This is a genomic window from Methylocystis sp. ATCC 49242 (assembly GCF_000188155.2).
Classification (GTDB): Bacteria; Pseudomonadota; Alphaproteobacteria; order Rhizobiales; family Beijerinckiaceae; genus Methylocystis.
On the sequence record NZ_KE124774.1, the window covers coordinates 1,106,694 to 1,160,771 of the forward strand.

Genomic DNA, 54,078 nt, shown 5'->3' on the forward strand with positions numbered 1-54,078 from the left:
CTTCGCGATCGCCGCCGCGCTGCGCCTCGCGCGCTTCAACGTGATGATCGACGATCCGACCCGGCCCGCGTGGCACGCGGAATTCTTCGTCGGCATGCCGGCGCCGGCCGGGGCCGTGACCGTGCTGCTGCCGCTCTATCTGCATTTCTCCGTGCTGGAGCTGCCGGCGACAAAAACCGCGGCGGCCTTCTATATCGTCTACGTGTTGGCCATCGCCTTCCTGATGGCGAGCCGCATCCCGCATTTCTCCGGCAAGCGCATCGGCCGCATCCCGCGCGATCTCGTGATCCCCGTGCTCTTCGGCGTCGGCGTCACGGCGCTGCTGCTCGCGATCTATCCGATGGAAGTGCTCGCTGTGGTGAGCATCGCCTTCCTTGCGATGATCCCGTTGAGCGTGAAGCGCTTCAACGCCTTGAGCAAGGCGGACGCCGAGAGAGCGAGCAAATACGCCGGTTATTCCGAGACATAAATGATCTGATTTTTCGCTAGACGCTCGGTGGGTGGAGTGGCGTTATGCTGAGTGGCATTGCACGATTAATGCTCACCGCTTCGTCAATTGCACCTGTGGGGTTCACTTACGCTTGGGTTGCATACACACAAAATGAAATTCGAGTATCCGTCATTGCCGCCTTTGTAAGCATCTTATCGGTAATATTATGCTTAATAGTAGTAACATTCGCGAGAAATAATATTGAGAAGATAAGCTTTAAGGCATCTTCTATTGAGGCTGCAGACAAGGAAAACGTCGGATTTATGCTATTGTATTTACTGCCACTGTTTACAGATAAGATAAATACCCTCAACTGGGAATTATGGATTCCTGTTATTGCGATTTTTTCATTTATAACCGCGTTTGGCTATTCTTATCACTTCAACCCGCTTCTCGGACTCATGGGTTGGCACTTCTATAAGGTCGAGTCAACAGATGGCGTAACCTTTGTATTGATTACGAAGAAGCATCTCCGCACCGCAGCAGACACCCTCATGGTTGGTCAACTTACCGAATACATCTTGTTAGACTTGGAGCGATGATATGAGCAATCTGTTCGCATTTTGCAAAATTCACGACCGCCCGACGGTGAAAAGAGTTTCGGTTACCGCAACAGTTCAGTCGAAAATTGAAGGAATATTCCAAGCACAAGCCGTCTCGTTCCTTGACGGCGTAACTGACGAAGTTGATTTCGCCGGCGATTGGAAGCCCGACAATGACGAAATTTTAGTCATTGATTTACCTGAAGAAGCAACCTTACTTACTGGCGCAGTTTCGGCAAATGCCATGTCATATCCAGAAATAGATGCAAGAAATTTCTTATCGGAATCAATAAAGGCTCTTTTTACTTCTATTGAAATTGCAGGAACAAGACAGGTTTTAATTCAAAATTTTTCTGCAAACCAGATTCTTGCTAGGAGGTTTTCACTTATGCTGGATGGAAACTCCTTCAAGGAGCTGACAGATCCAGCTTTTACTCTCGATAATTACATCGTAGCTATTATTCAAGATGGGAAGCTTAAATTTAAAAGCTTTCATAATATAAAGAGAATTTTTGAACTTAATCAATTTTATTCAGAAGCAACTAACGAGCAACTAGAGGCATTTTGTGGAAACAGCCACCTGCATGTTGACGACGTACAAGCATTTAAAGAGCTTGCTGACCAAAACATCAGGAAGATGGTTCACGCTATTATAAAGACGAGCGTGCTGGACAGTTATCCTGTTGAGGACATCGCAGAAAAGGCGGGCTCGTTGGGTCTGGATATCGCAATGAAAAACGGCAGGATCGTTGTTCCAAATGACAGGAAGAGCATCAAAGAGCTTTTACGTTTTCTTGATGACGGCATATATGAAGCTGCTTTAACGGCAAAGAAATACATTACGAATTCGAAGCGCCCATTCGGATGAGTGCATCTTCACCGCCCGGCCAGCGGCGGTAGCGGCTCGGTCTCGATCTTCGTGCTGGGCGGTGGCGCGGGCGGGCCCGCCTCGCGCAGATTGATGACCGCCTGCTTGTCGGCTTCGGCCTCGCGGGGCGCGGTGAGCTGGGCGCCGATCTGGCGCACCACATTGGGCGCCTCCGCGAAGGAGCCATGTCCGACGAAATCCGTCGAGAAGGACGTGATGTCGTGCACCGAGACGCCGAGCCGGTCGAGCGCCTCGCGGTCCTCGGGTTTCGACGGGTCGAGGGCGCCGAGCCGTGGACGGTCGCCGGCGATACGCGAGGAAATGGACAGCGCGCGGTCATTGCTTGCGACAAAGATCGACACATGATGCGGGTCGAGCCGCGCGATCTGCTGCCGGAAAACGTTGAGGTCGATGTCCGGCGCCGCGAGCATGACTTCGCCGAGCCTCCCATCGAGGTCGGGATGACCCGCGATCGCCACGCCGCGCAGCGTCTCCATCGTGAGCCAGGCGCCCATGGAATGCGCGAGGATGTGCACACGCCCGACCCCGGGCGTCTGCGCGAGACCCAGCAGCAGCTTCTCCAGCGCGTCGCGCGAGACGGTCGCCGCCTCCTTGTCTGATTCGTAATTGAACAGTCCGCCGCGCGAATTCCATGTGAACAGCGCCGCGACGCCCGAGAAACTGCCGTCGGCGACGATCTGCGCGAGGCGGAACCGCGCCTCGTCCAACCCCGTGTTGAAGCCATGCACGTAAAGCAGGATGTCCCGAGAGACGCCGACGCGCCCCGACACATGGGCGGCGACCTCGTTGTAGAACTCCTGCTCGTCCATGCCACGCTTCGCCAGCACCGTGAAATGCCGACCCCGATCCGCCGCGCCGAAGCTCGGCCGCTCGATTGCGCCGGGACGATGATCCCGCGGCACGCCGATCGACGTCAGCGAGTAGCGCGCGCGGCCGTCGTCGGCGCTCCCCTCCCCGCGCCGCGTGGAGGCCACGAACAACGGCACGTTCATCGGCTCGCCGCGCGGTCCGCCCACATATGAAACCGCATTGGCGACATGGCCGTCGACCGCGCGCACGCCATCCGACACGCAGCCGGAGAGCGCTGCGGCGAGAACGATTGTCGCGAGTTTTGCTGCAGTCTTGAACAAGGCGATCGTTTCGATCCGGCGCTGTCGGGAAAATTTTCCCGTCGTGGCGAGAGTTATTTTCCCGGCGCCCCCTCCCGAGCCGAACTTGTGGCCCGGGAAAGCGACGAAAGCGGGGCGAAGCGCCCGTCCGATGCGGGAGAAAGTCTTGATAATTCATGAATCCGGGCGGATTTGCCGCACTTGCGCGCTCGCAGCGCGACCGTGCATATTGCGCCCCAACGACGAAAAAAGAACGGGAGGAGCGGCGGGCTCAGCGCGCCGCCGGTCTGGACATGCGGATCAGAATTCTGGGATCGGGCGCCGGCGGCGGCTTCCCGCAATGGAACTGCAATTGCGCCAATTGCCGCGCGGTGCGCGACGGCGTCGCCGGCTATGTCCGACGCACGCAGTCGTCCCTCGCGGTGAGCGCGGACGGCGCCAATTGGGTTTTGCTCAACGCCTCTCCCGACCTGCGCGAGCAGATCGCCGCTGCGCCGGAGCTTTCGCCGCGCCATGACGACCCCCTGCGCGCAAGTCCGATCAAGGCCGTCGCGCTCACCAATGGCGACGTCGATCATGTCGCGGGGCTGCTGAACCTGCGCGAGGCGCAGCCCTTCAGCGTCTACGCCGCGCAACGCGTCCTCGATGCGCTCAAGGCCAATCCGATCTTCTCGATCCTGCAGCCCGCGCTCGTGCCGCGCATCGAATTGCAGATGGACCAGCCGATTGCGCTTTCCGGCGCGGGCGTCGATCTCGGGCTTTCGATTCGCGCCTTTCCGGTTCCCGGCAAGATCGCGCTCTATCTAGAGGACGCGAACGCGCCGAATTTCGGCACCAGCGCAGGCGACACGCTCGGCCTCGAAGTCATCGAATCGAAGACGGGCAAGTCCTTCTTCTACATTCCCGGCTGCGCCAGGGTGGACGCGCCGCTCGCCGCCCGGCTGAAGGACGCCGCGCTCGTCTTCTTCGACGGCACGCTGTTCCATGAAAACGAAATGATCGAACAGGGGCTGATGGGCAAGACCGGCTCGCGCATGGGCCACGTGAACATGAGCGGCGATGACGGCTCGATGGCCGCATTCGCCCCGCTCAATGTCGCGCGCAAGATTTACGTCCACATCAATAATTCAAACCCGGTGCTCAACGAATTCTCCGACGAATACCGTGTCGCGCAGACGGCGGGCTGGGAAATCGGCGAGGACGGCATGGAGGTGAGGCTATGAATGAGATCGTGACCGCCGACTGGCGCGACGCAGCGCCGCTCTCCCGGGAAGATTTCGAAGCCGCGATCCGCAACGTCGGCGTCGAGCGCTACCACGACAAGCACGAGTTCCATAAGCTGCTGCACGGCGGCAAGCTGAACAGGAACCAGGTCGCGGCATGGGCGCTCAATCGCTACTGCTATCAGGAGGCCGTGCCGCGCAAGGACGCCGCCTTCATGAGCCGGGTGCACGACCGCGAATTGCGCCGCGAATGGATTCACCGCATCCACGATCACGACGGACTCGGCGAGGAAGGCGGCGGCATCGAGCGCTGGCTGGTGCTCACCGACGCGCTCGGCTTTTCACGCGAGTATGTCGCCTCACGCCGCGGCGCCCTGCCCGCGACGAAATTCGCGGTCGAGGCCTATGTGCGCTTTGTCGTCGAGCAGCCGCTCGTCGTCGCTGTTGCGTCGTCGCTGACCGAGCTTTTCGCTCCCTCGATCCATCGCGAGCGCATCGCCGGGATGCTGGAGAATTACGATTTCGTGGACGACCATGTGATGGCCTATTTCAAGCGCCGGCTCTCGCAGGCGCCGCGCGACTCGGAATTCGCGCTCGGTTACGTCCTGGAAAACGCCCGCACGCGCGAGGAGCAGGAAGCCTGCGTCGGCGCCGTGCGCTTCAAATGCGACGTCTTGTGGGCGCAGCTCGACGCCTTAAATCACGCATATGTCACGCCCGGGCTGATACCTCCGGGCGCGTGGCGTCCGGGCGAGTAACGGACAGCGAATAGCTCCGATCGATCGACATCGACGGACAGGGAAGAAAAATGGCAGCGCGCTACATCATCGGCCCCGAGTCGCGGCCCGCTTTCACACGTTATTCGCGACTGCATGAGGATCGCGCGCGCGAGCGGACCGTTATTCTCGCGCCCGAGCGCGCCTATGAACTCGATCCCATCGGCCTGATCGTGCTCCACGCGATCGATGGAAGGACGAGCGTGGGGGATCTCTGCGCGCGTCTCGCACAGCAATATGCGGCGCCGCTGGAAGTCATTACGCGTGACGTAACGGCGCTGCTGCAGGGCCTTGCGGACAAGCGCCTGCTACGAGACGGCGTCGATCCGTTCTCGCCGCCAAAACCCTCGGCTTTTGCTTCTTCGATTGCGCCCTTCGCCGGCGGCCCCGCCGGACTTCTCGCTGAGCTCACGCATCGCTGCCCATTGCAGTGCCCCTATTGCTCCAATCCGCTGGAGCTCGAGCGCGCCAATACGGAAATGACCGCCGATCAATGGGGCGAGACTTTCCGACAGGCGGCGTCGATCGGCGCGCTGCAACTGCATCTCTCCGGCGGCGAACCGACGGCGCGACGCGATCTCGAGGAAATACTCGCTCACGCCGTCGACGCGGGGCTCTACACGAATCTCGTCACCTCCGCCGTGCTGTTGACGCGCGAGCGGCTGGAGCGCCTCGCCGAGATCGGCCTCGACCATGTGCAGGTGTCGATTCAGGACGTCGTCCCGGAGAGCGCCGATCGCATTTCCGCTTACGCGGGAGGCGTGCCGAAGAAGCGCGACGTCGCGCGCTGGACCCGCGAGCTTGGCCTCGGCCTCACGATCAACGCGCCGATGCACCGCCAGAATATCGCGCATCTGCCGCAGATCATCGACTTCGCGGTCGAGGTGGACGCACAGCGCATCGAGATCGCCCATATCCAATATTACGCCTGGGCGCAGGTGAATCGCGCCGCGCTCATTCCCACGCGCGAAACTTTTATGGAGACCGTAACGATCGTCGAGGAAGCGAAAAAGCGGCTCCAGGGCGTGCTGAACTTCGACTTCGTCATCCACGACCATTACGCGACGCGTCCGAAGCAATGCACCGGCGGCTGGGGCCGTTCGATCATGGCGGTTACGCCATCCGGAAAAGCCCTGCCATGCCACGCCGCACAGACACTGCCGGGTCTAATATTCGACGACGTGCGCGAGCGGCCGCTGGGCGATATCTGGCTCAACGGCTCGGCGTTCAACGCCTATCGCGGCACGGGCTGGATGAAGGAGCCTTGCGTTTCCTGCGACCGGCGTGAAATCGATCTGGGCGGCTGCCGCTGCCAGGCTTTCGCGGTCACCGGCGATCCGGCAGCGACCGATCCCGCCTGCCATCTCTCGCCCGATCACGCACGCTTTGCCGCCTTCGCCGAAACGGAATCCCATGCGCCGGCGCCGGAGTTCATCTACCGTCGGGTCGGCGGCGCGCCACAGGCGTCGCCGGGCCTCGTCAAAGAGCAGGCCTAAGTTGGCCTAACGCGTTGGCGCGGCGGCGGGATCGTCGCGGGGGTCGAGGTAATTGATCTTCATCGGTCCCACGCCGTTCACCTGAACCACGGCGTCTTCATTCGCGACGAGCCAATGCTCTACCCCCGGCGGGATGGCGACGAAGTCGCCCGCGTGAACGAATTTTTCGACGCCGGGATCGATCTGCTTGCCCTGACCGAAACGAAACGCGCCGGAGATCACGGTCAGCAATTCCATGTCTTCATGCGAATGCGCCGCGATCTGATAGCCGCCCGGCGCCCGCAGCCGTATCACGAACGGCCCCGCCTTGGTCGGGTCGCCGAACAGCGTCGCGACCTCGGCGCCACGCTGAAACGCGCCTGGCGCGGCTTTCCAGACAAGCCCGTTCGCGAGCACGACCGAAGCCGATTCCGCCACCGCTCCGGACGAGCTGAAAGCGAAAAAAGCGCCAGCAGAAATTTGGAGTGCGAAGGTCCGCATGGCTTTCTCCTCCGTCGATTTCCCTCTCATGAGAAATAGGGCGGCGCAGCGGCGGTTAACTCTTCAGGGGCCGTAAATTTTCGATTGCGGTAACAAAAGAGCAACCTCCCCCATGCATATTTATCGCCGTCTCGCGGAGTTAATCATTTGTTTCGCATACGAGTCGCGTCATGGAGTTGAGTGCATGAAATCGCGGGATACACTTGTTCGTCTGAAGCGCTTCCAGGCCGAGGAAAAGCGCCGGCGCGTCGTCCAGCTGAATGCGATGATCGCGGAATTCACGCGCATGTCGACAGAGCTCGACCGCGAAATCGCTCTCGAAGAGCAGCGCGCCAATATCAGCGACCCCAATCATTTCGCCTATCCGACCTACGCCCGCGCAGCGCGCACGCGTCGCGACAATATCGTCGCGTCGCTGACAGAATTGCGCGGTCAGCTCGAAGAAGCCGAGGCTCAATACAAGGAAGCGAATGAAGAGTTCGCCAAGGCGCAGAGCCAGGAGGCGCGTGATCGCGGAGTCGAGCGCATGGTGGACGTCGTCGCCGAACGCCGGTCGGCGGAGATGCCGGAAGCTTTCCGCCGGGCGTAAATCCCGAAAAGACGCGCAGCCGCGATTTACGCCGCGGCGCGCGAAGAGACAGTCAGAACCAACAGCCGGCGCCGAAAAGCGCGACCTTAGTCGTCGCCAGCGCCGGATGCGCGCTCGAAGGATTCGGGAAACTTCGCCTCGGTCGTGCCCTTGAGCACGGAAAACCCATACAGAGCGATGAGGAAAAGCGACGCGCCCTTGAAGGCGCGCGCCTCCGGCCCCGGCGAGCGGATATGGGCAAGCGCTTCCTTCAGGCGATCGGCGTAAGCGACGCGCATCGCCTCGAGATAGGCTTGACCCCTGCGGCTTGCGGCGTCGCGCGTGAGCACATAGCCCTCCGCAAAAAGCGCGGCGACGGCGGCGACCATCAGGAAAAGCAGATAGGAGACGTTCTGCCCCTCAGCAAAAGCCATCTGGAGCTTCACGCCCGCGACGGCGACGATGAGAATGGCGCCGATGATCTCCAGACGGCGTCTCCAGACCTTGACGGACGGCGGCTGCAACAGATCGTCGGCCGCGAGCCGATCCCGCACCGGCTGAAGCTGCTGCTCCAGCGCGTTCCGGAGCGAGCGATCCTCCAGTAGTTCTTGCGCGGTCGGCCCGTTTCGCACGGCCTCCAGCACGCGCAATTCGAGAGCGTTCATGTCACCGCTCTGAGGCGCGGCGCCGGTCGGGACAATGCGCGACTCCGGCCCGAGAACGACGAATCCCCGCTCATCGAGGTCGTAAACCAGCGTGCGGATGACCTGATTCACGCCGCCCTGAAGGTAAGCGACCTCCATCGCGTCCGGCGTCTGCGGAACCGGCGGCGGCGGACGACGGCCAGTGCGATCCGCGAAATGAATGACGAGAAAGGTCGTCGCCAGCACGGCGATGACGACGACGCCGAAGAAGTTGAGAAACTCGGGGCCGGAAAGATTGAAGAACGGTAGATCCTGCAAGGCGAAACTCCTCAGCCTGCGAAAACGTCATCGAAAAGACGGCGCGCCTGAAGCGTCGCGACCGCCAGCACAGCCATGCCGATCGCCTGATGCGCGAGCGCAAGCAACAGATGCGGCGTTCCGGCGAAGGGCGGCTCGACCAGCACGAGCGTCGCAACGCCCAGTGCGATCTGCATCAGCACATGCCCAAAAACGATGATCGCGCCGCGCCGCGCCTTTCCCTCGACGTTCACCAATACGTCGATGAGATGCAGGCTCGCCACGGCGAGGATCACATAGGCGATCATGCGGTGGAAGAATTGCGCAGTCACCGGGTTGTCGACGAGATTCGTCCAGACAGGATCGAGCCGCCAGAGCACCTCTGACGACGGGATGAAGACGCCGTCCATCAATGGCCAGGTGTTGTTGACGAGCCCCGCGCGCAGGCCAGCGACAATCCCGCCCGCGAAAATCTGCAGGAACACGAGCCCGAGCAGCATGGTGGCCACCGTGCGCAGCCGCCCCGCCCCCTCATGCACGATTGAACGTGCGCGCGGCCCAAGCCCGCCCGCGACCCAAAGGCAGGCGGAAAAGATCAAGGCCGCCAGCAACAGATGAGTCGCAAGCCGCTCCTGCGCGACCTCCGTACGGTGGATCAGTCCCGAGGAGACCATCCACCAGCCGACGCTGCCCTGCAGCGCCCCTACCGCGAGGATGCCAAGCACCTTGGGCTTTACAGATCGCGGCAGCTGTTTCGTCGCCCAGAACCAGATGAGCGGGACCGCGAAGACAACGCCGATGAGCCGCCCGAGCAGCCGGTGCGCCCACTCCCAGGCGTAGATGAACTTGAAGCCGGACAGGTCCATGTCCGGGAACAGCTCCTTGTATTGCGGTATCTTCTTGTAGTCCTCGAAGGCTTGCTTCCACTCCGTCTCGGAGAGCGGCGGAATGACGCCCGTGACGGGCTTCCATTCGACGATGGAGAGGCCGGACTCGGTGAGGCGCGTCGCCCCGCCGACAATGACCATCAGGAAGACGAGAGCCGCGACGACCCATAGCCAATTGCGCACGGCGATCGCATTTTCTTCGTTCGCATGCGGCCGGATCGCCGGCACGGGTTGGGGAAAATGAAGCCAGTCTTCCATAGCCCGCTCGCCTGAGTTGTCGTTTGTTCTGGCCGGCAGTTAAGGGATGGGGGCGACGCTTGTCCACACCTTGCGGCGGGCCGGCCGCTCGCGAGTCCGATTTTCGACTGAAAACGGCGCGCCCGGCGATGTAAGAATGCGGTCGTCTTGAGTCGAGGATGGGATGTGACCGGCAGAAGCGCGCCCGGCAGAAACGATATGGCGATGCTGCGCACGATCGGAGAGGTCGCGGAGAGTCTCGACCTTCCGCAGCATGTGCTGCGCTTCTGGGAGACGCGCTTCAAGGAAATCGATCCCGTAAAGCGCGCCGGCGGCCGGCGATTCTACCGCCCGCACGACATCGAACTCGTCGCCGCGATTCGCCATCTGCTCTACCGCGAGGGCTACACTATCAAAGGGGTGCAACGCATCCTCGCCGAGCAGGGCGTCGACGCTGTGATCGAGGACGTCCGCCGCCGCCAGAGCGGCGAGGCCGCCGTGGAGCCGCCCGCCGCGCCCCCCGAGCCCCATCGGCAGGCGACGCTCGACCTGCCGGAGCCAAAAGCGCCCGAGGTTTTTCTCGAGCCGTCGATCCTTCAGCCAATGGAGGAGGAAGAGACAGCGCCGCCGGCTGAAGAATCGACGGAGCCGGTCGAGCAAATCGCCGAGGAACCGAAAACTGCGCCGGCGCAGATCATCCATCCGCCGGCGCTGATCGACACGCCGGTGATCGTGACGCGCCGTCTCGACGAGTCGCAGGCGCGGGTCTTGCGCGAGGCGCTGGCGGAAATCGAGGAATGCAAGCGTCTTCTGAACCTCACCCGCCGGTAGGGCGAATCCGGCAAATTCGGATTGACGGGATTCGCTGTCGCTCCCGCAATTGCCGGGCGTTCAGTCGGAAAGCAGCACGCACTTTTCCTGAAACCGCGCGAAAGGCGTGATCGACGTTGCAAGCCGACGAGCGCCTCTCTATAAGGACGCCAAGTCGGAGTGTAGCGCAGCCCGGTTAGCGCACTTGTCTGGGGGACAAGGGGTCGTGGGTTCGAATCCCGCCACTCCGACCATAAAATCAAAGACTTACGTAAGCTAAGACAGAGCGATAAGGCGACGGGGGTTCACGGGGGGTTCAAATCCCCCGAATCGGAAATGGCCCTTGTGGCTGGCGCTACAGAAGCCGCCGGTTTGTCCCGTCCGACTCCAGCCCGACAAGAAAAAAGCCCGAGCGCCGCATCTTCTCGGCGGCCCATGCCGTCGAGAGGCATTGCGACCAAGACCAGCCGAGCCCGAGACGCTTGCCGTCGCGGTAGCGTTTATGGGCTCCTCTCATAACGGCGGCGCGGTCATACATCGCCGCCGGTCCCCTGCCCCTCGAATTGCGCTCGCGCCGCTGCGGCTGCGTCTTCGACCTGTCCCGCCAGCGCCCGGACGGCTGCGGCGTCGGCCGGATCGTGGAAGAGGTCGTCATTCTGGAGAAGCAGCCAGAGAACGCGCGACATGTCCGCAGCCGTGTCGAGATGCTGGCCAAGTTCATAGCGGCCGCCCGTGGTGGTGGTGGTGGTGGTGGTGCTCATGTTCGTCTCCTTCAATGGAATAAATCGCCGCCGCGCGATCGGCCAAATCGAAGCACAGGCAAATAATTCCGGCAAGCGTCGCTGTAGAAACGCCCGTATCGGCAGCTTTAGTGGTTTTTTATACAGTATGTTTTGTCGCTCTACGAAAGCGACGAAAAAACTATTCTTTGTCGCGCCAGCTGAAAACAGGGAAGAAGGATCAAGGTGGAGTTGTCCACCTTGAAATCAATCCTTGCACTACGAGGATAGTTTTTGCGCCGCGCGCAGTGCTTCAGCGTGTTCCGCAGGCCGCGCCGGCAGCGGCGGCGAGCCCGGCGGCAGGCCGGGCGTTAGGTCGGTCCCATAAAATTGCGGCGAGGCCCATCTGAGAGAATCGAGACCCGCAGCCCATGCCCGCACGAGGGCGACGTCGACCATCGCCTTGCGGCCCGCCGCTCGCGCCTCATCGGCGGGATCGAGCAGCTTCCTTTTCGCCAACAGCCGAGCCTCCGGTGGCCTGTAGACGTCGGTCAGATAGGCGAAGAGTTCGTCAGGGTCCTCCATCGCCGAAACCGCGTCGATCGCCGGAATGACAATCTGGCGAATGCGGTCCTCAGACTGAAAACGATGGATTGCGCAGCCCCGGTAGACTGCGCCGTGCGGCATGTCGTCGCCCATCAGCCGCGCCGCCCATCCAGCCATTGGATCACGTGCGTTTCCGGCCCTGCCTCCGACTCCTCGCGAACGCCGTCGCCGCCGAGCAGGGTCCGCAAAACCTGGCCCTTCACATGCGCCGGCGTGTCGGGGTCAGTCGCCAGGCGGCCCAACAACCGCCGCACGTCTCCCTTGCTCAGTTCCGGGGAGGATTCAATAAGGCGCTGCAATTGCTGCGCCTTCGTCGGCCGGCCGCCGCGGTTGGGCGCGGGCTTTGCTGGAACCTTTTTCGCTCGTTTTGTGACCATGTTCCTTAAACTCGCAATAATGGGGATATATTCGCACAAATACCGCGAAAAATGGGTAATAGCAACCAACATACGCCCGCAATCCTACGATTTAGGCCATTTTTCCTATTCTCGCGCGGACATCGCCGCGTGAGCCCCTCACCGGTGCTACGCCCCTGATTTCAGGAAGGTTTGACCCTCCCCCCTGGCAGGGAGAGCGGGGCGCGCGCCGATACATCCACGGTCGCGACGCCCCATATCAGGCGACATTGCCGCCGGATTATTTGGCCGGCGCGTCTTCAGAAAGCCCGGCCTTGATGGCGTCGACTGCGGCGCGCAACTCGGCCGCAAGCTGCGCCTCGATGAAATCGAGAGCGCCATCATGATCGAATCCGCTGGCCTTGCAGCGCGCGTATAGGGTCGCAAGGTCGCCGATCATCTCTTTCTCCCCTTCTTCGTCTCGCCGCTGGCCAAGCGAGCTTCGAGCACAGCGACGCGGCGGGCCAGACCCTCTATCGACTTCGCCGCGTGTTCGCGCTCCCGCACGATGACGCCTTGCAGGAGCGCCAGCAGCACGCCCCTGCGCACGAAACCGTCGTCGTCATCGGCCACAGCCGCCGGCGGCGCAGCCCGCGAAGGGGCGGGCGATTGCGGGACCGTTGCGCCATCACCCTCGCGCGCCCATCCATCAGCGGCGCCGGCAAAGGGGCGCGGCTTGCCGAGTGTCTGATTGGCGCGGCTTAGCGCCTCTTCCGCGCGTTCTGCGGCGCGGGCGCGGAGCATGTCCGCGACCATCTGGCCTTCGTCTTCGATCACCAGCTCACCCCCGTCATGACTGCAACCCTGTCGCCGCGGGAAACCCAGGCACAATCGAGAATCACGCGAATGAAGATGCTCGCGGTCTGAAAGGCACTCCGCACCGGGTCTGCGACGACCGAAGCGCCCGAAACGACCGGCAACGGTTGGTCGGACATATGAACGATCGCCGACTCGGAGCGCATGATTTGCATCTCGCCAACGCCGGCCGCGAAGCTGTCCAGGTCGATCGCCAGCGCCGTGCCGACGGGCAATCCGCGAGTCGCCCAAAACGGAACCGGCGATTGCGGATAGCGTAAGAGCGCATGGGCGTGCTCTCGCGGGTTCAAGATGATCGCTGTCCTTCCGCCGCCGCCAGCGTCAACGACGGCCTGCATTAGCGCCGCAATGTCTGCGTCGACGAAGCCGGTTGATGGCGTCGCAACCACGCCGTCGCGCAGACCCCGATGGGCCGCATCGCTGGCGGGCGTGTCGGAGAAAAGCGCGGCGTCGAGCATTCCCGCCAAGGTTTCGCGCACAAGCGCGTCAAACACAGCGCGGCCATTCGAGCGCCGCCAAAGTTCGCGGCTCAGCGGAATGATGAAGCTAATTTTTTTTGTCGGGCCGAGGTCGGCCGCGGCGAATGCGCCGCTGACGATCGGAATTTCATCATCTTCCGCGACCCAACTGGGACTTCCGACGTTCGTGTTGATCGGGAAGGATATGGACTCACGACGGTTCAAATCGAAACGCGCGCCCGCTGCGAAAAGCTTGCTCGCCGCAGACAGCGGTGCCAGATCGGATAAGTAGCCCTGCACGGCGGATGAAACCAGCTCATCGCCCCATCCGACGGTGGTGGACGCGCCGGCAATTGCGTCCGCGCGCGCGACCGGCGCCATCAGCAACGCCTTCGCGGTCTTATCCTCCCGCAGTTGCGCTTCAGCGTCCGCGACGCGGTTCGAGGCTTGCAGATACACCGCCCACGCCGCGTTACGCACGGCGGTGGCATGGCTGCGGGTTGGCGCTCGCAACTGCTCAATGACGTGTCTCGACATTTTCGCGAATCCTTCCGTTCGGAACCTTCGGATTGTTCCCATGATTCACCGGTCCGCGCCGTTACGCGTAACAGCGCAAAACATTCGAACGAGAGCGGCGAGCGCTTGCTCTACCGCTCGCGGGTCGTCTTCCGTCGGCGAAAGATGCCCATGGAGCTGCAACGCTATTTCGAGTTCCGCAACATCGGCTTCCACGCGGAACACGCGCCGGCCCTCCCGGCGCCTGGCGCGACTTCGGCGCATCCGCGCGGCGGCCGTCATCTGAAGCCCCTTTCCGCCGCGCGCCGGCGCCGCTCGATCATGCCGCGTAGGCGCACAATCAAAGCGTCGGCGCGGAAAAACGCCGTCAGCTCGTCATCGCCGCCCGCGACGAAGGCGGCGGCGGCGCGGCGCCGGACGCCCTCGATCTCCGCGTCGAGTCGCGGCCCGTCCAGGTGGGCGAACTGCTCCGCCCGCCGATCGAGCTCAAGAATCGCATCGCCCAAGTCGATCATGAGCGCCCCCACTTTCTCGCCAGCGCTTCGAGCTGCGCGGGCGTCGCGAGCCGGCGCTTGCTTGCGCGCATGATGTCGAAAACGTCGGGCTGTGTCGGCGCCGCGGGGGGCGTGGTCGGCGTGGCGGGCGTGGTCGCCGCGCGCGATGATGATGATGATGGTGCGCGCGGCAATCGAAGTAATGGGCGGCCGGAGGGGCCACGCCGCGTAGAGTCGAGATTCAACTTCATCGTTTCGCCTCTCAATTAGTTACAAATTCAACCCAATTGATCGAAACGCGGGTTTCTACTCGTACGCTGCAAAGTCCATCTGGCCCGTCTGACACATCTGCCACAGCGTAACTATTTGTTTTTACGCCGTTATACAGATGGTCCAGATGGGCCAGATTTTTCGTCTTATTACCTATAAATAGGAATAAGGGTGCCGCCGATGGCCCTCTTTCCTCTCTTCTATTTATATTTCTATTTCTAACTATAATTATATATGGACCATATGGACCATCTGGATATATATAATAAAAACAGATAGTTATGTTGGGCCAGATATGTGTCAGATGTGCCATGTGCCGGTTCGTCAAAACGGCCCCCCGTCGTCATCGTCCACATCCGCCCGGCGGTTGCATTCCCGCGCGCCATCGGTCACGCGCTCACAAATGCCGAGCGACAGGTTTACCAGTTGCGTGAGTTCGTCAGCTTGCGGGATGTGGAAGCCGCGGCAGTTGCGATCGCCAGCGTGTCGAACACGTGCGTTTTCTCCGAGAATTTTTGCGAGCATACGGGCGAAGTGTATTTTCTGGTCGACGCGCCCGCCCTGCATTCTCTGCGCCCCCGCGTATGCGTCGTACAGCTTCGTTGTCGCGTGGTCAGCGCCAAGCTCCAATTGCAAGTGCTCTTTCCGCACACCACGTTCATACGCTTCGATGGCGCCGTCGGCGGCGCACGACAACAACCATTGATGGATACTAGACGCGCTCCGAATTTGTTGCTCGGCAAGCTCAAAGGTCCGCGGCATGTTTCGCGGATGGAAACTCCCGAGCTTTTTTCGTTGCAGATAATGAAGCAACTGCCCGTAGCCGCCGGCTTGCAAGTCGTCATAAATTTTATCGAACCATGCGCGGTCCCCGACTTTCTCGTCCGACACTTCGCAAATGAACCAGCGACGCGCGTCGCGCCCGGCGGGAACGCTCCAAGCGTGGTTGGTCGTCAGAATTGCGTGAAGCCGGTTCAGCGCCTGATACGCCTTCCGTCCCTTCGGATTTATGCGCAGCGTCGCGCCGGTAATCGAGTGCTTAATTTTGTCTGCGGTCTTAGGGTCGCCTGCAAACAGCGCTTCCTCCAATTGCACAAAGGAAGCAAACTCTATGTCGTCGACATGGGTTCCGACTATTTCCGCCGGGTCAGAAATTGAAACGGCGTGCTTTCCGAAAATGACGCGCATTGCATCGGAAACGGTCGACTTGCCGGAACCTTCTGATTCCGATTTTAGGACGATAACAGTCTCCGCGCGCTTCTCAGGATTTTGCACGGCCCATGAGAGCCATCGCACGATGTATTTAAACTTGCGACGGTCACGGCGAGCGATAACAACCCACAAATGCGCAAGAAATGATTTAATTTTGTCGCGCCCCTGAATCGGAGCGACGCCAAAGCCCCGCCAAAAGTTATATTCGTCTATGCGCGCGGTTCGGTGTGGATCGAATATCGCGCGACGGATCGGCGGGCGCTTCGGATGGGCCTTCCACCATTTTGCAGCCGGAAAAAATTTTTCGTCGCCGTTGTCGTTTTGGGTTTTGACAGCGACGTTTGCCAAATAACTTTCAAAGGATCCTCGCGCGAGAACATGATCGGCGCCGGCGGCGTCGCGATGCACAACATTCACTTCCCCCTCTCGGTCGACCAATGCAAAGCGCGCGGAAATGGCCGGCAACAATTCGTCGGCGGGATACGCGCCGCCGGGAATGTCTGGCAAGCCATCCGAGCAAGTATGGAGAGCATGGCCGCCGCCGCCGCCGGCCGCCTCGACCTTCGCCATGTGCCGCTCCTCCGCGCGTCTGATCTCGCCTTGAAGCACTGGATCGTTCTCATCCACCGGGCCAAAGGTTTCCGCGAGCGCAGCCGCCCTCTCCGCCCCTGTAAACGCCTCCTCTACCCACGCGCGAAGTTCGTTCATGCCCTTGCCTTCGCAATGGCCGTGGTGGCATTGGAACCCGCCCGATCCCGGCCGATAGCCCGCCTCGTCGCGGGCGTCCGAATGGTCGGCGGCCCATGGGCATTTGATCGCCACGAAGCCATTGTCGTTGGGCGTCGCGTCAATCAGCATCCCCCGCGCGTCAAAGAGCTTCATCAGGGGGTCTATGCCGACCTCGGCGGCCGTTGCCTTCCTCGTATGGCCGCCGCCCTTGAAGCGCGCCAGCGCCTCGGGGGAGATGTCGACGTCAAGCTCCTCGGCCATCTGCTCGACCGTATAGGCCCGTGAGGGCTCCCAAACGTGCATGACGTGCGGCCACGGCTTGCCCCCGTTGGCGGCCACGACGGCGGGCTTGCAGTTGGCTCCCACGGGCAGGCGCACCACGCGCGTCACGCCGACCATGCCGGGATCGCGCAGCGACGGGTTGATCAGTTCGTCGGAGATGATGCTGTCTATCAACGCGGCGATGACGCGCGCGTCGCGCCCGTTCGTGATCTTGAAGCCGTAGTGGAAGTTGCCGGGCGAGGTCTCCAGAACATATGTCGGGAGGGGGATGACGCGCAGAAGCTCCTTCAGATTGATCTTCGTTCCCACGTCGTCGATGACGATGGCGAACTGCCCGTCGAAGCATTCGGCGCGGCGAACGAAATGCCCCGCGGTCGATTCACGGAAGACCGAGACGCAGTAGTAGTTGGCGGTATTCCATGCGAGCGCCGGAAGCATCGACACGGCGGGATAGACCACCCAGGACTTGTCGCCCGTGGACACGGGAACGCGCTTCCAGTCCTCCCCTGCGAGCGCTTCGAGGAACTGCTGATTAGTGATCCTGATACGATTTCGCATTTGGCCTCCAGTTGAGGATGGGGCCGCGCGGGTTGCTTTTGTCGCCGGTTTCAGGTAGGAAGGAGATGCTTGGACATACTACCTGATATCGGCGTCGCTCCCCCCGAGCGGCGCTTTTTTGTGGATTAGCGCGCGTCCCGCGCGATCTTCCGCAATGTTTGGACAAACCGGCGCGGGCCGCGCCAGTCGCTCGGTGAGACGGGCACTGTCGCCCGTATGGTCGCGCCGCCGGGCGTCTCGAAGGTTGCGCGAAAATGGCGGCCGCGCGCTACGTCAACTATCTTGAAGCCCGCAACCGCCGCGGCGTCGACGTAGGCTTTCGCTCCGCTTGTCATCCGCATGTGCCACCCCCGGATTACGGTTTACGGAAAAGGGATTTTCACGCGGCCTCGGTCTGCGCGTCTCGCTCTGCGCGGATTTTCTCGTCCCACGCGTCTATCTCGTCCGCCAGCCACGCGACCGCGCGGGGGCCGATTTTCACGGGTCGCGGAAACTGCTTTTCTCGTACGAGGCGATGCAGTGTCGGTTTCGAGAAGGGGACTCGCGCGAGAACTTGTGGCTCGCGCAGATAACGGGGGGCGCTCTTCATTGGCGATCGCTCCTTATTGCGGGCGACCTTTTGAGTCGCCCTTGTGATCGGACGATCTCCCTAATAATCACAAAGGAATGCAGCTCCTAATTATGCAATTGTGCGGATTGAAAAATTTTTCCGCACAATTATTCCGCACAATTCTTGCGAGGCCCCCGCGGGCCACGCTTCCCATTTCCTGTAACAGATTTGGCGATATCGCGCGCCCGATCGCGGGGGAATTTCGGCAGCGCCGCCCGCACAATTTTTGCGGCGTCGTTTTGACTAATGAAGCCCCCGCGTTTCACTTGTTCCGTCGTTATGATTGCTCGCGCCTCGTCATCGCATACGCCGTTTTCCGCGGGCGCCACGAACAGCCCTTTCAGTGAGCCGCTCACGCTACATATGAGCAAATCGGTGTAGACGGGCGCCTTGTCGAAATACCCGTCGCCCCATACCGGCGCGCCGTCCCCGCCATCGCGCGTCCATTGCGGCGCGCGGTCGTGTCCCCACCGTTGCGCGGTTGCAGATTCCATGTGAATGGCAAGTTCGATCCACTCGACGGCGGCAATGTCGCGGCGCTGCATATCCTCGGGCGTACGAGGCACATAACGCATTGCCCCGAGGTCGCCGTGTAAGCCTTGCTCAATGACGCAATCATAGGCGCTCGCGGCGATACGGCCGCTTTGCAAATGCGCGACCAGCTGTGACAGGAAATCCTCTTCGGCGATTCCGGGCGCGTCGACCTTCGCGCGTTCGAATGCTTCCGTAACGGTCAGGAACTTGCTCGTCATTTGCGCCCCCGCAGCTTCACGACATTGCCGCCGGTTGCCGGTTCGAGAATCTCCGCAATGTGCGCTTCCCACAATTCGAGCGCCGCCCGCTTCTCTTTGAAACGATCGTGTTTGTCATAGTGCATCGAGTGAATGTCGCCGTAGGAATGCGCCAGCAGCGCCATACGATCTTCGCGCAGCACGCCCAGCGCGGCGAGTCCGGTTGCGACCGTGCGCCTGAAATCGTGCGGAGTCGGCGGGTTCGCCTTCAGCGAAAGGACGGCTTCCCGATCGGGGCCATCCGGGGTCAATGTCGGGACAATGCGCCGCACCGCTTGCGAGACGGAATGACGCGCGATCGGCCCCCGGCTGGCGAAGGTCGAAGGGAACAGGTGCGCCTGCCCTTCCACCATGTCCCGCATCTGCGCGCGGACGATCTCCAGCGCCATCGGCGCCAGCGGGACGACATGAGCCCGGCCGCCCTTCATTCGAGCCGCAGGAAGCTCTATGCGGGCGCGGGCGCCGTTGTCGACGTCCTTGATCTCGGCGAGTGCAATCTCGGTCACTTCGCCGGGGCGCTGACCCGTCAGCAACAGGAAGCGCATAGCGGCCGCGACCGCCGGGGCGATGTTCGAACGCTCCAGAGCCCGCCACAGGACGCGAATCTCGCCGGGCGAGAGGACGCGCTCCTTCGGTGTCTCTCGCGCCCGCTTCTTCATGCGGGTCATCGGGCTGTTTTCAAGCAGCCCCGAGTCGACGGCCCAATTGAAGACCTTGGACATGACAGTATGTGTGCGATTCGCGCTCGACGGCGCCCGCACGGCGATTTTGTCCAACAGCGCCGCGGCGTCGGCGCGGGTCAGCTTGTCGACCCCGCGCCCGTTCCACTCGGGAAGGACATGGACGCGCAGCAGCAGCTCGTCCTGCTGCCAAGACTTCTTTTGGATTCGGGCGTAGCGTTGGAGATATTCCGCCGCGAGCTTCCCGAATGTCAGCGCCCGCGCGGATTGTTCCCGCCGGGATCGAATCTCGCCTTGCGGGTCAGCGCCGCCCGAGACGGCCACGCGTTGAGTCTCCGCGCGCTCGCGCGCCTTGGCGAGCGAAACCTCGGGGTAGCGCCCCAGGTTTAACCGCTTGAACGATGTTGAGCCCTGCGGCCGGTAGCGAAAAGTCCATGTTGCCACGCCCGTCGGCGTCATGCGGAGGCAGAGCCCCGACACCTTCGCGTCCCAATATTCCGCGCGGGTCGCGCCCGGCTTGATGCTGCGGACGAACGCGTCCGTAAGAGCAACAACAGCCATCCCGTCTCCCTTCTTGAACCCCCGGCGTGAGCCCTTGTCGGGGTTGTCCCCCGCGAGCCCTTCCCGCCGTGCGGGGGTTCACGGGGGACAGTAGGGGTTCAAAAGGGTCGATATGTCGCGATTTCTCTTGAACCCCCGTGAGACGAATTGACAGCTTTCGCCATTGAAATGCAAGTGTTTTCTGATAGCTCTTGGACAAGTAAAAATAGGTATGATTTCCTACCTTGGTTCTCTGGGGGACAAGGGGTCGTGGGTTCGAATCCCGCCACTCCGACCATTTCGTTCAACGAACGCAGGATCGATCACCGGGGTGGACATGCGCGCCGCGTCGCGCTTCGATCCGCGCAAGCGAAAAAGCGCCCATGGAAACCTTGGGCGCTAGTGAACTCCAGAGGAAAGTGATGGTGAGACTTTGAGAGGCCGACGCCGGAACTTATCCAGCGTCGACACGAAGGCGGTTAGAGGAACAGGCCCAGGCAGGCGCCCGCGAGACCGCCCACGACAGCGGCCGCGATCGTGTTTTGGAGACCGCCCAGCGCAGCAGCCGCCAATCCGCCAAGAATAACCGCCCCAACGCCCGCCATGATATAGACGGTCGAAGTCGCTTCCAATTCTTTGCTAGCCATTTTCGTCACTCCTCTTTCGATTTCAGAGAGCTGCGACACACCGGCAAGTGAGCCGCCCGGCTCGCCCCGAAGGGGGACGCGCGCCATTGAGACGCAAGAAAAAACTACCACGACGCATATGGCTGTCCAGCAAAATCTGCGACATGTTGTCGCGCGATCGAGGTAGAGAGCGGCGCCGGCCGCGCTGGCGCGCGTTACTCATGCCGAAGCTCAAGAGATCAAGCGTGGCCGAACCCGCCTGCATGTTGAATAACCAGACGAAAGCCATCGCGATAAATCGCTTGCGTGAAACTACTTACGTAATTATACTTACTCATATGAAAAATTATGCTGTGTTCTAAGTTTGTTTACGCTTTGTAATATTTTAATTCTTTTCAATGTACACGCCCCGGCGGCTTCAGAAACCCCAAATTGCCACAGATAAGACAGGCGGGACTTGCAGCCGCCTGCGCCGCTCCGCCATTGGCGACAGTCGCACGGAGGCCGCCTGACAGAATTGGACGCTTCACGGCGTCCAGCGGCCAATGTTCGCGGGGAAAGGGAATAAGGCGCCGGCTTCGAGCCATGGCCATGAATGGAGACCCCGCCAATTACCGGAAAGCGCGAACATCAGCGCTGCGGCGGATTGGCCGGGACGGCGGCGCGTCCCGGCCCGTCCGACGATTACCAGTAATAAGGACGCGGCGCCCAATAGCGCGGACCGTAATAAGGCCGCGGGGCGTAGTAAGGCCGCCGCCAGGCGTAGCCGCCCCATTGACCGCCGGGACGGCACCCGCCCCATGGTCCGCGATGGCCATAGGGACCGCAACCGCCCCACACGAGAACAACCGAACCGCTCGCCTTATCTTGCGAGGGAACGGGCATTGCGGCCCGCGCGCCTTCAGGCGCGAACGCGAGGGCGAAAAACATGCTGACGACGGCCGCGCCGCTTATCCTCGATTTGAACACCATGGCGTCTCTCCTTTGCTGGCGTTCTGGCGTCTGCCGTGGACACTCCACCCGACGAGCCGCTCGAAATTCCTCCGAGAGCGCCGCGCGGTCCGCCGGTCGGACGCATCGAAATGGCGGCGCCAAACCCAGCAAGACGGGCGGGAAGTGACCGGCGAAGCGTTTGATATCGTTGTTTATAATAATCTGACCAGCGGGGATCACTAATTATAGTTTAATTTTTCGGAAATTCCGTCGCGTCGCGATTTCGAATCGGCACGACACGCGCGGCTACCCGATTGTAATAAAAAATTAATCTCTCAAAATCGGCAAAGGTCGGCTGCTGGTTTACATATAGAGAAACAAGGGAAACTTCTTTAACTAATCTCGCGATCGGCGCATGCCCTCATTCTATCAGTTTGAAAACATTATAGATGTTGCAAATCACATCTGAGGCATTCTGTGATATATTTGCAACTTGGCCGGGAAATGACACAACCAGAGCAACTAGACGGTTGAATGATCCGGCAAATTTGAGCATGACTCAATCACGCTAACTACAACTTTAGCGCGAACTTCTGGTCCCTAAGCAGCAAGGTAAGAAGCCTATGAAGAAGACATTGTTGACGGCCGTTTCCCTGGCCGTGCTGGCCGCCGGATCGGCCTTCGCCGCCGACCTTCCCTCGCGCAAGGAAGCCCCCGTTTACGTTCCGCCGCCGCCGCCGCCCCCGATGTGGACGGGCTTCTACGCCGGTGTGAACATTGGCGGCGGCTGGGACGCCGGCAACGGCAACGGTAACGCCTGGAACCTGTTCGGCGCGAACGGCGGCGTGACCAACAACATGTCCGGCGGCGTCGTCGGCGGTGGTCAGGTCGGCTACAACTATCAGATCACCCCGATGTTCCTCGTCGGCGTGGAGACCGATTTCCAGGGCACGTCCATGGGAAGCGGCATGAACAACAACAACTGGCTGTGGGGCTGGAACGGCCGCGCCCAGGGCACCAGCCTCGACTGGTTCGGCACCGTCCGCGGCCGCGCTGGCGTCACGATCACCCCGACCCTGCTCGTCTACGGCACGGGCGGCTTCGCCTACGCCGGCGTGCAGCGCAACGGCGGCTTCCAGACCTCGGCCACCCAGACGGGCTGGACCGCTGGCGGCGGCGTCGAGTGGATGTTCATGCCGAACTGGTCGGCCAAGGCCGAATACCTGTACACGGACGTCAGCGGCGGCGGCACCAACAACTGGTGGTTCCAGAACAACGCCGGTCTCGGCCTGAACAGCACGAACAACCACACGCGCTGGAACACGATCCGCGCGGGCGTGAACTATCACTTCAACTTCGGCGCCGGCGCTCCGGTCATCGCGAAGTACTGATCGAACCGAAGCTTCGTGTAGCGGCTCCGCCGCCTCGCGACTGTCGGGATAATCCGAGGAGCCCGGCCAACTCTGGTCGGGCTCCTTTTTTGAATCGTCTACTGCTTCGAGTTCGCTCGAGCGGAACCATTTGCCGGGTGAGACGTTCCCCTTTCGCCTTATGTTCAGGCTTGTCGCACAAATGAGACGCCCGGCTCCCAAGCAAGCCGGGCGTTTTGCTTTGCGGCCGCGCCAGTGTCGGCGTTGACGAACGGATTGTCGGCGGCGCGCGAATGAATTCCGCGAAACGGCGAAACGTCTCGTCTCATGACGCTGACGAGGACAGTCGTAATTGACCGGAAGCCGAGCCGATCACAGGCTCGGCCGCGTCTGACAAATCTGCTGGAAATGCAAGCAGGCCATAACTTTAGAAGCCACGAATGTCTACTCGCCGCATAGTATTCGCGCTAATGTAGCTCGCGCTGATTTTCAGTTCGGCTTCGGCAGGAGCGGTCGACAAATCCCCGTTCTCCTATTGCAAGGCCGACGTGGAGCGCCTGTGCGCCGGCATTGAACCGGGCGGCGGTCGCCTGCTGCAATGCCTCAAAGGACATAAGGAAGAGATGAGCGTTGCCTGTGCCCAAGGGCTGATGACGCTGAAGGGTAAGGCGTGAAAATCAAGGTCCGCGCCAGTCTTGCCGGCGACCCGCCAGCGGGCCTGGCGCATCGGCCCGTGTAGCCTTGAAACGAGTCGAGCGGTTTGCGCCCGTGATTTCCACCCGGGAAAGCAGCGACCTTCCCGCCTAGAGACGGGTCGATTCGTCGATCTCGCCGACGGCGAAGGGACGTTCGAATTCTCCGCCGATGCCGCTGTCGAAGTGGCGCACGACGAGAGCTGGGGTCGAGCCGACCAGAATGCGCGCGCCGAGCGGCGGCCTGGCGTCCGTCTCGACACCGACGCCCGAAAGCGAGATGTCGCGAATCTTGGCCATCAGCTCCTGACCGTCAGGCATACGCAGCAGCGTGCGCTGCATCAACGGGACGATGCGTTCGTGACGGCGATCTTCCGGCAGATTGAAAGCGTGACGGTTGGCGAACCAGGTGAGCTGATCGGCCAGCTTGTCGCGCTTCATTGGCGGCAGGTTCATGGCCATGGCGAAGCCCGTGTCGGTGACGCGCACGGCGACGCCGGCGAATCTGCCGATCTCGTCCAGGTAGACGACGACTTTCTCGCCAACTTCGGCCTTCACGGGAGCAAAAAGCGTCATGTCGCCGGGCGACATCTCGACCGTCTGACAGGGATACTCCCGTCGTGATTCGAGCATGTAGCGCCCGAACATCTTCACCGGCACGCGCTGAAAACGGCGGTTTTCATTCGCGTCGAGAATGCTTTGCAGGCGAAGATTCGATGCGGCCATGGGATGCGCGTAAATTCCGCTTTCAAGTCGCGCGACTTTACCAATCCCCGCTTAACGATTGCTTACATGCGAGACATATTCGGACGTTAGTTCAGCTTTTGCCGCCCTCGAGAACGACGAGTCGAGGGCGCTCGCCTGCTGCGCGCGCAGCCTCGAAAGGCGCATGCTTGCAGAGATTCGCGTTGTGGGATTCGGGGCCGATCACTCGCAACGACAGGAGTTCCAGCGGCCCGGCGCAACGCTGCCCCAGCCAGTCCGGCTGGTGGTTCGGCGCCAACGCCCCGAGCACGCGCGAGTGTGTCTTGCCGAAGTGCCGCAGGGGCAGCAGCAGCAGTTCCAGTTCCAGCGGCGCGAAGCCCGGCGCATGCGTGCGCACGCCGGCGACGATCGGCGTCACGCCGTCGATCACCGTCAGCAGCGCCGCGGCGATGCTGCGCCGGTCGTCGCCTCGCCAAAGGTCGATAAAGGAGGCGCCTTTCTGCTCGGTCATCCAGAGCGCGTCGAGGCGCGAGCCCGACAGGCGGATCGGAAAGTCGAACGCATGGTCGACTTCAATGATGAAGGTGTCAGCCAGAATCTGGCGAATAGCCGCGGGATCGATGTCGGAACGGTCGGGCGCCGAGCGCGCGCCCTTCAGTCCGTTCCAATAGGAGTACAATTCCTTCGTCACATGCTGTCGCATTATCTTTCCCGACGCGCTGCGCGCCCCCTGCCCCGGAATGATACGAACGCCGCAACGAGCGCCCGCGCCTGCATACGGACAGCAGCCCGCATGCCAAAGCGACCGGCATTAACCGTTTCTCAATGCTGTCCTTGCCGCTAAGTCAGCGTTGTGACACTGTCGGTCATCAGTTCACGGCCAACTGCGAGAGACGCTCCGCTCAACCAGAAGCTGTGTCCCGTATAAAGTTTCAAATATTTAATGCGGTCAACGCGTGTTTGTACGTACGACGAAAGGTAGAGCGGGAACGTTTGCTCCGGCGTTCCCGCTCCCCTCGCGCCAATCGCGATCGAAGCCCACCCAGCCGCCGTCGCTCCCCCTCATATCGACGCATTCCCCTCACTTTCGTCGGCTCGTTTTGAGACGCGCCGTCCCGCCTGCGCTATTCTAAGACGCGTAGGGAATGGGGGACGGTGTGAGCGCCAATCGGGAAAAGATTCTCAACTTGCCGGGTTCGGTGACGGGATTGATCGCGCTTCTCGCCGCAATCCAGTGCGTCACCGAGTATGGGCCGCAGCAGCTCGCCATCGCCTTGTATGACTCGCTCGCCTTCATACCGGCCCGGCTGTCCTTTCTTATTGCGCCACAGAGCGTGATAGACGCCCTGGCTGCGCGGGAAGCGCTTTCGCCCGGCGCGATGGAGCAGGCCGCGCTTGTTTTCGCCGCGGGGCCCGGGGCCTTGCTGACGCTCCTCAGTTACGCTTTCCTCCACGGAAACTGGACCCATTTCCTGATCAATGCGCTCACTCTCGCCGCTTTCGGCGCGCCGGTCGCGCGCCGTTTCGGAACCCGGGTCTTTCTTGCCTTTCTGGCCGCCTGCGCGATTGCCGGCGCGTTGATGCATTTTGCTCTGCACCCATTCGATCTCACGCCAATGGTCGGCGCATCAGCAGCAATTTCCGGAACCATGGCGGCCATTGTGCGTTTCGCATTCAGACCCGGCGCGCGGCTGGGCGAATATGCGGGCGCAGTCGAAGACGGAAAGGCGGCGCATGCGCCGCCGCTTTCGGAATTGGGCGAGAACAGACAGGCGATGATGTTTCTCATCGCGTGGTTTGCTGTAAATCTTCTTATGGGCGCATTTCCACAGGCGGCGGGCGCGAGCGAAGCCATAGCGTGGGAAGCGCATATCGGAGGGTTCCTGTTCGGACTCCTTTCCTTTGACGCCTTCGATCGGGCGGCGCGAAGCGCGAGCTAGCGGCGTCAACGCCTCCACCTGAAGCCGACACGAGGCGCGCGCGGAAGGGTCTGCATGCCTGTTCGTGCGCCAGCCGCAAGCGGTGGGAGGATCCAATGACGGTCGCTACAATACTCTCAGAAAAAGGTCGCCATGTCGTGACGACGTCGCCAAACGCGACGCTTCAGGAAATCGCCGTGGAATTGATGCGCCACGGCATTGGCGCGCTCGTCATCGTCAATGACGACGGCGCCGTCATCGGGTTGATCGGGGAGCGCGACCTCGTTTCCGCCATCGCCACCGGCGGGGTCGACGCGCTCAACGAGCCGGTTTCCCTGCATATGCAAGTGAACCCGGTCAGCGCTTACGAAAACGACACCGTCGACTCCACGATGCAGACGATGACGCTCGAACGCCGCCGCCATCTTCCCGTGCTCCGGGAAGGGCGGCTGGCCGGGCTCATTTCGATCGGGGACGTCGTGAAATATCGCATCCGCGTGATCGAGGAAGAGCATCGCTCCATGCGCGAATATATTGCGCAGGCGTGACGCTCAGACCGAGGCGCCGGGTATCGGGATGTGCGCGAAGATATTGGGGAGCGCCCGCTTTGCGGCCGAGCGCCCGATATCTATCAGTTGCGACGCCTTGTGGAAATCGAACATTCCGATGTCCTCCATCCTCGCGGTGATCGTCGCGTCGGGCGGGTCGCCCGCGAGGCGTGAGCGCAGGATGCGGTCCTGAATGATATTGAATGCGTCGATCATCGCCGTGGCCACATTCGGCGCCTCGCCCTGTTGGCGATCGAAATAGCGCGGCAGGATGCGATCGACGAAGGATGCGTCGGGCTTCCCGCCGAACGGTCCCGAGTCCGGCGTCTTTCCGGCGGCGACCTGATCGCCGCGGATCACGCGCGCGCGATACATCGTGTCCGCCGTGACGTTCACGGCGATGACGAATTCCGCCCCGAGCGCTCGGCAGACTGTGACGGGAACGGGATTGACCAGCGCTCCATCGAACAGCCAGCGATCGCAGACGCGCACTGGCTCGAAAATGCCGGGGAGCGCGTAGGAAGCGCGGATCGCAAGCGAAAGAGGTCCGCGCTGAAGCCAGATTTCGTGACCGGTGCCGACTTCCGTCGCCACGGCGGCGAAGGGAATCGGAAGCTCCTCGATCTGGAACCCGTCCAGTTCCTGTTCCAGAGCCACCTTCAGCCGTTCGCCTGTGATGAGGCTCGCCCCCGAGAAGGACAGATCCATGAGCGTGAAGACGCGACGGCGCGTCAGAGAGCGCGCGAAGGCCTCGATCTGGTCGAGCCGGCCGGCGGCATAGCAGCCGCCGACCACGGCGCCGATCGAGGTGCCGGCGATGACGTCGGGATAAATGCCCTGATCCGCGAGTTCGCGAAGCACGCCGATATGCGACCAGCCGCGCGCTGCGCCTGCGCCCAGGGCCAGACCGATCAGCGGCTGCCCCGACGGCCGTGGCCTGCCGCCCCTCGCGTCGACGCGTTGCTGCGGCGTCGCCACGGATCCAGGCGTTTCAGTCGTCGACATGGACTTCTGCGCGTCCTCGGCTACGGTCGAATCGTAATTGCGAAGCAGCGATAACATATTAGTTTTCCTGCTCAGACGTTTCCTCGTCCCATTGTTGTTGGGACTTATATGGGAACCAGCCTGCGCTCGGAAAATGGCCGATAGGTTAACCTTTGGCCAGATTGCGACGGTCTTTCGCCAGCGAGCCGACACGCGCGACCGCCTTGCGAGACGGCGGCCTCAAGTCGGCCCAAAGCCGGAAAAGAGGTTTTCCGCGATCAATGAGCGGGACGAAGCTCAGGACCGGAAGACGAGCCGGCGCGCGCCGTCTTCGGTTTCCAGCGTTCGATAGAAACAGGACTTGCGGCCCGTGTGGCACGCCTTGCCGTCGCCGCCGGGTTCGACCGCGAGCAGCAGCGCGTCCTGATCGCAGTCGACGCTGAGCGAAACGACCTTCTGCACCTGCCCCGACGTGTCGCCCTTGCGCCAGAGCGACTGACGTGAGCGCGACCAGTAGTGCGCGACGCCTGTCTCGATCGTCTTGTCCAGCGCGAGCTGGTTCATATAGGCGACCATCAAAACTTCACGCGTAGCGGCCTCGACGGTCACGCAGACGATGAGGCCGTTCGCGTCGAACTTGGGCGCGAAGGAGGACCCCTCCTCCAGCGCCTGCTTGTCGCTGTGCCCAGACATCACCGCGCGCCGCGCAGCAGCGTGTAGAAATGCGCCTGCTGGCCGGGATCGTCGCGGAAGACGCCTGAGAACTGCACCGTCACGGTCGACGAGCCCTGCTTGAGCACGCCGCGCATGGACATGCACATATGCTCGGCCTCGATCAGCACGGCGACGCCGCGCGGATTGAGATGCTCCTCGATCGCCGTGGCGATCTGCGCGGTCATGGCCTCCTGCGTTTGCAGGCGGCGCGCGAAGACGTCCACGAGGCGCGCGAGTTTCGACAGGCCGACGACGCCGCCCGTCGGATAATAGGCGATATGCGCCTTTCCGACGAAGGGCACGACGTGATGCTCGCAGTGCGAGGTGAAGGGGATGTCGCGCACCAGCACGAGATCCTCGTAGCCCTCCACCTCTTCGAAGATGCGCGACAGCACCTCGTCGGCGGATTCCTGATAGCCCTTGAAGAATTCCTCATAGGCCTTCACGACGCGCCGCGGCGTTTCCAGCAGGCCCTCGCGGTTGGGATCGTCGCCGGCCCAGCGCAGCAGCGTGCGGACGGCGGCCTCGGCCTCCTCGCGCGTGGGGCGCTCGGGCGGCTGGGGTGTGGCGTCGGGGGCCGCTGCGGGTTTGCGGCCGGAGGGAGCGCGGTCGATTACGTCGTCCATCGTAGAGTCGGCAAATTCGGGGCGAGCGGGAAAGGTCTTAACCACGTCATCCATGTGGCGCCTCCAGATGATGCGCGACGCAGGCCATGCGCCGCCGTTAGCCCCCCGCCTCTAATGGCGGCCGGGCGTTCCCCTCAAATTTCGCCTCTCCCTGAGCGACGCGAGAATTCGAGATTTCGCCGGCGTCATGCAAGATCTGCGGCGCCCCGGCGTTGCGCCCGAGCGGCGCTTTCGCACCCGCTCACGGGGCTCTATATAAGGGGGGAAAGGGGCGAAGGTAAGCCCCGCCCCCAAGCTTGCGACGATATGCTCGACAAGGTCTACAACACCCGAATTCTGGAACTCGCCGCGGATATTCCGAGGCTTGGCCGCTTGGAGCGACCCGACGCCACGGCCTCGGCCTATTCGAAGCTCTGCGGCTCGACCATCACCGTGGATATAAACATCCGCGACGGTAAGGTTTCCGACTACGCGCACGAGTTGAAGGCCTGCGCGCTGGGCCAGGCCTCCGCCTCGATCATGGCGCGAAATGTCGTGGGCTCGACCCCCGAAGAGCTGCGCGAGGCCCGAGAGGCGTTGCGCCGGATGCTGAAGGAAAACGGCCCGCCGCCGCAGGGCAAATGGTCCGACCTCGCCGTGCTGGAGCCCGTGCGGGATTACAAGGCCCGGCACGGGTCGACCATGCTGGCGTTCGACGCGGTGGTGGACGCCGTCGGGAAGGCGGAGGGGCAACCGGCCGCGGTCAAATAGCGTCCAGACGCGACCGCCCGGTTTCAAAACACTGCCGAAGCGTCAGGCCGCCCCTACCCTCCCCTGCTCCGCTTCGCCTAGACTGCGGCATGATCTCCCCACCGATTCGCATCCTTGGCATCGACCCCGGCCTCAGAAACACCGGCTGGGGCGTGATCGAGTCGCAGGGCTCGCGACTTTCCTTCGTCGCCTGCGGGCGCGTGAAGTCGGATGGCGCGCTCGACATGGGGAATCGGCTGCGGCAGTTGCACGAAGGGTTGATGCAGGTCATCGCCGACTACGGGCCGCATGAGGCGGCGGTGGAGGAGACCTTCGTCAACCGCGATCCACAATCCACCCTCAAGCTCGGTCAGGCGCGCGGGATCGCGCTGATGGCGCCGGCGCTGGCCGGGCTCGTCATCGCGGAATATGCGGCGAATCTCGTCAAGAAGATCGTGGTCGGCGCCGGCCACGCCGACAAGGCTCAGATACAGATGATGGTGCGCGTGCTCCTGCCCGCAAGCCAGGCGACCAGCGCCGACGCCGCCGACGCTCTCGCGGTGGCGATCTGCCACGCCCAGCATCGCGGAGCGCGGGCTTTGCGGGAATCGGCATGATCGGCAAGCTGAAGGGCCTCATCGACAGTTATGGCGAGGATTTCGTGATCCTCGACGTGAATGGCGTCGGCTATGTCGTGCATTGCTCGTCGCGCACCTTGCAGAAGCTGCCGCGCGCCGGCGAGGCCGCGGCGCTCGCCATCGAGACGCAGGTGCGCGAAGACTCCATCCGTCTCTTCGGCTTCGAGGCCGAGGTCGAGCGCGACTGGTTCCGCCTGCTTCAGACCGTGCAGGGCGTCGGCGCCAAGGTCGCGCTCGGCATTCTTTCGATCCTGTCCTCCTCGGAGATCGCTTCCGCCATCGCGACACAGGACAAGGCGATGGTCGCGCGCGCGCCCGGAGTCGGGCCGAAACTCGCCGCCCGCATCGTCGCGGAGCTGAAGGACAAGGCGCCGGCCTTCGGCGCCGTCGATCCGGTGGTGGCGAAGCTCGCCGGGGAAGACGCCGACGCCAGCGCCCCCTCCGCCGTTCGCGACGCCATTTCGGCGCTGGTCAACCTCGGATACGGCCGCCCCCAGGCCGCCGCCGCCGTCGCCGCGAGCGTCAAGGCGCTCGGCGAAGGCGCGGAGACCGGCGCGCTGATCCGGCAGGGACTGCGCGAACTGGCGCTTTGAAGCTGGGATGGAAACCGTTTTTTAACCGCACTCTCGGCCGCCGGCTGCCTGCGCCGGGAAGTCTGGATTGATTAACCAGCTGCAGCTAGGCTTTCCACATTGGGTTGCAACGTCCGTCGGCGGGCCGGATTTTCACGCCAGCGACGGCGCCTGGATCTGTGGGGATAAAATGAGCTTGTCTGAGGGCCGTGGGCGCTCGGCCGTGCTGGCGTTTTTCACGGAGCGCGTTCGGCGCGACCTGCAATTCTCCAATATTTTCCGCGTCGATTTCACCGCCTCGATCGCATATTCGGCCGCGACGCTGTTTTTTCTCGCCGGAGCCGAGCTGTCGCCGCAATTGGCGCCCGTGCTGCTCGAACTCGTCTCGACCTATGCAGTGCTGCATGCAATCAAAATCCTGCTCGTCATTTATCTCGAGAAACAGGGCGGCGACGCGCGCGAATTTATCGGCTCCGAGCAACTTGTGACGCGCGGCGTCTACGCCTTTTCGCGTAACCCGGTCTATGTGCTCTCACTCGTGCAGAGCTTTGTCTGGTCGTTGATCCTGATCTGTCTCGGCGCCGGGAGCCCGCACGCCTGGCTGTCCTATGCGCTGGCGGCGGCCCTGCTTTACGGCCATTACTGGGGCATGGACCGGCTGATCATCCCCCATGAGGAGGCCGCGCTGCGCCGCCGGCACCCGGAAGCCTTCGCCACCTATTGCGCGCGCGTGCGGCGCTGGTTCGGGCGGCGCCTAACCTGACGAACATTTCGGGCGGGCCCGCGCGACAAGGCCGGGAGAAACGGACAGGGCCTGCTTCCGGGTGTCGCACAGGCTCGAAATCCCGCCGCGCTCCTATATATGCCTCCCCCCGAGCAGAACGCCTGCTCGGGGGGAGGATGCAGTGGAGCCGATCAAATCATGAATCTCGAGAAGGTCATTTTCGGATTTTTCATCCTTTTCGCAGCGACGCTGAATTTCGGCTTCGTATATGGCGACATCGCAAATCCGGATCATCACCATTTCTGGGAGTTCTTCGCCGCGGTCGTCATCAATCTCATCGCCACCGTGCTGAAATTCGGCGACCGGACACATATCGGCGCCGTGCATCTGGCTTCCAGTCTCGTGGCCCTGCTTCAGCTCGCGGCGGCCGGCATCGTCTGGTTTTTCGCCTATCGGGCGAACGGCGGCGAGACACTGTCCGAATTCGATACTGTCAGCATCGTTTCGCTCGCCTCGGGCGCCTTTCTGGCGAACATCGTCTCGATCGTAATAATGGTTGTAGAAACCAGTCTACAGAGACGCTGAGATGAGCAGCGTATTTTTTGTCGCGCTGCGGCGACTTCGTGCGCCGCTCGTTCTCATCATCGTCATCTTCTCAATCGCGACAGTGGGCCTGAGCCTCATTCCCGGCGTGGACGAGAATGGTCAGACCTGGCAAATGACGCCTTTTCAGGCATTCTATTTCACAACGTACACTGCGACGACCATCGGCTTCGGCGAAACGCCGCATGCCTTCACGGACACCCAGCGCCTATGGGTTACTTTCGTCATCTATCTTTCCGTCGTCGGCTGGGCCTATCTCCTCGGTTCGCTGATGGCGCTCGCCCAGGACAAGGGATTTCAGGAGGCGATCGTTGCCGCGCGTTTTCGGCGGAATATAAGAGCGCTGCGCCGGCCCTTCTACATCATCTGCGGACTTGGCGAGACAGGACTCGGCGTGCTGAGCGCGCTGGATCGGCTCGGATTCCTGTTCGTCGTCATCGACTCCGACCTCGCGCGGCTGAACGAGCTCCAGATCCGGGACCACAGCGTGGACGCTCCGGCCCTCGTCGCGGACGCGCGAACCCCCGCCGCGCTCCTGTCCGCCGGCTTGAAGAAGCCCGAATGCCGCGGACTTCTCGCCCTGACCAACAACGACGACGTCAACCTCGCCATCGCCATAAACGTCTATCTGCTTCGTCCCGGCCTCTCGGTCATCTGCCGCTCCCAATCCATCGAGAATTCGAATACGCTAAAATCCCTCGGCGGCTATCAGATCATCGACCCCTTCGAGGAATTCTCGGACCAGCTGCTTATCGCGATGCAGTCGCCCGACACGCATCGCCTGTTGACCTGGCTCGTGGGGCCGCCGGGCAATTATCTTAAGCCGCGCCTGCCGGCCCCTCCGGGCGCCTGGATCGTGTGCGGATACGGGCGGTTCGGCGCGCGGATCGTCGACGCCATTCGACAAGGGGGATTTGCGGTCACGGTCATCGATCCTGCTGGAAAGGCGCCGTCGAACGTCCCCGTCATCACAGGCGCCGGAAGCGAGGACACGCTGTTGCTCGCGGGCGTGGGAGAAGTCGCCGGCATCGTCGCCGCGACGGACAATGACGCGATCAATCTTTCGATTTCGATCTCGGCGCGACGGCTGAACCCCGGAATCTTCGTGATCGCTCGCCAGAACCTCGTATCAAACGAGCCGCTTTTCGCAGCTCTCGCCGCCGACATGACAATGGTTTCCAACCAGATCATCGCCAATGAATGCGTTGCGATGCTCCGGACGCCGCTCCTGGCCGAGTTCCTGCGAATCATCCGCACGAAGAACAATGAGTGGTCTCGTCGGTTGGTGCGCGAATTGGGCGTCATGACCAGACAGGTGACGCCGGATTTCTGGAGTTTCACGATCGGAGCGGAGGAAACCCCTGCGCTGTTCGACGTCATGTCGCATCTAGATGTCCCCATCACAGTCGGCGACATGCGCCGCAATGCGTCGCAAAGAGACCGCAAGCTGAAATGCCGTTCGCTTCTCCTGCAGCGCGGCGACCGCTTCGTGGATCTGCCCGCGGACGACTCGATTCTCGAAGTTGGCGACCGGCTCCTGTTCGCGGGCGCGCCCGTCGCCCGGAACCGGCAGAGGGACATCCTGCTGAACGCCAATGTCGCCAAATTCGTGCTGACGGGCGAGGGCGACGGCGACGGCGCAATCTGGCGGTGGCTGAGGCGGAAACACCGCGCGACAAAGCCGTGAGCCGCGGCAGACGGCGAGGTTTCTCGCAACGCCTCGAGGACATATACTCGCCGACCGGCGGCGGACGACCCGGAACCGGCGCCGGGCGAAACACAGCCTGCGCGCGCCGGGTTATTGGAGCAATTCTTGACCACCCCTCCCCGGCGGCTCGTCAGCCCCGAACAGCGCGACGACGACACGGATACGAGCTTCCGACCCCTGACGCTTGCCGACTTCACCGGGCAAGAGGCGGCGCGGGCCAACCTCAAGGTTTTCATCGAGGCCGCCAAGACGCGCGGCGACGCGCTCGACCATGTGCTGCTCGTCGGCCCGCCGGGATTGGGCAAAACCACGCTCGCCCAGATCGTCGCCCGCGAGCTCGGCGTGAATTTCCGCTCGACCTCCGGCCCCGTGATCGCCAAGGCGGGCGACCTCGCGGCGCAGCTCACCAATCTCGAGCCGCGCGACGTTCTGTTCATCGACGAAATCCACCGACTCAATCCAGCGGTGGAGGAGATTCTCTATCCCGCCATGGAGGATTTCCAGCTCGACCTCATCATCGGCGAGGGGCCGGCGGCGCGGTCGGTCAAGATCGACCTCGCCAAATTCACGCTGGTCGGCGCCACGACCCGCGCCGGCCTGCTGACGACGCCGCTGCGCGACCGTTTCGGCATTCCGGTGCGGCTGAATTTCTATACGGCCGAGGAGCTGGAGCTGATCGTCAGGCGCGGCGCGCGCGTACTGGGCGTCGGCATGAATGAGGAAGGCGCGCGGGAGATCGCGCGGCGTTCTCGCGGCACACCGCGCATCGCGGGCCGCCTGCTGCGCCGCGTCCGCGATTTCGCCATCGTGGAAGGCGCCGCGACGATCACGCGCCAGCTGGCGGACCGCTCATTGTCGCTGCTGGAAGTAGACAGCATCGGCCTCGACATCATGGACCGGCGCTATCTGAACATGGTGGCGCTGAATTTCGGCGGCGGGCCGGTCGGGATCGAAACCATCGCGGCGGCGCTCTCCGAACCCCGCGACGCGATCGAGGACATTATCGAACCCTATCTCCTGCAACAGGGCTTCCTGCAGCGCACGCCGCGCGGGCGATTGTTGACTCCCCACGCCTTCAAACACCTCGGCCTCGCCGAACCGGCGAGGCCTTCAGGTCAATTCGGGCTGTTCGATGGAGAGGAATAGGCGATCTCAGGCCGCCAGCACGAAATACATCATCGTGCCGAACAGGATGACGGCAAGAATTTCGCCGGCCCTCTCCAGGAACTGCATGAAACTATTCAACGTGGGCGTTGTCATAGCTCACCTCCGATAGTGGATATGTGGGCGCCGGACAGGATTTCCAGTGTTCCCGAAGGAGGTTGGCCCCGGATAGTTAAGAGACGCGTTGCAGGAAAGCCGTCACGAGAGAAACGACAAACCAGACCCGAATCCAGAAATGAAATCATGAAGGCACAACACAGCATCCCCATCCGCATCTATTGGGAGGACACGGACGCGTCCGGTCTCGTCTATCACACCTCCTATATTCGCTTCATGGAGCGCGGGCGCACCGAGCTTCTGCGCACTCTGGAGCTGGATCAGCGCGCGCTGCTGGAGGGCGCGGCGGGCGCCCCGATCTTCTTCGTCGTGCGCGCGATGGATATCGATTTCAGGAAGCCCGCGCTCATGGACGATCTCCTGAGCGTGGAGACGCGCGTGACGGAGATCGGCGGCGCATCCATCGATCTCGATCAGCGCGTCATCCGCAACGGCGAGCTGCTGGTGGGCGCCAGAGTGAAGGTCGTGTGCGTCGAAAACGGTCGCGCGAGGCGTCTGCCGGCCGACGTGCGCACGAAATTCGAGAACGCCCTGACCGCGTCGTGACCTACATCCGCCCGAGCCGCGCCAGATAGAAGTGATGCGGGAGATGCAGGAAAGACCAGCTGAAATTCTTGAGATGGGCCTGCGGAATATCTTTCGAGATTTCGCGATGCAGCTCGGGAAGCTGCGTCCAGTGCGCGCGCGGATGGAGATGATGCGCGGTATGATAGCCGAAATTGCCGGTGAGGAAATTGAACCAGCGGTGTGAGGTGTTGTTGGCGAGCGCCGGGAGATTCGCGCCGCTTTCATCGCATCCGTAATGATTGAGGTAATCCACATATCTCGAAATGAAAAATACCGAGACGTACCAGGGCAGCAGGTAGAAAATCGCAAGCCACGGGCGCCAGACCAGCAGCGCGGCGATCAGCAATATGAGCAGACATTGCTCGACGAAGGCCCAGCGATAATTCACCGGCGATTTCTCGTTGCGCCTTACGCCCTTTTCGAAGGCCTCGCGGATCGGCGCGAAAAAGGTCGGCCACAGCGATCGCAAGCAAAATGAAAATGCGGCGCGCGGCGTGTAGGGACGGCGCATGTCGACCGGCGCGCGAAACCGCTCGTCCGCGCCAAAGTGGTGGCCGTAGACGTGCTGGATGCGCCAATTGGAGGCCGTCATTCCCGTCGCCACGCCCAGACACATGTCGAGCAGCAGGTTGAAGGCCGGCGCGGTGGTGAAGGGATGGTGGACATGCCAGTGCATCAGATAGTTTGCACGACCAATAAGCGCAATCAAAACAATTACATATAAATAAAATTCAGTATTCGTGAAGTCTCGCGCGAAGGGAAGAAGGAACAGGATCGGGGCGATCAGGGCCCGGATGATGCTGGAGACATCCTCCCGGCGGCAAAAGCCGGGGAGGCGGTCGAAATCAACGGAATTCATGACCCGCTCACAATAAATGTTCAAAACGCGGGCGGAACGTCGCCTGCCCGGAACGCCATGATTCTTCAGGCCCATGAGCTTGTCAAAGACCTTCTCACCAATCCTTAACCCTTACCGCTTGTTAACACCTTGCCGCTAGTTAATATTGTGCGGCGCACCGCGGCCCCAGAAAGGGCGAAATTGCGGGCGATAGAGCGGGGAAACGCCGTCCATTTCGAGAACTGCGTCGCCGCATTCCGCTGCAAGGACAAATCATGAATCCAGCCGAAATCGCCGCGAGCCCCCTCGCCGCTCCCGCCGCCGACATCACCATCTGGAGCATGTTCTGGGGCGCGCATATCGTAGTGAAATTCGTGATGGTGGGCCTGCTGCTCGCCTCCGTCTGGTGCTGGGCGATCATCATTGACAAAACGCTGCTTTTCAGCCGCATGCGCCGCGCCATGGACCGTTTCGAGGAGAGCTTCTGGTCGGGCAATTCGCTGGAGGAGCTTTACGGCAAGCTCTCAGAACGCCCGACGACCGGCATGGCGACGCTTTTCGTCGCGGCCATGCGCGAATGGAAACGCTCGTTCCAGAGCGGCGCGAGCGCATCCTTCATGGGCCTTCAGGCGCGCATCGAGAAGGTGCTGGACGTCTCCATCGCCCGCGAGGTCGAGAAGCTCGAGTCCAATCTGCTCGTGCTGGCGACCGTCGCTTCCGCTGGCCCCTTTGTCGGCCTCTTCGGCACGGTCTGGGGCATCATGACCTCCTTCCGCTCAATCGCCGCCTCCAAGAACACCTCGCTCGCGGTCGTCGCGCCGGGCATCGCCGAGGCGCTGCTGGCCACGGCCATCGGCCTTTTCGCCGCCATTCCCGCGCTCATCGCCTACAACAAGATGCAGGGCGACGTGGCGAAAGCGCAGGCGCGCATGGAAAGCTTCGCCGACGAATTCTCCGCCATACTGTCGCGCCAGATCGACCAGCACGCGGCCTCGTCCAACCGCGACCGGGCGGCCTGATCGATGGGCGCGTCGCTCTCCACTCCCGGGCGCAAGGGCGGCAGGCGGCGGCGCGGCGTGCCGCGCTACGGCGCCATGGCCGAGATCAACATGACGCCCTTCATCGACGTCATGCTGGTGCTGCTCATCATCTTCATGGTCGCCGCGCCTTTGCTCGCCACCGGCGTCGCGGTCGACTTGCCGCAAACAAAGGCGGGCGCGCTCAACATCGACCAGAAGCCGGTCTCCATCGCGATCGACGAAAAGGGACAGGTGTTCCTCATGGATCAGCCCGTCGAGATCGCGCAGCTTCTCGACAAGCTGAAGGAGGCCGCCAAGCAGGGCTTCGACGAGCGCATTTATGTGCGCGGCTCGAAGGCCGTGAACTACGGCCGCGTCGCAGAGGTCATGTCGCTCATCACGACCGCCGGATACAAGAAGGTTGCTCTGGTGACGGAGCAGGAGAAGAAGTGAGTTTGCGAAAGTGAGAGTTTCGCGCTCGGAACCGGGTTTCGTTGTTTCATCGGTCGTCCATGCGGGACTGCTGACAGCGGCGCTTGTCCTGTTCTCGGACGCGAAGAAATTCGAAGACGCGCAGGAGATGATCCCCGTCGAGGTCGTCACCGACAGCCAGCTCAATCAGGTCACAAAGGGCGAGAAGGCGGCGCGCGAGACCAAACCCGGTCCGCGCGTCGACAAGGTCGCGCCGGTGAGCCAGACAAAGCCGCGCCCGCCTCAGGCCGAGGCGAAGAAGGACGTTCCCGCCCCGCCACCGCCCCTGCGCCGGCAGGCTGACTCCGGCGTGGACGACAAGCCGGAGCCGACGCCGCCCAAACGCATCGCAGCGCTGCCCCCGGCGCCGGAGCCGCCCGTGCGGCCTCAGCCGGAGAAGAAGATCGAGAAGCCTGTCGAGCCGAAGCCGGTGGAGGCCAAGCCCGCCCCCACGCCCCCGGCGAAGCCGAAGGCCGTCGCGCCGGAGGAAAAGGACGAGCCGAAGGAGGCCGAGGTCGTGAAGCCGAAGCCGCCGACGCGGCCCAAGCCCGAGAAGGAAGCCAAAGAAACGCCGGCGCCCAGGCCGCCGGAAAAGCCGAAGACCGAGCCCAGGACGGAGCCGAAGACGGAGGCGAAGACCGAGCCGCGCCTGAAGACCGACGAGGTCGCGAAACTTCTCGAAAGCAAGAAGCACGAGGAGAAGCCGGCAAAGGCGGAGAATCCGGACGGCGAGGCGTCCGACAAAAAGGCGAAGGGCGCGAAGCCGAAATCAGGAGACGAGGCCGCGCCGAAATCGAAGTTCGACGCGTCGAGCATCGCAAACCTCCTGAGCCGCGAGGCGCCGCAACGGACCGCCTCCACCGGCAAGGAAGTGCGCACCGCTTCGCTCGGCGCGCCGGAAGGCGCCGCGCAAAAGCTGTCCGCGTCCATGGAGGCGCGCATCGCGTCCTATATCCACGACCATTATCACCCCTGCTGGGCGTCGGCGCTCTCGCTGGGCGGCGAGACCTATGCGCCGGTCGTCGAATTTCACCTGTCGCGCGACGGCGCTCTGGAGGGCCGCCCGCGACTGATGAACGCGTCATCCAGCCCGACCGAGAAAGCGCGCGGCGAACAGGCGTTGCAGGCCGTGCGCCGTTGCAGTCCGATGAAGATACCCGCGGAATTCATGCCCTATTACGAAGAAGCGCTGCATGAAGTGACGATCCGTTTCCAGGATTCGAACTGACCGTGCGCCTCGCATTCCACTCACGCTCAAAGAGACAGTTCGCATGACACGCCTCATCACCCGTCGCGCCGCCGCAGGACTCATCGCCGGCGCAGCGATGGCGCCCTTCACGCCAGCGAGCGCCGGCCGCATCATCGAACTGAAGGGCGGTGGCTTCCAGCCGATCAACGTCGCTGTCGCGCCCTTCATCGGCGACGAGGCGGCGCGCACGATCACTTCGGTGACGATGAACAATTTCAAGCGCTCGGTGTTTCTGAAGCCGATCGACGGAGCGACGGTCGGCGAGGACGGTTCGCCCGACCAGACGCCCAATCTCGACGCCTACAAGGCCATAAACGCGCAATTCGTTCTGACCGGCCGCTCGCAGCGCACTGGCGACGGACGGCTCAAGACCGAGTTCCGCCTCTTCGACGTCACCACCGGCGAGCAGGTCGCGGGGCAGCAATATGTGACTGAATCCGCGAACATGCGCCGCGTCGCGCATCTTCTGTCGGACGCCGTGTTCACGCGCGTCACCGGCGAGAAGGGTTTTTTCGACACGCGCGTCGTGTTCGTGGACGAGTCGGGCTCCAAGGACAAGCGCCGCAAGCGGCTCGCCATGATGGATCAGGACGGCGCCAATGTCCGCTATCTGACCCGCGGCGACGACCTCGTCGTCACGCCGCGCTTTTCGCCCTCGTCGCTCGATGTGACCTATATGGCCTTCAACAGCGACGGCGAGCCGAAAGTGCTGCTGATGAACATCGAGAGCAGCCAGCGCGAGGTCGTCGGCAACTTCCCCGGCATGACCTTCTCGCCGCGTTTCTCGCCCGACGGCCAGAAAATCATAATGTCGCTGTCTCAGGGCTCCTCGACAAATCTCTATACGATGGATCTGCGGTCACGCACGACGACGCGCCTCACCGACACGAGCGCGATCGACACGGCGCCTTCCTTTTCGCCGGACGGCTCGCGGATCGCCTTCGAAAGCGACCGCGGCGGCTCGCAGCAGATTTACGTGATGGGCGCGCATGGCGGCGAGGCCAAACGCATCTCCTTCGGCGGCGGACGCTATTCGACGCCGGTGTGGTCGCCCAAGGGAGACTACATCGCCTTCACCAAGCAGAACGGCGGCAACTTCTCCATCGGCGTGATGAAGACGGACGGCTCCGGCGAACGCATCCTGACCGAGGGCTTCCACAATGAAGGCCCCACATGGGCGCCGAACGGCCTGTTCCTGATGTTCTTCCGCGAAAGCGGCGGCGCCGGCGGGCCGAAAATCTACATGGTGGACGTGTTCGGCCGCACCGAGTTGCAGGTGCCGACGCCGGGTTACGCGAGCGATCCCGCGTGGGGGCCGTTGCAGGACTGACGCGCGGCAGGCGCCGGGCGTGCTAAACACTTCGCCATGAACAAGCCCGTCCGCATCGACGAAAGCTGGAAGAAGCATCTCGCGAGCGAATTCGAGAAGCCCTATTTCGCGGAGCTTCGCGAATTCGTGCGCGGAGAATACGCCTCCGGCGCGGTTTATCCGCCGGCGGCGCAGATCTTCCGCGCCTTTGACGAATGCCCCTTCGACAGCGTGAAGGTCGTCATCCTGGGGCAGGACCCCTATCACGGACCGGGTCAGGCGAACGGCCTATGTTTCGCAGTTCATTCGAATGTTCCGCCGCCGCCATCGCTGCAGAACATCTTCAAGGAAATCGAGGCCGATCTCGGCCATCCCGTCTCGCGCGATCCCGACCTTTCGCGCTGGGCGAGGCAGGGCGTGCTGCTGCTCAACGCGACACTCACGGTGCGCGCGGCGCAGGCGGGTTCGCATCAGAACAAGGGTTGGGAGCAATTCACCGACGCCGCCGTGCATACGCTGTCCCGCGAGCGCGACGGCCTTGTCTTCATGCTTTGGGGTTCTTACGCGCGGCGCAAGGGCGCCGGCATCGACCGAAAGAAACATCTCGTGCTGGAATGCGCGCATCCCTCGCCGTTATCGGCGCATAACGGCTTCTTCGGCTGCAAGCACTTCTCCCGAGCGAATGATTACCTCGCCGCGCAGGGGAAGACGCCGATCGAGTGGTGACAGCCTCTCCCCGCCTGCGGGGAGAGGCGGCGCGTCACGCGTTTGCGCTAGCCGCGGCGGCCTCGTGGATTTTCAGCAATTGCGCATCCGTCTGGGCCACGTCCTTGACCGACGGACGCGATCCCACGCGCTCGATGTAAGCGGCAATCTTGGGCGTCGCCGGCACGAGGCCGAAGCCGGTCGTCCAGCGCAGCGCCGTTCCCCACAGAATGTCGGCGGCGGAGAAGCGCTCGCCAAGCAGATATGGCCCCGAGGCAAGCTGCTTGTTGATCAGCGCCATCACGCCGTCGAAATCCCCATAGGGGCTCATGCTCTGTGGCGGTTCGTGCTTCAGATGGCGATCGATGACCGCGGGCTCGAAGGCCGAGCCGTAAAACACGAGCCAGCGCAGGTAGGGTCCGCGCAGGGGATCGCCAATGGGCGGCGCGAGCTTTTTCTGTGGAAAAGCGTCGGCGAGGTAGATGAAGATCGCGCCAAGCTCCGTAACCAGCGCTCCATTGTGAACGATGGCGGGAACCTTGCCGAGCGGATTGACCGCCAGATACTCGGGCTTCCGCTGCGCGCCGATCCTGAAATTGATGTCGCGCAGCTCATAGGGCGCGTCGAGTTCTTCGAGCAGGATCAGCACGCTCGACGAGCGCGTTTGCGGGGAGTGATAGAAGACGAGATCGGAGTCGCTCATTTTTCGGCGTGTTCCTCAGGGCACGATCAACAGGAATGCGTATGTCGCAAAGACGACGAGATGTACGAGGCCGGTCAGCACATTCGTGCGTCCCGCGCCGAAGCTGACGATGCTGAGCATGAGAGTGAGCATCAGCATCACGGAGTCGCGCTTTTCCAGCCCGAACACGATGTCGTGACCTTTAATAGCGGCCAGCACCGAAATGGCCGGCACGGTCAGCCCGATGGTTGCGACGACTGAGCCAAGTGCTCCGTTGAGCGCCGTCTGCAGCGCGTTGCGCGCCGCAGCGCGGATCGAATTCAGCGATTCGGGAAGCAAAACCAGCGTCGCGAGCGCAGCGCCGGCCACGGCGTTGCTGTTCTTCACGCCGAGGAATGCAAGTCCGTCTTCCATGGCGGGCACAACCTGCTCCGCCAGAATGGTGACGCCGAGAAGGCTGGCGCACAGGCCCAGCATCGCCATGCTCGTGCTGCGAACCGACGGCCGCGACTCCCGATGCCCCAGCGCCGCCGTCCTTGCGTCCAGAAAATAGGAACGGTGTCGAACGGTCTGGATGAACAGGAACGCGCCATAAAGCACCACGGAAAGGGTGCTGATGAAATAGAGCTGGCTGTGGGTCAGCGTCGGCCCCGACGAGCTGATCGTATAATCCGGCAGTATCAGCGTGAGGACGGAAAGGGCGATGAGGACGGCGAGATAGGCGCTCGCGCCCATCTGCTGCAGTTCCTGCTCGCCATGACGGAATCCGCCCAGCAGCAGGCAGAGCCCGACCAGCCCGTTGCAGACAATCATGATGGCGGAAAACACCGCCTCGCGCGCTTCCGTCGGGTCGTCGGCGCCATGCTCGATCATCGAGGCCATGATCGCGACTTCGATGATCGTGACGGCTATGGTCAGCACGAGCGTGCCGTACGGCTCGCCCACCCGCACCCCGACGACCTCCGCATGTTCGAGCGTGGCGAACACCGAGCCGATGACCAGAATCGCGGCGACGACATAGGGCGCATACATCAGGCCCGGAGGGATAAGCAGAAGCCAGTCCTCGCCAAAGGAGAAGACGGCCGCCGTCAGCAGGGCGAGCGCGGGAAAAACCGTCGCCCCAAGACTGCCCCTCGTTCCCGACATGAAGCCCCTGCTCCCCAGAATTCCGCCGCCGGCGGCATTTCCCGACGGCGAATCGGCTGTTGGCCAACACCACGGGAACGCACCCCTTTCCATTACCGAAAGCGGCGCATAAATCTAGGCGCATGACTCCCCCGCCCGCTCAGCAAAGCGATCGTCCGCCAGAGGAAGATGACGCCTTCGAGACGACCGACGCCGCCTGCGCCGCGTTGGACGAGGCGCGCCCGGAGGAGGATGCGCCGCAGACGCCCGAGAGCGTCAAGCGCGGCGTGGCCGTCATCAAGAAATACTGGAAGCACGCGCCGAACAGCCCCGGCGTCTACCGCATGATCGCCGAGAACGGCGAGGTGCTTTATGTCGGCAAGGCCAAGAACGTCCGCAAGCGCGTAGCGAGCTACACGCGCCTCGCCGGCCATGTGAACCGCATCGCGCGGATGATCTCCGCCACCGCCTCCATGATGTTCATCTCGGTCGAGACCGAGACGGACGCGCTGCTGCTGGAGGCCAATCTCATCAAGCAGCTGAAGCCGCGCTTCAACGTGCTGATGCGGGACGACAAGTCGTTTCCCTATATCCTCATCGCGAAGGACCATGAGGCGCCGCAGATCACCAAGCATCGCGGCGCGCGCGTTCGCAAGGGCCAGTATTTCGGCCCGTTCGCAAGCGTCTGGGCGGTCAATCGCGCGCTCAACGCCCTGGAGCGCGCCTTTCTGCTGCGCTCATGCTCGCAGAGCTTTTACGACAATCGTACGAGGCCCTGCCTGCTCTATCAGATCAAGCGCTGCGCCGGTCCCTGCACGGGCGAGATCTCCATCGAGGATTACAAGGAGCTGGTTCGCGAGGCCTGCGATTTTCTCTCCGGCAAGAGCCGAAGCGTGCGCGAGCACCTCGCGCGCGAAATGACGGACGCCGCCGAACGTCTGGAGTTCGAACGCGCGGCGCGGCTGCGCGACCGCATTTCCGCGCTTTCGGCCGTGCAGGGCGCGCAAGGCGTCAATCCGCGCACGATCGAAGAGGCCGACGTCTTCGCAATCGCCAAGGACGCGGGACGTTTCTGCATCGAGGCGTTTTTCTTTCGCGCCTTTCAGAACTGGGGCAACCGCTCCTATTTCCCGCGCGCCGACGCGAGTCTGACGGAAGCGGAAGTGCTCGACGCGTTCCTTGCGCAATTCTACGACGAACATCCCTCGGCGCCGCTTGTTCTGATCTCTCATGCAATCGAGGACAGCGCGCTTCTGGAGGAGGCGCTGACCGCGAAGACGCGCCGCCGCGTCGAGGTGATCGCGCCGCAACGCGGCGAAAAGCGTGAACTCGTGGATCATGCGCTCACCAACGCCCGTCAGGCGCTCGGCCGCAAGCTTGCGGAGGACGCAAGCCAGCAGCGCCTGCTTGCCGCGATTGGCCAGGTCTTCCGTCTGCCCGAGACGCCGCGCCGCATCGAAGTCTACGACAACTCGCATACGGGCGGCGCACAGGCGATCGGCGCGATGGTGGTCGCGGGGCCGAGCGGCTTCATGAAGGCGCATTACCGCACCTTCAACATCAGGAATTCGGAGATAACGCCCGGCGACGACTATGCGATGATGCGCGAAGTGCTCACGCGCCGCTTCGCCCGCCTCTCGAAAGAGACGGAGAAGGACAGCGATCCGGACGCCTTTCCATCGAAGCCCGATCTCGTGCTGATCGACGGCGGCCGCGGACAGTTCGAGGCCGCGCGCGCGGCGATGCTGGAGGTTGGCGTGGAGGGCGTGGCGCTCGCCTCGATCGCCAAAGGCCGCGATCGCGACGCGGGACGCGAGACATTCTTCGTCGAGGGGCGCGAACCCTTCCGGCTGCCACCCCATGATCCCGCGCTCTATTTCGTGCAGCGCCTGCGCGACGAGGCGCATCGTTTCGCCATCGGCACGCATCGCGCGCGGCGCAAGAAAGAGTTCACGAAGAACCCGCTGGATGAAATTCCCGGGATAGGGCCGTCACGCAAGCGGGCATTGCTTCTGGCGTTCGGCTCCGCAAAGGGCGTCTCGCGCGCGGCTCTCTCGGATCTCGAAAAGACGCCGGGAATCAACAAGGCGACGGCGCGGCTCGTATTCGATCATTTTCAGCGGGGGGATTGAGCGGCGCCCGCCGCGCTGGCGCGCCATCGCCTCGCTGTCGATGAAACACAGCTTTTTCTTCAGCCGTGTAACCCGGAGGAATATGCTCGATGTGGCGCAAGCTCAAAAGCTTCTTCTCGGCCTCGAAAACCCTGAACACCATGCTTGGCGATGTGATTTTTCAAACGCCAGCGTCCGAGGGCGCGGGATCGAATTCGTCGCTCGAATGGCGGGTGAAAACATCAGCAGATGAAAAATATGTTTATGTCGGCATGGAGATGATGCCGGATTATTGGATCAGAGCGGGAGGAAGCTCGAAGAACTACATCAATTTCGATCTGGAAACCGCAATACGGGTTCGTGAAAATCTGGACAGATGCATCGAATTCGCTCGCAAGCGCTCAGGAAGCCGCGCATAGCCACTCAACGGCGCCGGTCCGACCAATATCCCACTATAGCTATAACGGACATCCCGATCGCCGGGAAATGTCGCCGTCTACAATCAAGCTGCGTCCCGACGAAGACCGCGCGCTCTATGGCGGAGTTTGCCCGCGCCATTTAAAGTAATCTTCGCATGTTCTTGCTTCGCCCCTTCTACGACGCCTATCTCAAATTCGAGCGCGACGACGGCTGGGCCATCGCCAGCCACATCGCGCTGTCGACGCTCACCGCGCTCTTTCCCTTCCTCATCTTCATCACCGCGCTCGCCGGCTTCTTCGGAAGACAGGAAGTCGCCGACGCGGCGGCGAAGATCATCTTCGAAGCATGGCCGCCGCGGATCGCCGGGCCGCTTTCGGCCGAGGTCCAGAGCGTGCTGACCGAGCCGCGCCACGGCATGGCGACCATCGGCGCCGTGCTGGGCATTTATTTCGCGTCGAGCGGGGTCGAGGCGCTGCGCGTCGCGCTCAACCGCGCCTATGACGCGCGCGACCAGCGGCCCTGGTGGTGGCTGCGGCTGGAGGCAATTGTCTTCGTCTTCATCGGCGCCGCGTCCTTGCTCGCCATCGGCTTTCTGCTGGTGCTGGCGCCCCTCGCCCGCGCCATCGCCACGCAACATGCGCCGGCGCTTATGCATGAGCTCGAGCCGCTCTACGCGCCCGTGCGCTATGGCGTCACGACCGCCGTCGTCAGCGTCGCGCTGCTCGCGGCACATGTCTTCCTGCCGGCGGGACAGCGGCCGCTCGCGAGGATCGTTCCCGGCTTCGCCCTGACGCTCCTCGCCTCGCTCGCCTGCGGCGCCCTTTTCGGCGCCTATCTGGCGGAATTCGCCGGCAGCTATGTCTCGACTTACGCCGGACTCGCCTCGATCATGATGGCGCTCGTCTTTCTCTATTCGCTGGCGGTGATTTTCATTTATGGCGCGGAGTTGAACCAGGTTATCGCGTCGAACGGCGACACACCCGGACAAAGCCAGGGTTAATCGGCCCTTAACCGAGGTTTTTTACGCTCGCGACAATTATCGGCGCGCCATCGGCGGCGCGCCCGGACGCGCCGGACATCCGGCGCCTCCCGAGACCGGCGGGCTTTTTCTCACATGCGCAGCCACACCATGGGTCATTTCTCGGAGCAGCTTCGCGAATTCGCGGCGCGACGGACGGCGGAGATTCTGGGCGCGTCGATGGTGCTGGCCGCGGGCGCGACGACGCTGGCGCTGGTGAGCTGGTCGGCCCGCGACCCTTCGCTCAATCATGCGACGGGCGGACATGTCCGCAATCTTCTGGGTCTTCCGGGCGCCGTCGTCGCCGATCTCCTCATGCAGCTCGTCGGCTTCGGAGCCATCGCCGCAATCCTGCCGCTCGCCATGCAGGGAATGCGCCTGATGAAGCGCCGCCGGATCGAACGGGGCGCGCTGCGATTCGGCCTTTGGGTTTCGGGCGTTTTCGCCACGGCGGCGACCGCCTCGCTTCTTCCCGCCACCGACCGCTGGCCGCTGCCGACCGGACTCGGCGGCGTGACCGGCGACGCCATCCTCGCCATTCCGCGCACGATCTTCGCCGGCTCCGGGGTCGTCATGGCGGCCTTCGGCGTCATGTCCGCCTTCGTCGCCATCCTGTCGGTCAGCGGCGCGGCGGGACTGGGCTTCGAGACGGAGAACGACATCCGCGAAGAGTCTTTCGAGGACGAGGAGGTTCGGCATGGATATGACGACGAGGACGCCGCCGGGGAGCCCGGCGTCGCGCTGATTTCGCTCGGCGCGCTGATACATCTCGGACTGTTTCTAAGGGCCTGGGCGTCGCGGCAGCTCGCGAGGATTCCGCGCCGCCTCCCGACGCCCGCGAAGGAGGCGCCGGCCGCGCATCCCCGCATGGAGCCGACATTCGACCAGATGGACGCCTATCCGGCCTTTACACCGGCGGCGCGCAATCTGGACGAACATTATGACGAGCGCCCCGTCTCCGCGCGCGTCAGCCCGCCGCCTGCGAAGCGCGCGCCTACCGTCACGCGCCAGCCAGCGCGCGCGCCCGCGCGGAGCATCAACGGCGCCTATGAGGAGCCGCCGGTGGAGCTGCTCGCAGAGCCGAAGAAACCGGCCGGCGGCGTGAAGATTTCCGAGGACGCGCTGGAGCAGAACGCGCGCCTTCTCGAAGGCGTGCTGGACGATTTCTCGGTGCGCGGCGAAATCATCAACGTCCGTCCCGGCCCGGTCGTCACGCTTTACGAGCTCGAACCCGCTCCCGGCATCAAATCCTCCCGCGTCATCGGCCTCGCCGACGACATCGCCCGCTCCATGTCGGCAATCTCGGCGCGCGTCGCCGTGGTGCCCGGCCGCAACGCGATCGGCATCGAACTGCCCAACCAGCGGCGCGAGATGGTCTATCTGCGCGAGCTGATCGCCAGCGAGGATTTCACCCAGTCGAAGCACAAGCTCGCCATCGCGCTCGGCAAGACCATCGGCGGCGAGCCGGTGATCGTCGATCTCGCGCGCATGCCGCATCTGCTCGTCGCCGGCACCACCGGATCGGGCAAGTCGGTCGCGATCAACACCATGATCCTGTCGCTGCTCTACCGGCTGAAGCCGGAGGAGTGCCGCCTTATCATGGTGGACCCGAAGATGCTGGAGCTTTCCGTCTACGACAATATCCCCCATCTCCTCACGCCCGTCGTCACCGATCCCAAGAAGGCGGTGGTCGCGCTAAAATGGGCGGTGCGCGAGATGGAGGACCGCTACAAGAAGATGTCGAAGGTCGGCGTCCGCAACATCGACGGCTACAACGCCCGCGTCGCCGAGGCGCAGGCCAGGGGCGAGACCATCACCCGCACCGTGCAGACCGGCTTCGACCGCGAAACGGGCGAAGCCATCTTCGAGCATGAGGAGATGGACCTCTCCGCCCTGCCCTATATCGTCGTCATCGTCGACGAGATGGCGGACCTCATGCTCGTCGCCGGCAAGGACATCGAGGGCGCGATCCAGCGCCTTGCGCAGATGGCCCGCGCCGCCGGAATCCATCTCATCATGGCGACGCAGCGCCCCTCGGTCGACGTCATTACCGGCACGATCAAGGCGAACTTCCCGACCCGCATCTCCTTCCAGGTGACATCGAAGATCGACAGCCGCACCATTCTCGGCGAACAGGGCGCCGAGCAACTGCTCGGCCAGGGCGACATGCTCTACATGGCCGGCGGCGGCCGCATCTCGCGCGTGCATGGCCCCTTCGTCTCCGACGCCGAAGTCGAGCATGTCGTCGCGCATCTCAAGGCGCAGGGCGCGCCGCAATATCTCGACGCCATCACCTCCGAGGACGAGCCCGGCGAGGACGGCGGCGAGGCGCCCATGCCCGGCTCGATGGACGCGGAGGAAGGCGGCGACCTCTACGATCGCGCCGTCGCCATCGTGCTGCGCGACAAGAAATGTTCGACGAGCTACATCCAGCGCCGCCTGTCGGTCGGCTACAACAAAGCCGCATCGCTCGTGGAGCGCATGGAGCAGGAAGGCGTCGTCTCCGCGCCAAATCATGCGGGCAAGCGCGAGATTCTGGTCGGCGGCGGGATCGACCGCGGGGCGTTCGACATAGAGGCGGCGGAGTGAAGGTCCGCCCAAGCTTGACTTGCGCAGTTGGCGCTCGATCCTATGCCATATGCTTGCAGAGCTTCATCTTCTCGCCCTCGCGGCCGGCGTCGTCTGCGCGTTTTTCGGCGGCGATCTTTTCCTTCGAGGCACGCTGGGACTGGCGCACTCGTGGGGAATCATTTCCCGAACGGTCACCGGCGCCATAGCGGGCCTCGCGACGTCGAGTCCCGAAATCTCCATCGCCTTTACCGCGGGCGTCGCGGGAGAGCCTGAAATTGCGCTCGGGAACAATCTCGGCGGCAATATCGTCAATCTCGCGCTCGTTCTCGGCGTCGTCCTGTCGTTCTCGCCGGTCGCGGTCAATCCGCAGTCGCTGAAAACCAGCTATCTCTTCGCCCTCATCCAGCCGCTGGCGCTGGCGGCGATGCTCGCGGACGGGACGCTGTCGCGGCTGGACGCGGCCCTGCTCATTTCGATGTTCGCCGCCTGGCTCTATTTCTCCATGCGCGGCGCCTTCGAGGAGCCCGAGGAGGAAGGAGCCCTGACGCGCCGGACCGCATTCCTCGACGCGGTCGGAGGTCTCGCCCTGCTCGTTGCCGCCGGCCAGCTGATCGTTTATGGCGCGTCACATCTGGCGCGTGACCTCGGCTTCAGCGATTTCGTCGTCGGCGCGACGGTCGTAGCGCTCGGCACGGCGACCCCGGAACTCGCGACGTTCCTCGTGTCCCGTCTGCGCCGTCACGATCAGGTCGGCGTCGGCATGATTCTCGGCAGCACGATCGTCAGCGGCTATCTGGTGATCGGAATTGCGGGCGCCGTTTCGCCGATTCGCGTCACGCTCGCCGAGGCCGCTCCCGCTCTGGCGGCGGCGGTCGTTGCAACGCTTCTCACGTCGCCGCCGGCCGACGGCCTGATTCCGCGCTGGCGCGGATTCGCTCTGCTCGCCGTCTACGTCGCCTATGTCGGCGCCCTCGCGACGGCGGGATAGCGTTCGGTCCCGCCCCCAAATTCGCCAACATATGCTAAGAAAACGGCGTAGCCACCCGGAACTGGATTCGCGCCTTGAAGCAATTGCCCCTCGCCGCCCTCGTCCTCGCACTCTCCCTCGCCGCGCCAGCTCTCGCGGAGGACGCGACGAAGCCTCCCGCGCCGACCGGCGAAGCGAAACCCGCCGAAGCCAAGCCTGCAGAGACCAAGCCGGCGGATACCAAGCCCGCCAAGGGCAAGAAGGGGGCGAAATCCGCTCCCGCGGCCAAGAACGGAGAGCCGGTGCAGCTCACGAACCCCGCGGCGCCCGCCGAGCCGGCGAAGCCCCTCAATCGCGAGGAGGCGATCAAGCGCGCCAACGCCTTTTTCAACACCTCGCCCGTGATGACCGCCGACTTCGTGCAGATCGGCGCCGACGGCAAGCGCTCGGAGGGCAAGCTCCATGTGCAGCGCGCCGGCCGCGTGCGCTTCGAATACGCCCAGCCCGCGACCATGGAGGTCGTCGCCGACGGCGCGCAGGTTGCCGTGCGCGACCGGAAACTCGGCACGCAGGACCTCTATTTCATCACCCAGACTCCGCTCAAATTCCTGATGAAGGACAAGATCGACCTCGAGAAGGACGTCACCGTTCAAGACGTCACCTTCGACGACTCGGGCGTGACGATCTTCATCGAGGACAAGGCGACCTTCGGCGGCACGTCCCATCTGCGCCTGATCTTCGACCCCAAGACCTTCAAGCTGAAGCAATGGCAGGTGAAGGACCCGCAGGGCTATGAGACGCTGATCTCCCTCTTCAACATCGACCAGACGAAGACGCCTGATCCGGGATTGTTCAAGATCAGCAAATAATCAACGACGGAATATGAGCGTATAGACGCAAAAAGAGCGACCCGGTCTCTTGCCGGGTCGCTTTTGTCTGCGCAAAAAGCTCTTGCTTACGCCGCCTTCTGCTTCGGCGTGAGCAGCTTGCGGTTCATCAGCACTTCCGCGATCTGGATCGCGTTCAGCGCTGCGCCCTTGCGCAGATTGTCGCTGACGCACCAGAGCACGAGGCCATTGTCCACCGTCGGGTCTTCACGAATGCGCGAGATATAGGTCGCGTCCTCGCCCGCAGCCTCATGGGGCGTGATGTAGCCGCCGGGTTCGCGCTTGTCGATGACCAGAACGCCCGGCGCCTCGCGCAATATGTCGCGCGCTTCGTCCGCCGAGATCGGGTTTTCGAATTCGATGTTCACCGCCTCCGAGTGCGAGATGAACACCGGCACGCGCACGCAGGTCGCGACGAGCTTGATCTTCGGGTCGAGGATCTTCTTCGTCTCCGCGACCATCTTCCACTCTTCCTTGGTGAAGCCGTCCTCCATGAAGACGTCGATCTGCGGAATGAGATTGAAGGCGATGCGCTTGGGGAATTTCTTCGCCTCAACCGGGTCGGAGACGAAGATCGACCGGGTCTGCGCAAAGAGCTCGTCCATCGCCTCCTTGCCGGCGCCGGAGACGGACTGATAGGTCGAGACGACGACCCGCTTGATCTTCGCCGCGTCATGCAGCGGCTTCAGCGCCACGACGAGTTGCGCGGTGGAGCAGTTCGGATTGGCGATGATGTTCTTCTTGCTGAAACCCGCAGCCGCGTCGGCATTCACTTCCGGCACAATGAGCGGCACGTCCGGGTCCATGCGCCAGGCCGACGAGTTGTCGATCACGACGCAGCCCTGAGCGCCGATCTTCGGCGACCATTCCTTCGACACCGCGCCGCCCGCGGACATCAGGCAGATGTCCGTATCGGAAAAGTCGTAGGTGTCGAGATGCTTGCACTTGAGCGTCTTGTCGCCGAAGGACACTTCCGCGCCGATCGAGCGCGAGGAGGCGAGCGGCACGACTTCCGACACCGGAACGCGGCGCTCGGCCAGAATATCGAGCATCTCGCGGCCCACGTTGCCCGTGGCGCCGACGACGGCGACTTTATACGCCATATTCATAACTCCAGCCGGCCAGCGCCGGCGCTGTAGAAATCAGAAGGGGAGCCCCACGGACATATTGCCGGAGGGCGAGACGCCGACCGGCACCGAACCCTTCGGCGGGGCGGCGGTCGTCGGAGCCGGATCCTTGTCGGTCTTCGGCGGCGCCTTGCCGGGCGACCAGCCCTCCAGCTCGCCGAACTGGCGGTTCGGGCCGCCCTGCTGCGCGCCCGGCTTGCCGGCGGCCTGCGGCGCGGGAGCGGCCGCCTTCTTGCCCTTGCGTTTGGTGGTCACCGAGGCCGCGCCCGACGCGTCGAGCGCGTTGGGGTCGAGCTGGAGCTCCTGCGCGAGCGCGCCCTGTGCGCCGGCGCCGATCACAAAGGCGGCGATTAAAAGCGGACCGCGAAAACGACGCGCGCGAAGACGCATGGCTCATATCTCCGTGGACGAGTGAGCCGTCCTAAACCGGCTCAGGGGCGGGATCAAGGCGCCAGACCGTCACTGCTCCGAGCGGGCGATCGCCATGTTCTTCAGCTCCGCGATCGCCTTGGCGGGCTCCAGATGCTTCGGGCAGGCCTTCGTGCAGTTCATGATGGTATGGCAGCGATAGAGGCGGAAGGCGTCGTCGACATAGCCGAGCCGCTCGTCTGTCGCCTCGTCGCGGGAGTCCGAAATCCAGCGATGCGCCTGCAGCAGCGCCGCCGGGCCGAGATAACGGTCGGAGTTCCACCAGTAGCTGGGGCAGGACGTCGAGCAGCAGGCGCAGAGAATGCACTCGTACAACCCGTCGAGCTTTGCGCGTTGCGCGGGCGTTTGCAGCCGCTCCTTCTCGGGATCGGGCCCGGCCTGCAGCCAGGGCTCGATCGCGGCGTGCTGCTCGTAGAAAATCGTCAGATCCGGCACGAGGTCCTTCACGACGCCCATATGCGGCAGCGGATAGAGCTTTATGACGCCCTCGATCTCGTCCATGCCCTTGGTGCAGGCGAGCGTGTTCGTGCCGTCAATGTTCATCGAGCAGGAGCCGCAAATGCCTTCACGGCAGGAGCGGCGGAAAGTCAGCGTCGGATCGATCTTGTTCTTGATCCAGATGATCGCGTCGAGAACCATCGGCCCGCAGTCGCCCGTATCGACGAAGTAAGTGTCGATGCGCGGATTGGCGTCGCTGTCGGGATTGTAGCGATAGATGCGGAACTCGCGGACGTTCGTCGCGCCCTCCGGGCGAGGCCAGACCTTGCCTTCGGTGATGACGGAGTTCCTGGGAAGGGTGAATTCGACCATCGTGATCCCTGCCTGCGCCTCGTCTGCTTCAGTTGCAGCTCAGTTCTGTTATGCGGCCCGTCGAGCGGTCGTAGACGACCGTCAATCGCTGCGCGCTGAAATCCATCGTCGCCGGACATGTCGAACAGACATAGCGAACGTCGATCGTGCGAATGCGTTGCAGTTCCTTCACCGGCTTGCCGATGAAGCGTTCCAGCCCCTCCGCCTCGCAGGTCGAGAGATCCAGCGCGGCGGCGGGCGCGGCGAAGATGAGAGAGAAAGGCGCCGCGAGAGACGC

The 54,078-nt window shown here is 62.9% G+C and carries 61 protein-coding genes and 1 tRNA gene (2 of these 62 running past the window's edge); 32 read left to right on the forward strand and 30 right to left on the reverse strand.

Annotation, left to right across the window (positions count from 1 at the left end; genetic code table 11):
• The 3 genes in view from MET49242_RS07330 to MET49242_RS23990 are tightly spaced (at most 44 nt apart) and all read left to right on the forward strand, a layout consistent with a single transcriptional unit that may run on beyond the window.
• On the forward strand, positions 1–469 hold the 3' portion of the coding sequence (locus tag MET49242_RS07330; protein ID WP_051134065.1) for a phosphatidylcholine/phosphatidylserine synthase. It extends 380 nt beyond the left edge of the window; 469 of the gene's 849 nt are visible here — the last part of the coding sequence; the start codon falls outside the window, past its left edge; its stop codon occupies positions 467–469.
• Positions 470–513: 44 nt separating this feature from the next.
• Positions 514–1,032 carry a hypothetical protein gene (locus MET49242_RS07335; RefSeq protein WP_036281870.1) on the forward strand — a complete coding sequence of 173 codons (519 nt, stop codon included), beginning with the start codon at positions 514–516 and terminating at the stop codon, positions 1,030–1,032.
• A gap of 1 nt (position 1,033) precedes the next feature.
• Positions 1,034–1,900, forward strand: a complete 867-nt coding sequence (locus tag MET49242_RS23990) for a Kiwa anti-phage protein KwaB-like domain-containing protein (RefSeq protein WP_084678926.1) — start codon at positions 1,034–1,036, stop codon at positions 1,898–1,900.
• 8 nt (positions 1,901–1,908) lie between these two features.
• Here the strand turns inward: MET49242_RS23990 and MET49242_RS07345 are convergent, their stop codons facing one another.
• Positions 1,909–3,051 carry an alpha/beta hydrolase gene (locus MET49242_RS07345; RefSeq protein WP_036281873.1) on the reverse strand — a complete coding sequence of 381 codons (1,143 nt, stop codon included), beginning with the start codon at positions 3,049–3,051 and terminating at the stop codon, positions 1,909–1,911.
• Between the two features lie 272 nt (positions 3,052–3,323).
• Here MET49242_RS07345 and pqqB point away from each other — a divergent pair, with 272 nt between their 5' ends.
• The 3 genes from pqqB to pqqE are packed head-to-tail and all read left to right on the forward strand — an operon-like array spanning position 3,324 to position 6,525.
• Positions 3,324–4,253 (forward strand): pyrroloquinoline quinone biosynthesis protein PqqB, encoded by a 930-nt coding sequence (pqqB, locus tag MET49242_RS07350; protein ID WP_036287273.1) that lies wholly within the window; start codon positions 3,324–3,326, stop codon positions 4,251–4,253.
• A complete protein-coding gene (gene pqqC / locus MET49242_RS07355) occupies positions 4,250–5,011 on the forward strand; it encodes a pyrroloquinoline-quinone synthase PqqC (RefSeq protein ID WP_036281876.1) in 762 nt (253 codons plus the stop codon). The genes pqqB and pqqC overlap by 4 nt, the downstream gene beginning before the upstream one ends.
• A gap of 50 nt (positions 5,012–5,061) precedes the next feature.
• On the forward strand, positions 5,062–6,525 hold the full coding sequence (gene pqqE, locus MET49242_RS07360; RefSeq protein ID WP_036281878.1) for a pyrroloquinoline quinone biosynthesis protein PqqE: 1,464 nt from the start codon (positions 5,062–5,064) through the stop codon (positions 6,523–6,525).
• Positions 6,526–6,531: 6 nt separating this feature from the next.
• Here the strand turns inward: pqqE and MET49242_RS07365 are convergent, their stop codons facing one another.
• Positions 6,532–7,005: a cupin domain-containing protein gene (locus MET49242_RS07365; protein WP_051134481.1), complete on the reverse strand. Its 474-nt coding sequence runs from the start codon at positions 7,003–7,005 to the stop codon at positions 6,532–6,534.
• A gap of 184 nt (positions 7,006–7,189) precedes the next feature.
• On the opposite strand from MET49242_RS07365, the gene MET49242_RS07370 reads away from it, so the two are divergent.
• On the forward strand, positions 7,190–7,594 hold the full coding sequence (locus MET49242_RS07370) for a flagellar export protein FliJ (RefSeq protein ID WP_036287279.1): 405 nt from the start codon (positions 7,190–7,192) through the stop codon (positions 7,592–7,594).
• Positions 7,595–7,680: 86 nt separating this feature from the next.
• On the opposite strand, the gene MET49242_RS07375 is transcribed toward MET49242_RS07370, so the two are convergent.
• On the reverse strand, positions 7,681–8,535 hold the full coding sequence (locus MET49242_RS07375) for a TIGR04222 domain-containing membrane protein (protein WP_036287282.1): 855 nt from the start codon (positions 8,533–8,535) through the stop codon (positions 7,681–7,683).
• Positions 8,536–8,546: 11 nt separating this feature from the next.
• Complete coding sequence (locus tag MET49242_RS07380; RefSeq protein ID WP_051134067.1) at positions 8,547–9,659, reverse strand: COX15/CtaA family protein; 1,113 nt, start codon at positions 9,657–9,659, stop codon at positions 8,547–8,549.
• Positions 9,660–9,857: 198 nt separating this feature from the next.
• On the opposite strand from MET49242_RS07380, the gene MET49242_RS07385 reads away from it, so the two are divergent.
• On the forward strand, positions 9,858–10,469 hold the full coding sequence (locus MET49242_RS07385; RefSeq protein WP_036281880.1) for a MerR family transcriptional regulator: 612 nt from the start codon (positions 9,858–9,860) through the stop codon (positions 10,467–10,469).
• Positions 10,470–10,624: 155 nt separating this feature from the next.
• Positions 10,625–10,702, forward strand: a tRNA-Pro gene (locus tag MET49242_RS07390).
• 101 nt (positions 10,703–10,803) lie between these two features.
• Here the strand turns inward: MET49242_RS07390 and MET49242_RS07395 are convergent.
• The 14 genes from MET49242_RS07395 to MET49242_RS26090 form a co-directional block, all read right to left on the reverse strand.
• Positions 10,804–10,986, reverse strand: coding sequence for a hypothetical protein (locus MET49242_RS07395; protein WP_036281882.1), 183 nt, complete (start codon positions 10,984–10,986; stop codon positions 10,804–10,806).
• Positions 10,979–11,209, reverse strand: coding sequence for a hypothetical protein (locus MET49242_RS07400; protein WP_144259509.1), 231 nt, complete (start codon positions 11,207–11,209; stop codon positions 10,979–10,981). The genes MET49242_RS07395 and MET49242_RS07400 overlap by 8 nt, the downstream gene beginning before the upstream one ends.
• 237 nt (positions 11,210–11,446) lie before the next feature.
• A complete protein-coding gene (locus MET49242_RS07405) occupies positions 11,447–11,866 on the reverse strand; it encodes a hypothetical protein (protein ID WP_036281886.1) in 420 nt (139 codons plus the stop codon).
• The gene (locus tag MET49242_RS07410) at positions 11,866–12,150 is read right to left on the reverse strand and encodes a hypothetical protein (RefSeq protein ID WP_036281888.1); all 285 of its coding nucleotides are present in this window, start codon (positions 12,148–12,150) and stop codon (positions 11,866–11,868) included. Before MET49242_RS07410 ends, MET49242_RS07405 begins: the two co-directional genes overlap by 1 nt.
• Before the next feature lie 259 nt (positions 12,151–12,409).
• Positions 12,410–12,568, reverse strand: a complete 159-nt coding sequence (locus MET49242_RS25500) for a hypothetical protein (protein ID WP_158497269.1) — start codon at positions 12,566–12,568, stop codon at positions 12,410–12,412.
• Positions 12,565–12,945: a hypothetical protein gene (locus MET49242_RS07415; RefSeq protein ID WP_036281890.1), complete on the reverse strand. Its 381-nt coding sequence runs from the start codon at positions 12,943–12,945 to the stop codon at positions 12,565–12,567. Before MET49242_RS07415 ends, MET49242_RS25500 begins: the two co-directional genes overlap by 4 nt.
• Positions 12,942–13,979: a hypothetical protein gene (locus tag MET49242_RS07420; protein WP_144259510.1), complete on the reverse strand. Its 1,038-nt coding sequence runs from the start codon at positions 13,977–13,979 to the stop codon at positions 12,942–12,944. The genes MET49242_RS07415 and MET49242_RS07420 overlap by 4 nt, the downstream gene beginning before the upstream one ends.
• A gap of 257 nt (positions 13,980–14,236) precedes the next feature.
• Positions 14,237–14,485: a hypothetical protein gene (locus MET49242_RS07430; protein WP_036281893.1), complete on the reverse strand. Its 249-nt coding sequence runs from the start codon at positions 14,483–14,485 to the stop codon at positions 14,237–14,239.
• A 561-nt stretch (positions 14,486–15,046) separates the two neighbouring features.
• The gene (locus MET49242_RS07440; protein WP_036281895.1) at positions 15,047–17,503 is read right to left on the reverse strand and encodes a DUF5906 domain-containing protein; all 2,457 of its coding nucleotides are present in this window, start codon (positions 17,501–17,503) and stop codon (positions 15,047–15,049) included.
• A gap of 379 nt (positions 17,504–17,882) precedes the next feature.
• Positions 17,883–18,092 carry an AlpA family transcriptional regulator gene (locus tag MET49242_RS07450; RefSeq protein ID WP_036281898.1) on the reverse strand — a complete coding sequence of 70 codons (210 nt, stop codon included), beginning with the start codon at positions 18,090–18,092 and terminating at the stop codon, positions 17,883–17,885.
• A gap of 128 nt (positions 18,093–18,220) precedes the next feature.
• A complete protein-coding gene (locus MET49242_RS07455; RefSeq protein ID WP_036281901.1) occupies positions 18,221–18,865 on the reverse strand; it encodes a hypothetical protein in 645 nt (214 codons plus the stop codon).
• Complete coding sequence (locus MET49242_RS07460) at positions 18,862–20,145, reverse strand: site-specific integrase (RefSeq protein WP_036281903.1); 1,284 nt, start codon at positions 20,143–20,145, stop codon at positions 18,862–18,864. The genes MET49242_RS07455 and MET49242_RS07460 overlap by 4 nt, the downstream gene beginning before the upstream one ends.
• Positions 20,146–20,603: 458 nt before the next feature.
• Positions 20,604–20,771 (reverse strand): hypothetical protein, encoded by a 168-nt coding sequence (locus MET49242_RS25740; protein ID WP_192815583.1) that lies wholly within the window; start codon positions 20,769–20,771, stop codon positions 20,604–20,606.
• Between the two features lie 663 nt (positions 20,772–21,434).
• On the reverse strand, positions 21,435–21,722 hold the full coding sequence (locus MET49242_RS26090; protein WP_036281908.1) for a GCG_CRPN prefix-to-repeats domain-containing protein: 288 nt from the start codon (positions 21,720–21,722) through the stop codon (positions 21,435–21,437).
• Positions 21,723–22,306: 584 nt separating this feature from the next.
• Between MET49242_RS26090 and MET49242_RS07475 the strand changes: the two genes are divergently transcribed.
• Positions 22,307–23,074 (forward strand): outer membrane protein, encoded by a 768-nt coding sequence (locus MET49242_RS07475; RefSeq protein ID WP_036281911.1) that lies wholly within the window; start codon positions 22,307–22,309, stop codon positions 23,072–23,074.
• Between the two features lie 464 nt (positions 23,075–23,538).
• Positions 23,539–23,727, forward strand: coding sequence for a cysteine rich repeat-containing protein (locus MET49242_RS23995; protein WP_256378612.1), 189 nt, complete (start codon positions 23,539–23,541; stop codon positions 23,725–23,727).
• Positions 23,728–23,856: 129 nt separating this feature from the next.
• On the opposite strand, the gene MET49242_RS07480 is transcribed toward MET49242_RS23995, so the two are convergent.
• Both MET49242_RS07480 and MET49242_RS07485 read right to left on the reverse strand, forming a co-directional pair.
• Positions 23,857–24,471 carry a PilZ domain-containing protein gene (locus MET49242_RS07480; RefSeq protein ID WP_051134068.1) on the reverse strand — a complete coding sequence of 205 codons (615 nt, stop codon included), beginning with the start codon at positions 24,469–24,471 and terminating at the stop codon, positions 23,857–23,859.
• A 91-nt stretch (positions 24,472–24,562) separates the two neighbouring features.
• Positions 24,563–25,153 (reverse strand): PAS domain-containing protein, encoded by a 591-nt coding sequence (locus MET49242_RS07485; protein WP_036281914.1) that lies wholly within the window; start codon positions 25,151–25,153, stop codon positions 24,563–24,565.
• Between the two features lie 454 nt (positions 25,154–25,607).
• Here MET49242_RS07485 and MET49242_RS07490 point away from each other — a divergent pair, with 454 nt between their 5' ends.
• Together MET49242_RS07490 and MET49242_RS07495 are read left to right on the forward strand one after the other, a co-directional pair.
• A complete protein-coding gene (locus MET49242_RS07490; protein ID WP_051134482.1) occupies positions 25,608–26,390 on the forward strand; it encodes a rhomboid family intramembrane serine protease in 783 nt (260 codons plus the stop codon).
• Positions 26,391–26,485: 95 nt separating this feature from the next.
• Positions 26,486–26,917 carry a CBS domain-containing protein gene (locus MET49242_RS07495; RefSeq protein WP_036281919.1) on the forward strand — a complete coding sequence of 144 codons (432 nt, stop codon included), beginning with the start codon at positions 26,486–26,488 and terminating at the stop codon, positions 26,915–26,917.
• Between the two features lie 3 nt (positions 26,918–26,920).
• Here the strand turns inward: MET49242_RS07495 and MET49242_RS07500 are convergent, their stop codons facing one another.
• From MET49242_RS07500 to folE, 3 genes are all read right to left on the reverse strand, one after another.
• Positions 26,921–27,979: a patatin-like phospholipase family protein gene (locus MET49242_RS07500; protein ID WP_084678928.1), complete on the reverse strand. Its 1,059-nt coding sequence runs from the start codon at positions 27,977–27,979 to the stop codon at positions 26,921–26,923.
• A 219-nt stretch (positions 27,980–28,198) separates the two neighbouring features.
• Entirely contained in the window at positions 28,199–28,594 is a 396-nt protein-coding gene (hisI, locus tag MET49242_RS07505) for a phosphoribosyl-AMP cyclohydrolase (RefSeq protein WP_036281921.1), read from the reverse strand.
• The gene (folE, locus tag MET49242_RS07510) at positions 28,594–29,295 is read right to left on the reverse strand and encodes a GTP cyclohydrolase I FolE (RefSeq protein ID WP_036281923.1); all 702 of its coding nucleotides are present in this window, start codon (positions 29,293–29,295) and stop codon (positions 28,594–28,596) included. The genes hisI and folE overlap by 1 nt, the downstream gene beginning before the upstream one ends.
• Positions 29,296–29,547: 252 nt before the next feature.
• On the opposite strand from folE, the gene MET49242_RS07515 reads away from it, so the two are divergent.
• The 8 genes from MET49242_RS07515 (at position 29,548) to ybgC (ending at position 36,042) form a co-directional block, all read left to right on the forward strand.
• On the forward strand, positions 29,548–29,991 hold the full coding sequence (locus MET49242_RS07515) for an iron-sulfur cluster assembly scaffold protein (protein ID WP_036281925.1): 444 nt from the start codon (positions 29,548–29,550) through the stop codon (positions 29,989–29,991).
• 89 nt (positions 29,992–30,080) lie between these two features.
• On the forward strand, positions 30,081–30,587 hold the full coding sequence (ruvC, locus tag MET49242_RS07520; RefSeq protein WP_036281927.1) for a crossover junction endodeoxyribonuclease RuvC: 507 nt from the start codon (positions 30,081–30,083) through the stop codon (positions 30,585–30,587).
• Complete coding sequence (gene ruvA, locus MET49242_RS07525) at positions 30,584–31,201, forward strand: Holliday junction branch migration protein RuvA (protein ID WP_036281930.1); 618 nt, start codon at positions 30,584–30,586, stop codon at positions 31,199–31,201. Before ruvC ends, ruvA begins: the two co-directional genes overlap by 4 nt.
• Positions 31,202–31,370: 169 nt before the next feature.
• Positions 31,371–31,943 carry an isoprenylcysteine carboxylmethyltransferase family protein gene (locus tag MET49242_RS23260; RefSeq protein WP_051134069.1) on the forward strand — a complete coding sequence of 191 codons (573 nt, stop codon included), beginning with the start codon at positions 31,371–31,373 and terminating at the stop codon, positions 31,941–31,943.
• Positions 31,944–32,102: 159 nt separating this feature from the next.
• Complete coding sequence (locus MET49242_RS07535) at positions 32,103–32,489, forward strand: DUF6394 family protein (protein ID WP_036281932.1); 387 nt, start codon at positions 32,103–32,105, stop codon at positions 32,487–32,489.
• Between the two features lies 1 nt (position 32,490).
• The gene (locus MET49242_RS07540) at positions 32,491–34,194 is read left to right on the forward strand and encodes a potassium channel protein (protein ID WP_036281934.1); all 1,704 of its coding nucleotides are present in this window, start codon (positions 32,491–32,493) and stop codon (positions 34,192–34,194) included.
• Positions 34,195–34,320: 126 nt separating this feature from the next.
• A complete protein-coding gene (gene ruvB, locus MET49242_RS07545) occupies positions 34,321–35,361 on the forward strand; it encodes a Holliday junction branch migration DNA helicase RuvB (protein ID WP_192815584.1) in 1,041 nt (346 codons plus the stop codon).
• A 261-nt stretch (positions 35,362–35,622) separates the two neighbouring features.
• Positions 35,623–36,042, forward strand: a complete 420-nt coding sequence (gene ybgC / locus MET49242_RS07550) for a tol-pal system-associated acyl-CoA thioesterase (RefSeq protein ID WP_036281939.1) — start codon at positions 35,623–35,625, stop codon at positions 36,040–36,042.
• A 1-nt stretch (position 36,043) separates the two neighbouring features.
• On the opposite strand, the gene MET49242_RS07555 is transcribed toward ybgC, so the two are convergent.
• On the reverse strand, positions 36,044–36,922 hold the full coding sequence (locus tag MET49242_RS07555) for a fatty acid desaturase (RefSeq protein WP_036287290.1): 879 nt from the start codon (positions 36,920–36,922) through the stop codon (positions 36,044–36,046).
• Between the two features lie 254 nt (positions 36,923–37,176).
• Here MET49242_RS07555 and tolQ point away from each other — a divergent pair, with 254 nt between their 5' ends.
• Genes tolQ through ung form a run of 5 tightly spaced genes read left to right on the forward strand, consistent with a single transcriptional unit; the run spans position 37,177 to position 41,675 of the window.
• On the forward strand, positions 37,177–37,920 hold the full coding sequence (gene tolQ / locus MET49242_RS07560) for a protein TolQ (RefSeq protein WP_036281941.1): 744 nt from the start codon (positions 37,177–37,179) through the stop codon (positions 37,918–37,920).
• Between the two features lie 3 nt (positions 37,921–37,923).
• Positions 37,924–38,373 carry a biopolymer transporter ExbD gene (locus MET49242_RS07565; protein WP_036281944.1) on the forward strand — a complete coding sequence of 150 codons (450 nt, stop codon included), beginning with the start codon at positions 37,924–37,926 and terminating at the stop codon, positions 38,371–38,373.
• A 10-nt stretch (positions 38,374–38,383) separates the two neighbouring features.
• On the forward strand, positions 38,384–39,619 hold the full coding sequence (locus MET49242_RS07570; protein WP_036281946.1) for a hypothetical protein: 1,236 nt from the start codon (positions 38,384–38,386) through the stop codon (positions 39,617–39,619).
• A gap of 43 nt (positions 39,620–39,662) precedes the next feature.
• Positions 39,663–40,970 carry a Tol-Pal system beta propeller repeat protein TolB gene (gene tolB, locus MET49242_RS07575; protein WP_036281949.1) on the forward strand — a complete coding sequence of 436 codons (1,308 nt, stop codon included), beginning with the start codon at positions 39,663–39,665 and terminating at the stop codon, positions 40,968–40,970.
• A 36-nt stretch (positions 40,971–41,006) separates the two neighbouring features.
• Positions 41,007–41,675: a uracil-DNA glycosylase gene (gene ung, locus MET49242_RS07580; RefSeq protein WP_036281950.1), complete on the forward strand. Its 669-nt coding sequence runs from the start codon at positions 41,007–41,009 to the stop codon at positions 41,673–41,675.
• 34 nt (positions 41,676–41,709) lie between these two features.
• Here the strand turns inward: ung and MET49242_RS07585 are convergent, their stop codons facing one another.
• A complete protein-coding gene (locus MET49242_RS07585; protein ID WP_036281951.1) occupies positions 41,710–42,357 on the reverse strand; it encodes a glutathione S-transferase family protein in 648 nt (215 codons plus the stop codon).
• Between the two features lie 15 nt (positions 42,358–42,372).
• Complete coding sequence (locus tag MET49242_RS07590) at positions 42,373–43,482, reverse strand: calcium:proton antiporter (RefSeq protein WP_036281952.1); 1,110 nt, start codon at positions 43,480–43,482, stop codon at positions 42,373–42,375.
• 122 nt (positions 43,483–43,604) lie between these two features.
• Between MET49242_RS07590 and uvrC the strand changes: the two genes are divergently transcribed.
• The 6 genes from uvrC (at position 43,605) to MET49242_RS07620 (ending at position 51,417) form a co-directional block, all read left to right on the forward strand.
• Positions 43,605–45,593: an excinuclease ABC subunit UvrC gene (gene uvrC, locus MET49242_RS07595; RefSeq protein ID WP_036281954.1), complete on the forward strand. Its 1,989-nt coding sequence runs from the start codon at positions 43,605–43,607 to the stop codon at positions 45,591–45,593.
• A gap of 89 nt (positions 45,594–45,682) precedes the next feature.
• Positions 45,683–45,991: a hypothetical protein gene (locus tag MET49242_RS07600; RefSeq protein ID WP_036281957.1), complete on the forward strand. Its 309-nt coding sequence runs from the start codon at positions 45,683–45,685 to the stop codon at positions 45,989–45,991.
• 155 nt (positions 45,992–46,146) lie between these two features.
• Positions 46,147–46,992 carry a YihY/virulence factor BrkB family protein gene (locus MET49242_RS07605; RefSeq protein WP_036281959.1) on the forward strand — a complete coding sequence of 282 codons (846 nt, stop codon included), beginning with the start codon at positions 46,147–46,149 and terminating at the stop codon, positions 46,990–46,992.
• Positions 46,993–47,106: 114 nt separating this feature from the next.
• Positions 47,107–49,599 (forward strand): DNA translocase FtsK, encoded by a 2,493-nt coding sequence (locus tag MET49242_RS07610; RefSeq protein ID WP_051134070.1) that lies wholly within the window; start codon positions 47,107–47,109, stop codon positions 49,597–49,599.
• A gap of 49 nt (positions 49,600–49,648) precedes the next feature.
• Entirely contained in the window at positions 49,649–50,569 is a 921-nt protein-coding gene (locus MET49242_RS07615) for a sodium:calcium antiporter (RefSeq protein ID WP_036281962.1), read from the forward strand.
• 74 nt (positions 50,570–50,643) lie between these two features.
• On the forward strand, positions 50,644–51,417 hold the full coding sequence (locus MET49242_RS07620; protein ID WP_036281965.1) for an outer-membrane lipoprotein carrier protein LolA: 774 nt from the start codon (positions 50,644–50,646) through the stop codon (positions 51,415–51,417).
• An 86-nt stretch (positions 51,418–51,503) separates the two neighbouring features.
• Here MET49242_RS07620 and MET49242_RS07625 read toward each other — a convergent pair whose 3' ends face one another.
• The 4 genes from MET49242_RS07625 to MET49242_RS07640 form a co-directional block, all read right to left on the reverse strand.
• On the reverse strand, positions 51,504–52,538 hold the full coding sequence (locus MET49242_RS07625; RefSeq protein WP_036287295.1) for an aspartate-semialdehyde dehydrogenase: 1,035 nt from the start codon (positions 52,536–52,538) through the stop codon (positions 51,504–51,506).
• Between the two features lie 39 nt (positions 52,539–52,577).
• Positions 52,578–52,952 carry a hypothetical protein gene (locus MET49242_RS07630; protein WP_036281967.1) on the reverse strand — a complete coding sequence of 125 codons (375 nt, stop codon included), beginning with the start codon at positions 52,950–52,952 and terminating at the stop codon, positions 52,578–52,580.
• Between the two features lie 69 nt (positions 52,953–53,021).
• Complete coding sequence (locus MET49242_RS07635; RefSeq protein ID WP_036281970.1) at positions 53,022–53,801, reverse strand: succinate dehydrogenase iron-sulfur subunit; 780 nt, start codon at positions 53,799–53,801, stop codon at positions 53,022–53,024.
• Positions 53,802–53,829: 28 nt separating this feature from the next.
• Positions 53,830–54,078, reverse strand: partial view of an I78 family peptidase inhibitor gene (locus MET49242_RS07640; RefSeq protein ID WP_144259512.1) — the 3' portion only. 21 nt of this gene lie beyond the right edge of the window; 249 of the gene's 270 nt are visible here — the last part of the coding sequence; the start codon falls outside the window, past its right edge — the gene reads right to left on this strand; its stop codon occupies positions 53,830–53,832.

What these genes read in the sequence shown, in the direction of transcription:
- MET49242_RS07335 (WP_036281870.1), top strand. Translation starts at nt 514, where the DNA reads ATGCTGAGTGGCATTGCACGATTAATGCTCACCGCTTCGTCAATTGCA.
- MET49242_RS23990 (WP_084678926.1), top strand. Translation starts at nt 1,034, where the DNA reads ATGAGCAATCTGTTCGCATTTTGCAAAATTCACGACCGCCCGACGGTG.
- pqqB (WP_036287273.1), top strand. Translation starts at nt 3,324, where the DNA reads ATGCGGATCAGAATTCTGGGATCGGGCGCCGGCGGCGGCTTCCCGCAA.
- pqqC (WP_036281876.1), top strand. Translation starts at nt 4,250, where the DNA reads ATGAATGAGATCGTGACCGCCGACTGGCGCGACGCAGCGCCGCTCTCC.
- pqqE (WP_036281878.1), top strand. Translation starts at nt 5,062, where the DNA reads ATGGCAGCGCGCTACATCATCGGCCCCGAGTCGCGGCCCGCTTTCACA.
- MET49242_RS07365 (WP_051134481.1), bottom strand. Translation starts at nt 7,005, where the DNA reads ATGCGGACCTTCGCACTCCAAATTTCTGCTGGCGCTTTTTTCGCTTTC.
- MET49242_RS07370 (WP_036287279.1), top strand. Translation starts at nt 7,190, where the DNA reads ATGAAATCGCGGGATACACTTGTTCGTCTGAAGCGCTTCCAGGCCGAG.
- MET49242_RS07380 (WP_051134067.1), bottom strand. Translation starts at nt 9,659, where the DNA reads ATGGAAGACTGGCTTCATTTTCCCCAACCCGTGCCGGCGATCCGGCCG.
- MET49242_RS07385 (WP_036281880.1), top strand. Translation starts at nt 9,858, where the DNA reads ATGGCGATGCTGCGCACGATCGGAGAGGTCGCGGAGAGTCTCGACCTT.
- MET49242_RS07395 (WP_036281882.1), bottom strand. Translation starts at nt 10,986, where the DNA reads ATGTATGACCGCGCCGCCGTTATGAGAGGAGCCCATAAACGCTACCGC.
- MET49242_RS07400 (WP_144259509.1), bottom strand. Translation starts at nt 11,209, where the DNA reads ATGAGCACCACCACCACCACCACCACCACGGGCGGCCGCTATGAACTT.
- MET49242_RS07405 (WP_036281886.1), bottom strand. Translation starts at nt 11,866, where the DNA reads ATGGGCGACGACATGCCGCACGGCGCAGTCTACCGGGGCTGCGCAATC.
- MET49242_RS07410 (WP_036281888.1), bottom strand. Translation starts at nt 12,150, where the DNA reads ATGGTCACAAAACGAGCGAAAAAGGTTCCAGCAAAGCCCGCGCCCAAC.
- MET49242_RS25500 (WP_158497269.1), bottom strand. Translation starts at nt 12,568, where the DNA reads ATGATCGGCGACCTTGCGACCCTATACGCGCGCTGCAAGGCCAGCGGA.
- MET49242_RS07420 (WP_144259510.1), bottom strand. Translation starts at nt 13,979, where the DNA reads ATGTCGAGACACGTCATTGAGCAGTTGCGAGCGCCAACCCGCAGCCAT.
- MET49242_RS07440 (WP_036281895.1), bottom strand. Translation starts at nt 17,503, where the DNA reads ATGCGAAATCGTATCAGGATCACTAATCAGCAGTTCCTCGAAGCGCTC.
- MET49242_RS07450 (WP_036281898.1), bottom strand. Translation starts at nt 18,092, where the DNA reads ATGAAGAGCGCCCCCCGTTATCTGCGCGAGCCACAAGTTCTCGCGCGA.
- MET49242_RS07455 (WP_036281901.1), bottom strand. Translation starts at nt 18,865, where the DNA reads ATGACGAGCAAGTTCCTGACCGTTACGGAAGCATTCGAACGCGCGAAG.
- MET49242_RS07460 (WP_036281903.1), bottom strand. Translation starts at nt 20,145, where the DNA reads ATGGCTGTTGTTGCTCTTACGGACGCGTTCGTCCGCAGCATCAAGCCG.
- MET49242_RS25740 (WP_192815583.1), bottom strand. Translation starts at nt 20,771, where the DNA reads ATGGCTAGCAAAGAATTGGAAGCGACTTCGACCGTCTATATCATGGCG.
- MET49242_RS26090 (WP_036281908.1), bottom strand. Translation starts at nt 21,722, where the DNA reads ATGGTGTTCAAATCGAGGATAAGCGGCGCGGCCGTCGTCAGCATGTTT.
- MET49242_RS07475 (WP_036281911.1), top strand. Translation starts at nt 22,307, where the DNA reads ATGAAGAAGACATTGTTGACGGCCGTTTCCCTGGCCGTGCTGGCCGCC.
- MET49242_RS07480 (WP_051134068.1), bottom strand. Translation starts at nt 24,471, where the DNA reads ATGGCCGCATCGAATCTTCGCCTGCAAAGCATTCTCGACGCGAATGAA.
- MET49242_RS07485 (WP_036281914.1), bottom strand. Translation starts at nt 25,153, where the DNA reads ATGCGACAGCATGTGACGAAGGAATTGTACTCCTATTGGAACGGACTG.
- MET49242_RS07495 (WP_036281919.1), top strand. Translation starts at nt 26,486, where the DNA reads ATGACGGTCGCTACAATACTCTCAGAAAAAGGTCGCCATGTCGTGACG.
- MET49242_RS07500 (WP_084678928.1), bottom strand. Translation starts at nt 27,979, where the DNA reads ATGTTATCGCTGCTTCGCAATTACGATTCGACCGTAGCCGAGGACGCG.
- hisI (WP_036281921.1), bottom strand. Translation starts at nt 28,594, where the DNA reads ATGTCTGGGCACAGCGACAAGCAGGCGCTGGAGGAGGGGTCCTCCTTC.
- folE (WP_036281923.1), bottom strand. Translation starts at nt 29,295, where the DNA reads ATGGATGACGTGGTTAAGACCTTTCCCGCTCGCCCCGAATTTGCCGAC.
- MET49242_RS07515 (WP_036281925.1), top strand. Translation starts at nt 29,548, where the DNA reads ATGCTCGACAAGGTCTACAACACCCGAATTCTGGAACTCGCCGCGGAT.
- ruvC (WP_036281927.1), top strand. Translation starts at nt 30,081, where the DNA reads ATGATCTCCCCACCGATTCGCATCCTTGGCATCGACCCCGGCCTCAGA.
- ruvA (WP_036281930.1), top strand. Translation starts at nt 30,584, where the DNA reads ATGATCGGCAAGCTGAAGGGCCTCATCGACAGTTATGGCGAGGATTTC.
- MET49242_RS23260 (WP_051134069.1), top strand. Translation starts at nt 31,371, where the DNA reads ATGAGCTTGTCTGAGGGCCGTGGGCGCTCGGCCGTGCTGGCGTTTTTC.
- MET49242_RS07535 (WP_036281932.1), top strand. Translation starts at nt 32,103, where the DNA reads ATGAATCTCGAGAAGGTCATTTTCGGATTTTTCATCCTTTTCGCAGCG.
- MET49242_RS07540 (WP_036281934.1), top strand. Translation starts at nt 32,491, where the DNA reads ATGAGCAGCGTATTTTTTGTCGCGCTGCGGCGACTTCGTGCGCCGCTC.
- ybgC (WP_036281939.1), top strand. Translation starts at nt 35,623, where the DNA reads ATGAAGGCACAACACAGCATCCCCATCCGCATCTATTGGGAGGACACG.
- MET49242_RS07555 (WP_036287290.1), bottom strand. Translation starts at nt 36,922, where the DNA reads ATGAATTCCGTTGATTTCGACCGCCTCCCCGGCTTTTGCCGCCGGGAG.
- tolQ (WP_036281941.1), top strand. Translation starts at nt 37,177, where the DNA reads ATGAATCCAGCCGAAATCGCCGCGAGCCCCCTCGCCGCTCCCGCCGCC.
- MET49242_RS07565 (WP_036281944.1), top strand. Translation starts at nt 37,924, where the DNA reads ATGGGCGCGTCGCTCTCCACTCCCGGGCGCAAGGGCGGCAGGCGGCGG.
- tolB (WP_036281949.1), top strand. Translation starts at nt 39,663, where the DNA reads ATGACACGCCTCATCACCCGTCGCGCCGCCGCAGGACTCATCGCCGGC.
- ung (WP_036281950.1), top strand. Translation starts at nt 41,007, where the DNA reads ATGAACAAGCCCGTCCGCATCGACGAAAGCTGGAAGAAGCATCTCGCG.
- MET49242_RS07585 (WP_036281951.1), bottom strand. Translation starts at nt 42,357, where the DNA reads ATGAGCGACTCCGATCTCGTCTTCTATCACTCCCCGCAAACGCGCTCG.
- MET49242_RS07590 (WP_036281952.1), bottom strand. Translation starts at nt 43,482, where the DNA reads ATGTCGGGAACGAGGGGCAGTCTTGGGGCGACGGTTTTTCCCGCGCTC.
- uvrC (WP_036281954.1), top strand. Translation starts at nt 43,605, where the DNA reads ATGACTCCCCCGCCCGCTCAGCAAAGCGATCGTCCGCCAGAGGAAGAT.
- MET49242_RS07600 (WP_036281957.1), top strand. Translation starts at nt 45,683, where the DNA reads ATGTGGCGCAAGCTCAAAAGCTTCTTCTCGGCCTCGAAAACCCTGAAC.
- MET49242_RS07605 (WP_036281959.1), top strand. Translation starts at nt 46,147, where the DNA reads ATGTTCTTGCTTCGCCCCTTCTACGACGCCTATCTCAAATTCGAGCGC.
- MET49242_RS07610 (WP_051134070.1), top strand. Translation starts at nt 47,107, where the DNA reads ATGCGCAGCCACACCATGGGTCATTTCTCGGAGCAGCTTCGCGAATTC.
- MET49242_RS07615 (WP_036281962.1), top strand. Translation starts at nt 49,649, where the DNA reads ATGCTTGCAGAGCTTCATCTTCTCGCCCTCGCGGCCGGCGTCGTCTGC.
- MET49242_RS07625 (WP_036287295.1), bottom strand. Translation starts at nt 52,538, where the DNA reads ATGGCGTATAAAGTCGCCGTCGTCGGCGCCACGGGCAACGTGGGCCGC.
- MET49242_RS07630 (WP_036281967.1), bottom strand. Translation starts at nt 52,952, where the DNA reads ATGCGTCTTCGCGCGCGTCGTTTTCGCGGTCCGCTTTTAATCGCCGCC.
- MET49242_RS07635 (WP_036281970.1), bottom strand. Translation starts at nt 53,801, where the DNA reads ATGGTCGAATTCACCCTTCCCAGGAACTCCGTCATCACCGAAGGCAAG.